Below are 42,987 nucleotides of genomic sequence, written 5' to 3' on the forward strand. Positions count from 1 at the left end.
CGGCCATCAACCTGATCGACTTTTATGTGATCCACAAAGGGAAATACGACATCCAGTCGATTTTCAAAGTGGACGGCGGCATCTACGGCCGCTTCAATCCACAAGCGCTGATGGCTTACGCGATCGGTATCGCCGTGCAGATTCCGTTCATGAACACGCCGATGTATGCGGGTCCCGTGCCCAAGTATCTCGACGGCGCCGATCTCTCCTGGGTCATCGGGCTGCTGCTCACGTCACCGCTGTACTACTGGCTCGCGTCGCGCGATACCGTTTATCGGCGCAGGCAACGGAATGCCGCTGTCGCGCCGAACGCGGCCCGCTAATCGCGTCAGCGAATCGACGAAGGGTGGCGCGCAAGCGGCGTCACCTGCATCGTCATATAAGGAAAGAGCGGAAGGCCGGACAGCAGCGTATGCAGCTCGTCATGCGAATCGACATCGAACACGCTGTAGTTCGCATACTCGCCGACCACACGATGCAATTGCTGCCACTTGCCTTGCCGCTGCAGGTCTTGCGAATAGGCCTTCTCGCGCGCCTTGATTTCCTCCGCGATGGGCGCGGGCATGTCATGCGGCAAATGAACATCCATTCTCACCAGATAAAGCATGTTGTCTCCTCGAAATAATCGTTAAAGCTGGATATCAAACCGATGCCTTGTCGCGGCGATAGAACGCGAGCTTGTCTTCATCGATGGCGAGCCCAAGGCCCGCGCCGCTCGGCAGGTGCAGATCGAAGTCGCGATATTGCGGACGCGCCGTGACGATGTCATCTTTAAGCAATAGCGGCCCGAACAGCTCCGTGCCCCAAGCGAGTTGCGGCAACGCGCTAAAGCCATGCGCCGAAGCGATCGAGCCGATGCTCCCTTCGAGCATCGTGCCGCCATACAGCGCGACGCCCGCTGCATCGGCGACGGCGGCCGTGCGCAACATCCCGTAGATCCCGCCCGACTTCGCGATCTTCAGCGCGAAGACATCGGCACATGCGCCGCGCACGAGTTCGATCGCATCTTCGGGCCCCGTGACGGCTTCGTCGGCCATGATCGGCACGACAAAGCGCGCGGCGAGCCGCGCCAGCGCGCCGCGTTGCTCGCGCGGCGTCGGCTGCTCGATCAGGTCGATGCCTGCCGCTTCGAGTGCGGCGATGCCGGTCGCGGCATCCGCTTCGTTCCACGCCTGGTTGACGTCCACGGTCACCTTCGCGCGATCCCCGAGCGCGCGCTTGATCGCGGACACGTGCGCCACGTCGTCGCGCACGCTGCGACGCCCGATCTTGAGCTTGAACGTGTTGTGCCGACGTTCGGCGAGCAGCATCTCCGCTTCTTCGATGTCGCGCTGCGTGTCGCCGCTCGCGAGCGTCCAGAGAACCGGCAGCGTCTTGCGCACCGATCCCCCGAGCAGCGTCGCGACTGAAACACCGAGGCGCTTGCCCTGTGCATCGAGCAACGCCGTTTCGAGCGCGCTCTTGGCGAAGCGATTGCCGCGCGCGATCTTGTTCAGCTTCGCCATCGCGGCGTTGATGTTCGTGGCATCGAGACCGGCGAGCGCGGGCGCAAGGTAGGTATCGATGGTCAGCTTGATGCCTTCGGGGCTTTCCTCGCCGTAAGACAGGCCGCCAATCGTGGTGGCTTCGCCAATCCCTTCGATGCCATCGCTTGAACGAAGGCGGACGATGACGAGAGTTTGTTGCTGCATCGTCGCCATGGCTAGCTGATGCGCGCGAATGGTCGGGAGGTCAACCAGAATCGCTTCGACGGAGGTGATTTGGGCGTTCATACCTTAAAGGGCGGAGTGGTGGGGTTGCTGAAGTATTGCGCGCCCAATAAACCCTTGTCCAAGACCGATAACGTCTAGTGCCATACTCCGGGGGTATATCCGGCGTGATCAGCCCCGGTCGGTGCGGGGCACATAGGCGATGTTTTCCTCGTCGTACAGCCGATAGATGAGTTCGAGCATCTCCCGAATGTCGCGCGATTCGTCGAGCATGCGCATGCTCATGATGATCGGCGAGACGAGCGTCGGGTCGTCCAGCTCCTTATAGCTCACGTCGTCGCGCTTCAGGCCGTACACGCTGCTCGGAACAATCGAGATGCCTTCTCCCGCTGCCACGAGACCCAGCGCAATCTGCAATTCACGGACTTCATATATCTTGCGCGGCTCGAGCGCGCGGTCCTTGAACGCCGCAAGCACCTGGTCCGCATAGCTGGGCCGCGGTGCCTTAGGGAAAACGATAAGCGTCTCGTTAAGCAGATCGCGAAGCGCGAGGATGGGTTTCGCAAGCGAAAGCGGATGGCCCTCCGGAAGCGCGACGATCATCTTCTCCTCGCGAAGAATCACGCGGCGGATGTTCGCGTCCTCATGCCGGATACGGCCAAATCCTACGTCGATACGACCATCCTTTAGCGCCCTGATCTGATCCATCGTCGACATTTCGTGGAGGCTCAACTCGACGGTAGTGTTCTCGTCGCGGAAGCGCCGGATGATTTTCGGCAGCATCCCGTAAAGCGTCGAACCGACGAAACCGACTGAAAGACTGCGCTCGATGGTGCCCACGCGCCTCGTCATCGATTCAAGCTCGGCTGTCTGCGCGAGCAGCTGCGCGGCATGGGAATAGAAGAACTTGCCCGTCTCCGTGAGCTTCAGCGGGCGCGAACTGCGCTCCAGTAGCTGAACGCCGAGGGTCTCTTCCAGTTGTTGTATCTGACGGCTCAGAGGAGGCTGTGCGATGTGCAGCCGCTGGGCTGCGCGCGTGAAATTGCGTTCCTCGGCTACAGCTACGAAATAGCGCAGATGCCGCAACTCCATCTCGATACCTCCTGGATATGGCCCGATACTAAATCAGTGTTGGACTGGCCGTTCAGGCGTCCATTATTCTTCATTCACACTCAGTTTCAGCACCGGATTATACCTTCTAAACATAGCGATACCGGTGTCGAATCAAGGGTTAACCCCACCAGAAAAGAGATTCAGGAGCAGACGATCATGAGCGTGAAAGTGTTCGATACGAAGGAAGTGCAGGACTTGCTGAAAGCCGCCGCCAATCTGGGCAGCCAGGACGGCAATCCTCGCGCCAAGCAGATTGTCCAGCGGCTCCTGGGCGATTTGTTCAAGGCGATCGACGACCTCGACATGACGCCCGATGAAATCTGGGCCGGCGTCCATTACTTCAACAAGCTCGGCCAGGACGGCGAAGCCGCGTTGCTCGCCGCCGGCCTCGGCCTGGAAAAATACCTCGACATCCGCATGGACGCCGAGGACCGCGAAGCCGACATCAACGGCGGCACGCCGCGCACGATCGAAGGCCCGCTTTACGTGGCCGGTGCGCCGGAGCGCGTAGGCGTATCGAAGATCGACCTCGATCCTGATGCCGAGTCCGGCCCGCTGGTGATTCGCGGCACCGTAACCGGCCCTGACGGCAAGCCCGTTGCCGATGCACTCGTCGAATGCTGGCACGCCAACTCGAAAGGCTTCTATTCGCACTTCGACCCCACCGGCGCGCAAAGCGACTTCAATCTGCGCGGAGCGGTCAAGACAGGCGCGGATGGCAAGTACGAATTTCGCACGCTCATGCCGGTGGGTTACGGCTGCCCGCCGCACGGCGCGACGCAGCAGCTGCTGAACACGCTCGCCCGCCACGGCAACCGTCCGGCGCACGTGCACTTCTTCGTCACCACCGACAAGTACCGCAAGCTGACGACGCAGATCAACATCGAAGGCGACCCGCTGATCTGGGACGACTTCGCCTACGCCACCCGTGAAGACCTGATTCCGCATGTCGTCGAAAAGACGGGCGGCACGGCGCTCGGCATGAAAGACGATACATACAAGGACATCGAGTTCAACATCGAGTTGACTCCGCTGGTCCAGGGCAAGGACAACCAGCTCGTCCACCGTCTGCGTGCTTCGGCCACGGCGTAATCGCCCGACGCGGCGGCTAATCAGCGACCCTGCCGCCGCTCAATTCTTCGCAAGAATCCTTCGATACCACTGCTAGCGCTCCATCGTCTGGAGCACGCATGGAGAGCACACATGTCCGTCATTACCAACAAAGCCACGCAACTGGATGAACTGCTGAATACCGCCGTCCAAGATGACAAGGAAGCTGGCGTCTTCCGTTGCCGCCGCGATATCTTCACGAACGTCGACCTGTACGAACTGGAGATGAAGCACATCTTCGAAAGCAACTGGGTGTATCTGGCGCATGAAAGCCAGATTCCGAACAACAACGATTACTACACGACGTGGATCGGCCGTCAGCCCATCGTCATCACGCGCGACAAGACCGGCGAACTGCACGCGGTCATCAACGCCTGCGCCCACAAGGGTGCGATGCTGTGCCGCAAAAAGCATGGCAACAAGGGCAGCTTCACCTGCCCGTTTCATGGCTGGAGTTTTTCCAACACGGGCAAGCTGCTGAAAGTGAAGGACGTGAAGACCACTGAATATCCGGTGCAATTCAATACGCACGGTTCGCATGACCTGAGAAAAGTCGCGCGCTTTCAGAGCTATCGCGGCTTCCTCTTCGGCAGCCTCAACGCAGACGTCTTGCCGCTGGAAGACTACCTCGGCGAAACCAAGGTGATCATCGACCAGATCGTCGATCAGGCGCCGGAAGGGCTCGAAGTGCTGCGCGGAAATTCCTCGTACATCTACGACGGCAACTGGAAGATGCAGATGGAAAACGGCTGCGACGGGTATCACGTCAGCACCGTTCACTGGAACTACGCCGCGACGATGGACCGTCGCAAGGTCGACGGCACGAAGGCGGTTGATGCCAATAGCTGGAGCAAGTCGGTAGCGGGCGTGTACGGGTTCGACCACGGCCACATCCTGTTGTGGACCAAAACGATGAACCCGGAAGTGCGACCGGTGTATCAATACCGCGATGAAATCAAGGCGCGTGTTGGTGAAGTGAAAGCGGATTTCATCGTCAACCAGACTCGCAACCTGTGCCTGTATCCGAACGTGTTCCTGATGGACCAGTTCAGCACGCAGATTCGCGTGATACGTCCGCTCGGCGTGGACAAGACTGAGGTCTCCATTTTCTGCTTCGCGCCGAAGGGCGAGAACGCAACGGACCGAGCGACCCGCATCCGTCAATACGAAGACTTCTTCAACGTCTCGGGAATGGGCACGGCTGACGACCTCGAAGAGTTCCGCGCGTGTCAGGTTGGTTATGCCGGCACTACCGCGCTGTGGAACGATCTTTCGCGCGGCGCGCCGCTGTGGGTCGAAGGGCCGGACGCGAACGCCAAGAACATGGGTATCAAGCCGCTCATCTCGGGTGAGCGTAGCGAAGACGAAGGTCTCTTCGTAGTTCAGCACGAATACTGGGTGAACGTGATGCGCGACGCGCTGAAAAAGGAACAAACGGAGGCACTGGCATGAGCTTCGACTATCAAAAAATCTGCGCGGTCCTGTACCGCGAGGCGCGTCTGCTCGATGACCGCCAATGGGACGAATGGCTCGCCTGCTATGCCGAGGACGTCACCTACTGGATGCCGGCGTGGGACGACGACGATCAACTCACCGACGACCATGAGAGCCAGATCTCGTTGATGTACTACCCGGACCGTGGCGGCCTGGAAGATCGTGTGTTTCGCATCAAGACCGAGCGCAGCGGCGCTTCGATGCCTGAGCCGCGCACGAGCCACAACGTGACCAACGTGGAAGTGCTGGCGCAACGCGATAACGAAGTGGACGTGCGCTACAACTTCAACACGCTCAGCCATCGCTACAAGATGACCGATCAATTTTTCGGCACGATGTTCGTCACGTTGCGAAGGGTCGATGATGCCTTGCTGATTGCCAGCAAACGTATCGCGCTGAAGAACGACTATATCCGCCAGGTGCTCGACGTCTACCACGTGTAACGTCGAATGTCGGCAGGAAATTGAAGGTAGGAGACAACATGTCCAGCTACAAAATTGCACTGAATTTCGAAGACGGCGTAACGCGTTTCGTCGAATGCAAGCCGGGTCAAAAGGTGCTCGATGCGGCGTTCCGCGCGAAGATCAACTTGCCGATGGATTGCTCCGACGGCGTCTGCGGCACTTGCAAGTGCCGCGCCGAGAGCGGCCGCTACGACCTCGGCGACGAGTACATCGAAGAGGCGCTGAGCGAAGACGAGAAAGATAGCGGCCTCGTCCTCACGTGTCAGATGGTGCCGACAAGCGATTGCGTGATTTCGGTGCCCGCGTCGTCCACCGCGTGCAAGACGGAGCAGAGCAAGTTCGCCGCGACAGTATCGAAGGTGGAACCGCATAACGACGCGGCCGTCGTGCTCGAATTGGACGTGGATGCGAACGCACCCGTATTCCTGCCGGGTCAGTATGTCAATATCGATGTGCCTGGCAGTGGCCAGCATCGTTCGTATTCGTTCTCGTCCGGGCCGGGTCAGTCGAAGATCAGTTTTCTGATCAAGCGCATTCCCGGTGGCGTGATGAGTACTTGGCTCGACGCCGCCCAACCGGGCCACAAGCTCGAACTGATCGGGCCGCTCGGGAGCTTCTATCTGCGCGCCGTGGAGCGGCCGTTGCTGTTCCTCGCGGGCGGTACGGGCTTGGCGCCCTTCCTGTCGATGCTGGAAGTGCTGGTACGCACCGAATCGGATCAGAAGGTCCACCTGATTTACGGCGTGACGCGAGACCTCGATCTGGTGCAGGTCGAGGCAATCGAAGCGTACACGGCGAAGCTGCCGAACTTCAGCTACTCCACGGTCGTGGCCGAAGCGGAGTCGAGCCATCCGCGCAAGGGTTGGGTCACGCAACACATCCCCGCCGACGCACTGAATGACGGCGACGTAGACGTATATCTGTGCGGGCCGCCGCCGATGGTCGATGCTGTGCGCAAGCACTTCGACGACACCGGCGTGAAGCCGAACAGCTTCCACTACGAGAAGTTCACGCCCAACGTCGCGCCGAGGGCCGCATGAGCACACAACGATTTGCCGGCAAGGTCATCATCGTGACCGGCGCGGCGCAGGGCATCGGCCGCAGTGTAGCGTTGCGTGCGGCGGCCGAGGGCGCCAGAGTGCTGTTCGTCGATCGCGCGGACTTCGTTTCCGAAGTGGCCGCCGAAGCGAAGGACGCGGACACGGCGGGATTCGTCGCCGACCTCGAAACGTATGAAGGCGCGAAGTCCACGATGGATTTTGCGGTGCGCGAGTTCGGCGGCATCGACATCCTGATCAACGGTGTCGGCGGCGCGATTCGCATGCGTCCGTTCGGCGAGTTCGAACCTGCACAGATCGATGCGGAAATTCGTCGTTCGCTGATGCCGACCCTGTATGCGTGCCACGCGGTGTTGCCGCATCTGATCGAGCGTGGTGGTGGAACCATCGTCAACATTTCCTCCAACGCCACACGCGGGATACGTCGTGTGCCGTATTCGGCGGCGAAGGGCGGTGTCAACGCGATGACGCAGTCGCTCGCGATGGAATACGCTGAGCACAACATCCGCGTGGTCGCCACGGCGCCGGGCGGGACAGATGCGCCTCCACGACGCGTGCCGCGCAATACCGCCGGCGACAGCGAGCAAGAAAAGGCGTGGATGGGCGAAGCGGTAAAGCAGGTTACTGAGTCGACGTTTCTCAAGCGCTATGGCAGCATCGACGAACAGGTCGCACCGATTCTGTTCCTCGCGTCGGACGAGGCGGGGTATATCACAGGGACCGTGTTGCCGGTTGCTGGCGGGGATTTGGGCTGAGCCATGATGTATCGAAGGAGACGCTTTTCATGAACGAACGCAAAGCCATCGTCCCTGCCGGAATGGAAGCGGTGTACGAGAAGATTCACTACGCGCCCGCGGTCAAGGCCGGCAATACGATTTACGTGTCCGGGCAGATTGGTCGTGACCTGTCCATGCAATTGGTCGAAGGCCGCGAAGCGCAGATCGTGCAGGCATTCGAGAACCTCAAGCTGGTGCTGGAAGCCGCAGGTGCAACGCTAAGCGACGTGGTGGACTTGACCACGTTTCACACCGACATGCGCGACCTGCCGTTGTTCATGCAGGTGCGTGACCGCTACTTCACGACAGACCCGCTTCCCGCGTGGACGGCGGTGGGCGCGCATATGCTCGGTGGTTCGGCGGGCTATATCGTCGAGATCAAGGCTGTAGCTGTAACGGCCGATTAACCGCGGAGCTAACGCATGCCTGAAGACGGCCTTGTCACGTCGCTCGTTTCCGTGCTGCCAGATCGCACCGACGATATGGCGCGACTGCAGATCCTGCTCAAGCGCGGCAAACCCATCGTTACCGTCATCGGTAAATACAACCACGGCAAGAGCCGCCTGCTCAATGAGTTGATCGGGAACAACACGTTCGCTGTAGCCGACAAGCGCGAGACGGTGAAACTGTCGGACAGCGTGCACGACGGCGTGCGCTGGCTGGACGCGCCGGGACTGGATGCGGACGTCGGCACCGAAGACGATCGCCATGCGTTGCATGCTGCGTGGTTGCATGCCGACGTTCGCCTGTTCGTGCATGCCGCGAAGGAAGGCGAACTGGACGCGAAGGAACTGGCGTTGCTGGCCGAACTGCGCGCAGACGCCGAGCGGACTAAACGGTGCACCTTGCTCGTGCTTTCGCAGATCGATCAATTGGCGGACGACAGCGAACTGCAGAAGGTAAGGAACGCGATTGGCGCGCAAGTACCGGGCATCGCATTGAATGCAGTTTCGTCGACGCGCTATCGGAAGGGGTTGGAAGAGAGTAAAAAGCTGCTGCTCGAAAGGAGCGGCATCCCTTCGCTGCGTTCTACTTTAGACGCAGCGCTCGCCGGAGTGCCGAAAGCGCGTGCGTATGAAACCGCGCTGCTATTCGGCGAAATGCGCGATCAATTGAAAGCGCTAAACGCCGAGCAACAAGCGTCGCGCGAAGCTTTACTTGGAACGCAGACACGACAACGTCTGGACTTCGATCAAGGACTCAAGACCGTTATCGAAAAGGTAAGCGGCGACATCGAGCTAATGTTGAATACGCTCGGTACAGACCATGCCATCGTGCCGGATTCCGCCAGCGACGCATATGCGATCACCGCTGGAAAACTTGAACGCGCGCACATACAAATCGCCTACTCGCGCGCATGCATCGAAATTGATGGCTTTCTCGCCGGGCAGGGAGTCATCGAACTGCCTTCGGAACAGCAAACCGTGGCGCGCGCGCTTAACACGGTGATGGTCGCGGTCATGGGTGTGTCGGTCAAGTTTCGCAAGGACTTGCGCAGGATGTTCTGCGACGCATTGGGCCGGACGCGCATGCAGCGCGAGTTCACTCACTACTTCGAGATCTCAGCCGACCGCAAGGCGTTGGCGGCGCGAATCGCGCAAAACGAATCGGCGATCGTCGCTTCGGAAAAGGCGTCGGCTGCCTTGCGCGCACTGGAAGAGAGCGCATGAAAGCGGACGTGACCAATGAACAAGGCTTCATCGCCGAGGTCGATGCATTCGAGTTCATCGCGCACGATGTCGAGAAGATGCTGCGCCTGCTGGAAGACTGGTTCGAGCGGTTGACTTCTGACCTGCACCACAATCGCCTGGCTCACTCAGGATTGAAAGAACACAGCGCACTGGCTGTGCAGGCCGAAGCCATCAATGCGGTATTGAAAGAAAGCGCCCCAAGGTGGACCCAGCATTGGGCGAACCTCGAACACGCTCGATCGCTGGCTGAATCCTTCGATGACAAAGCCTTGCTGCTGGTGTTTGGCAAATTCAACGCCGGCAAGAGCTCGTTCTGCAATTTCCTTGCGGAACGGTTTGCCTCTTACGGCAAGACGGTGGCGTATTTCCATCTCGATGGCGGGCGCATCGTCGAGACGAATGAACGCTTCAAGGAAGGCGTGACCGAGACGACGGTGCGGCTGCAAGGGGTGCGCCTTGCAGGAAACCTCGTGCTCGTGGACACGCCCGGCTTGCATTCGGTGACGCCGGAAAACGCCGCGCTGACCCAACGCTTCACCGACAGCGCCGATGGCGTGTTGTGGCTCACCAGCTCCACGTCGCCGGGACAAGTGCAGGAACTGGACGAACTCGGCCGCGAACTGCACCGCAACAAGCCGCTGTTGCCGATCGTGACCCGTAGCGACGTGTACGAAGAAGACGAGATCGATGGTGAGATCCGCAAGGTTCTGCGCAACAAGACTGCGCAGAACCGCGCCGAGCAGGAGGCCGACGTCAAGGCGCGCGCGGAAGAAAAGCTCTTGGGGATGGACGTTCCCTCCGAGCTTCTGAAAGCGCCGGTGTCGATCTCCTCGTACCTGGCACGCGAGCAAGGACAAACGCGAGCTGCAATGGCCGAGGCGGGATTCGAGCGGCTATACGCTGCGCTGCTAGCGATCGCAGAACCGACACTGGCGTACAAGCGGCGCAAGCGGGCCGAAGTGCTTCTACATCATCTGGAAGAAAACGTGATGGGCGTGTTGTGCGGCGATGTGCTGTCGTTGATCTCGGTGTTGCGTGCATCATCGGAAACCGCTCTCGATGCACTCGAACGACATCAAGAGCAAATCTCCAGCGCCGTGTGGCGCAGCGTTATACCGACGTTGCCGGAATTGCTCGACAAGCATTCGGCCAAACGCGATGTGGCCGCAATTTGCGGGAGTTTGTCGCGGTCTATTATTGCGTCGTTTACGCGTGAGGCCAACACGCTATTGTCCGACTACTGCATGGAACCCGACGCCTCGCTCGCAGAAATCAAACTCGACGCAGATGCCCGATTCGAGGAACACGTCGTCGGTGTGGACTACCAGCGCCTTCACGCTGCGCTGGGAAAGGCGATCCGCAAGCGCATCCTTCAGCTATCGAGTGATGCCGCCGAGCAGGGCCGCGATTCCATCGCGCAATTGATGGTGCGTGCCAACCGACTGGAAAACTCGTTGAGGACAAGACAAAACGACTTGCTCCACTTGAAGCAGAAACTTCGGTCCGAGTTCAGTTGAAGTTGTCGGGCAGGTTGCGGCAGGATTCTTGCTACATCACCGGTCTTGCCGCTAACCGACTCCATGCCCATGCCTTTCCGGCGCCTTTCGTTCGCAAGCCAGCTCGCCGTGTTCTGGGCGCTGGTCGCCGTCATGTGCGCGCTCCTGATCGGGCTCGTGTGGTTCATGGCGCAGGCGAACGGCGGCCGGCAGCTCGAACTCGCACGCGCGCAGAGTCTCGCGGGCTGCGAAGCGGTAGCGTCGCGCTACGATGCTTCCGTCGACGGCGCAGCCGAAACGCCGCCGAATATCGAGCTGATGCATGCGATCCTCGATGTCGTTCTCGCGCAGATGCAGGGCGTCGAAGGCGGTTTCTGGCAACCATCGGAGAACGCGCGGGGCACGTTTGCCGCATACGCGTTCCCGACTTATCGCGGCAGCGGCATCAAACGCGATGTGCCCGAAGCCGAAACGCCGCTGATCCTGCGCACACTGCGTCAAGTCACATCGACGCACGCCGCGACGACCGAGTTTGTCGTCAGCGATGAGGACGCGGTGATCGTCGCCGCGTGCGAGGTGCCACATCGTCCCGCGCTGCTCGCCTGGACGCTCACGCGCACGCATCCGCCGCTCGGGCCTTACGGTCGCACGCTGATCACGGGGCTGGCGGTGCTGCTGGCGGTGATCGTCGCGATCGCAATCGCGCTTGGCATCGTGCTGCGGCGCTGGCGGGCGAATCTGTCGCGTATCGAGGAAAGTCTTGCGCAGAACGCCGGTACGCTCGACCCGATCGATTCGACCGGTGAACCGGACCTCGACAAGATCGTCGCCGCTTTCAACGCGCACGTCGCACGCACGGCCGCGCTGCAACACGAAGCGGCCGGTCTGAATGCGCGGCTCGCCCACGCCGAGCGCTTCGCGATGCTCGGGCAACTGGCGGCGCAAATAGCGCATGAGATCCGCAATCCGGTGGGCGCGATGCGGCTGAAGGCCGAGAACGCGCTCGCCGGAGACGCAGAGCGCCGCACGCGCGCGCTGAGCGCGATTCTCGAACAGATCGGGCGGGTGGAATCGCAGCTTTCCGGGCTGCTCGCGCTGACTCAACCGATTCGTATCGACGCGCAGGAAATCGTACTCGACACATGGCTCGCCCGCCGCATCGACGCGAACCGCGATGCAGCGCAACGTGCGGGCGTGACGCTCGACTTGGGCGCAGCGCCGCAATGCACGGCGCGTTTCGACGCGCAGCAACTCGCCCGCGCGCTCGACAATCTTCTGCTCAATGCGATACGTCACACGCCGCACGGCGGGCACGTCACGCTGAGCGCCACACGTAGCGCTGCAGGCCTCACAATTGAAGTCGCCGACGATGGCCCCGGCGTGCCGCCGTCCGAACGCGAGCGTATTTTCGAGCCCTTCGTGACCGGCCACGCGACGGGTTCAGGACTCGGCCTCGCCGTCGTGCGCGAGATCGCGACGGCGCATGGCGGCCGCGCGTACTGCGCCGCATCCGGCGATGCGAACGAACCCGGCGCGCGCTTTGTGATCGAGATCCCATGACACGCATCCTGATCGTCGACGATGATGACGCCTTCCGCGAAAGCCTCGCTGAAACGCTGGCTGATCTTGGCCACGAGACGATGGAAGCGTCGAACGGCCGCGATGCGCTGCGCCTCCTCGCGTCGGATGCACCGGTCGATTGCGTGTTTCTCGACTTCCGCATGACCGACATGAGCGGCATCGACGTGCTGGAACGGCTGCGCGAGATGCCGGATCGGAACGCGCTGCCCGTCGTCGTGCTGACCGCCTTCGCCACGAGCGACAACACGATCCACGCGATGCGCCTCGGCGCGTTCGAGCATCTGACGAAGCCGGTCGGGCGCGATGCGATCAGCACGCTGCTCGCCAAGATCGCCGAAAGCAGCGAGCCCGGAAAGCCCGGCGCCACGTCGCGCGTCGCGGACGACACCGGCGAGCCACGTTTGATCGGCACAAGCGATGCGCTGCGCGAAGTGCAGAAGCAGATCGGCCGCGCCGCCGCCACCGATTCAACGGTGCTCATCACCGGCGAGACCGGCACCGGCAAGGAAGTGGCGGCGCGCGTATTGCACGACGCGTCGAAACGCCGTGACGGTCCGTTCGTCGCGATCAATTGCGCGGCGATTCCGGCTGAATTGCTCGAAAGCGAGTTGTTCGGCCACGCAAAGGGCGCGTTCACGGGCGCGGTGTCCGAGCGGGCGGGGCGCTTCGTCGAAGCACGGCGCGGCACGCTCTTTCTCGATGAAATCGGCGACATGCCGCTCGCGATGCAGGCCAAACTCCTGCGCGCGATCCAGGAGCGCTCGGTGATGCCGCTCGGCTCAAACCGTCCTGTCGATATCGACGTGCGGATCGTCACCGCGACGCATCGCGAATTGCAAGCCGAAGTCATCGCGCGGACCTTTCGCGAGGACCTGTTCTACCGGCTCAACGTGATTCCGGTCCACCTGCCGCCATTGCGCGACCGGCCTGTCGATATCCTGCCGCTCGCGCGGCACTTTCTGGCGTCGGCGGGAAGCGCGGCGCGCTTATTGAGTGCGGGCGCCGAAAGGAAGCTGCTGGCTCACGCGTGGCCGGGCAACGTGCGCGAACTCAAGAACGCGATGGAGCGCGTGCAGGCGCTCGCGCGCGGCGCGCTCGTGACGGAGGATGATCTCGCGTTCCTCGAAACCCTTGCTGTGGCGCCCGCGTTCAACCACGCCCTTCTGGACTTGCCGCTGCCCGAAGCCGTCGAGCGACTCGAACGCGCGGCGATCGAGCGGGCGCTTGCCGCATCGTCGGGGAATCGCGCGGAGGCGGCACGCAGGCTCGGCATCAGCCGGCAATCGCTCTACACGAAGCTCGCGGCCTACGGCTTGAGCTGAAGAGAGTGTCCAGTTTCCTGACACCCGCTGTCAGGCAGACGGACACCTGCATCTGTCTCAAGACCGCCAAGGCCCGTCGCACAACGCTTTCGCGCATGGCATGTGATTTGCCCTAGTGACCGCATCGTCCTTGCGGACACGAGGAGCAAACCATGCATGCAACCGTCTCTGTTACCCGTTGCGCCGTCGCACTGTTACTCGTCGCGGGCGCCGTGGGATGCGCTGCGCAAAATCCCGGACCACCGCCGCCGCCTGCTTTGACGAACACTGCGCCGTCACCACCACCGCGCGCGGCGCGTCCGCGCAAATTGCCCTCGGACGCGGTCATCGCGAGCAAGACAGGCGTCGTGAAGCGCTACACGATCAACCCCGAAGGTGACATCGACGGCCTGCTCCTCGCCGACGATGCGCTGATCAACTTCCCGCCCCATCTCGGCGCTCAAGTCGCGGCGACGGTGGCGCCCGGCGACAGCGTCCAGGCGACCGGGTACGCGACGCCGGGTGGCAGCCTGCGCGCCCAGCAGATCGCCAACGCGACGAACGGCCGAACCGTCGTCGACCAGCCACCTCCCGCCGATACCCCGCGTCTGCCGAAGTCGTTGCGCGGCGCCGGCCTCGTCAAGCTCGATGCCAGCGGCCGCGTGCTGCGCGTGACGACCGCGCCGCGCGGCGAACCCGATGGCGTGTTGCTCGCCGATGGCACGGTGGTCAAGCTGACGCCGCCTGTCGCGTCGCAGTTTCCGGAACTGCTGCGACCGGGCGCGACAGTCGCCGCGCGCGGCTATGGCACGCGCAACCGCTACGGCGCCGCGCTGCAGGCGACTTCATTCGGCACGCCGGGCAAGCTCACGTCGCTTTACGGCACGGCCATCGACTGAATAGTTTTATCGCTAACCATTTCTACAACGGAGTTACGACATGCATTGGATCGATCCCGCCTGCCTGCCTGAAACGCGTGGCCGCGTCACACAGTTTCTGCTCAACAAGCATGGCGAACTCGACGGCCTGGTCCTCGACCACGAGCGGCAAGTTCACTTTCCGCCTCATCTCTCGAAGCAAGTCGCGAAACACATCGCACCTGGCGACACGATCCGCGTACGAGGCGTGAAGCCGCGCGACGCGGACCTGATCGCGGCTGTGTCGCTGATGTCGAAGCAGGGTGTCGAGATTCTCGATGAAGGTCCGAATCACGACGCACCGAAACACGAGAAACCGGAAGGCCGTCCGATGGACGTGCAGGGCGAGGTCGTGCTGTCGCTCTATGGACCGAAGGGCGAATTGCGTGGCGCGCTGCTCGACGACGGCACGTCGTTGCGCATGCCACCGCACGCGGCCGCCGAACTCATTGATTATTTGAGTCCCGGCGCGCATGTGCAGGCGTGGGGTCATGGCGTCAAGACGCGGCATGGACGCACGCTGGAAGTACACGAGATCGCCGAACTCGTCGACGCTGACGAATCTGCATAGCGGCGCGTATGCGTCATGGAACGCGCCCGCGCGCTCGAACTGCTCAACTTCTTCTCGCTGACGTGCAGGCGGTATCGGGCCGTTTCTTAGCGTCTTCCTGACAGCTCGCGGCTGTGGCTGTGCCTCGCCTCTTCGTTCAGGGAGGCGTGCAGTGTCGATTACGACGCTGAAGTCGGCGTCACGCAGCCGCTCGCTTGAATACCGCCGTAAGCGCAGTTACGTATGCAGCGATAACAAAGCCGCCGATCACGCACTGTCATCGCACACGCTATCGCGACAGAGCTTATTGGATTCATGCGAAATCGGCCAGGAAGAAGCAAAGCCGCGAAGCCCATAGAAGGCCTCTTGCCGGGGTATCAGCCAAGTCGCGAGGCCGAAATGGCATGGCAAAACGCGAGAATGAATGTCCGCTTTCACAGGGTAATCAACCAGTAGGCTTCCAGAAAGACCTGCTATAACACAGTCTGACGTTCACGACCCCAGCCTCGTGACGTCACGTGTACTCATCACATAAAGCATTCTGGCCGCCCAATCACTAACGGGCTGCGGCCTGTGTCAACGCGCGTCATTGTTGCTCTCTCTTCAAGCCTTCGATCGTTTCCTGTGCGCTTGCCGATCCCGCGAGTCGTCTTCGTTTCCGAGGTGCCACATGAACACAACGTCCTTCGTGCGTCGGGCTGTCTCGATGCTCATCCCTGCGGCCTTTGCAACGTTTACGTCATTCACGTCGATATGCGCCCACGCGCAAGTCGCCACGGACTGGCCGACCTTCGGCATGAACAAGCAACGCATCGGTTACAACGCGGCCGAACGCGTGCTCGGCGTGGGTAGTGTCGCCCAGCTGCGGTCGCACTGGGCGACCGACATCGGCGGCCCGATTACGACGCAGCCGACGCTGGCTACTGGCGTCCTCGTCAACGGCGTACCGACCGACGTGGTGTACGCGGCGACGTGGCTCGGCCGGATCGTTGCATTGAACGCCGCGACGGGCGCGGTCATCTGGAGCGTCCAGGCGCCCACCGTGCAGACCGACTGCGCCGACTTCAACGCCTCCAATCGCTTGCTGGGCACGATCGGCACACCGACCATCGACCGCGCGACCAATCGCCTGTACGTGGTGACGGGTTTCGGTTTTTTGCATGCGCTGGATCTGGCCACCGGGGCCGATGTCCTGCCCTGGGTGCAATTGCTCGATCCTGCAAACGGATCGCCGAGAACGTTCGTGTATGGCAGCCCGACGCTCAACGGCTCCGATCTTTATGTCGCCACCGCCAGCCGATGTGATGTGAGGCCCTATCACGGTCAGGTGATACGTGTATCGACCACCAACTTCGAGATCCTGCAGAGATGGTTTCCGAGTGGCGCGACCGGACCCGATGGAGGCGGCATCTGGGGGCCGGGCGGCATCTCCGTGACGCCGAATGGCTTGTGGCTCTACACGGCGACCGGAAACTCGTTTTCCGATCCGGAGAATTTGCCTTATTCCGAGCATGTCGTCAGGCTGACGCCCAGTCTTGTGGTCGATGCCGCGGACGCGCCCGCGCCTCCGCCGCCGGGAAGCCGCGACGTGGATTTCGGCGCCACGCCGCTCCTGTTCCAGACGCCCAACTGCCCGCCGATGCTGGCTGCGCTTCAGAAGAGCGGGATGATGTACGTCTACAATCGCAACGCGCTGGCGAACGGGCCGATCAATTCATTCCTGATCGGCCAGACGGGCGGGAGCTTCAACGGCATCCCTGCATTCGATCCGGTGTTGAATCAGATCTACGTCAGTTCGGGATCGGTCGCGAACGGACTGGTGGCGCTGTCCGTTCACTCGGATTGTTCGATCGCACGCGTCTGGAACTTGCGGGTTCGCGGCAACTCGATCACGCCGCCGATTCCGCCCGTGGCGGCGAACGGGGTCGTCTATTACGTCTCGGGCGTTGCAAGCGAAGTCTTCGCAGTCGATGCGCGCAGCGGCCAGCAGCTTTGGAGCACCGCGAGTCTTCCCGTTGCAGATCGCGTGACCGGTGGGATCTTCGCCTCGCCGACGGTCGTCAACGGGCGGCTGTTCGTCGCAGGTTTCGACCACAAGATTCATGCTTATGGACTGTAACGAAGCTCGCGACGCTACGGAATCTGTGAAAGCTTGCGCTTTGCCTCCAGCAATTGAAGCAGCAGATCATCGCGCTGTCGAAGCATCTCGGGGAAATCGTACGGCTCCAGTTCCGCATCGACACCTTTCGCAATCGGCTCGATGTAATCATCGTTCTCGGGATACGTGCCGAGATCGCGAGCCCACTCGCGCTGGGCCGGGCCGAGATGCCTCAGCACATGCGTGATGCCACCCGCGCCGCCGGAAGCATGCAGGTTGAGAAACGGTCCGAGCAACGCCCAGCGCAAGCCCGGACCGTAGGCGATCGCCGCGTCGACGTCCTTCACGGAAGCGACCCCGCGCTGTACCAGGCTGATGGCTTCCTGCCACAGCGCCACTTGCAGACGGTTAGCGATGTGTCCTTTGACTTCCTTGTTGATGCGAATGGTCTTCTTGCCCGTCGAGGCATAGAACGCCATCGCCTTCGCTACGTTCTCGGTCGAAGTCAGCGTGCCACCGCCGACCTCGACCAACGGAATGATGTGCGACGGATTGAACGGATGTCCCAGAACGATCCGTTCAGGATGTTTCGCGCCCCTTTGAATTTCGCTGACCGACAGCCCCGACGACGACGACGCGATGATCGCATCCACCTTCGCGGCCGATTCGATGTCAGCGATCAGCGCGTGCTTGACGTCCAGGCGCTCGGGACCGCTCTCCTGAATGAAGTCGGCATGGCGGACCGCAGCGCTCAGGTCGGTCGTGAAGGTGAGGTTATCGCGCGAGGCGCCATCGGCGAGGCCTAGTCGTTCGACTGCGGGCCAACTGTCGTCGATCCAGCCGCGCAGTCGCGTCTGCGCTCCCTCGCCGGGGTCCGTCGCTGTGACCGCGAAGCCGTGCGCCAGGAAATGCGTCGCCCAGCCTGCGCCGATCACGCCGGTGCCGACAACCGCTATGTTGCAGGCTCGCTTTGTCATCGTTTACGCCTCCAGACAGGCCGTGTGGATCGTTTCGCGCAGGGGCCGCAGTCCGATGATCTCGCGCGCCTCGGTGGGCGTGGCCGGTTCATAGCCCATTTCGCGCACCAGACGCACGAGCCGCTCGACCAGTCGCACGTTGGTCGCCAACTCGCCCTGCCTGTAGTACAGATTGTCCTCCAGCCCAACGCGCACGTGGCCGCCCAGCAAGAGCGAATTCATCGCGGCGGGCAATTGCGCCGCGCCGATCGCGCTCACGTTGAACACGGAGTTGCGGGGCAGGTGATCAACCATCGTCTGCAACAGTCGCGGCGTGTACGGCAGTGCGCCCTGAAACGCATTCGCGCCGATGACGATGTTGATGAAGTGCGGCGCGTCGTCGAGCCCCTCGTTGATGGCGCGCTGCACATCCTGGACAATGTCGGCAAGGCCGAACACCTCCCATTCAGGCTTGATGCCTCGCTCCTTCATCATCTCGGCGATCTGCCGGATGCGCGAGGGTGGCGTGGCGACGAGAATTTCCTTGCCGCCGAAGCTCGCGATCACGGTCTGCGCATCGAGCGTGCACATTTCGACGCCGTCGCCCTGCATGCCCTTCAGGCGTTCTTCCCACTGGATCTCCCACAGGCCGTTGTCGAGCTCGCGCACCATGTCGCCGTTGATGCCGCCGCCGGTCGAGTTGTTCAGGATGATGTCGCATTTGTCGCGAATCAGCCGGTTGATGTGGCTATAGATAGCGGGGTCGCAGGTGGCTTCGTCGTCCGGGCGTCGTGCGTGCACGGCTACGACGCTCGCGCCTGCGTTGTAGCAGCGGTAGGTATCGTCGGCGATTTCCTGCGGCTGTGTCGGCAGGTTCGGGTTCATTTTCTTGCTGGCCATGCCGCCGGTCGGGGCGACGGTCACGATGACTTTGGGCTTGCTCATGCTGGTGTTCTCCGAAGATAGATAAGTTTGACCGGGGTTCAGTGCGCGCTCGGGCCCACTCGCACTGCGCTCTTCGGCAGGCCGAGCAGGATCGTCAGGCCGCCGACGATGACGAGGGCCGTCAACGCGAAGAGCCCCATCTGGATGCTGCCGGTCGCGCCCTTGATCCAGCCGATCAGCGTCGGGCTGACGAAGCCGCCCAGGATGCCGAGTGAGCTGATCACCGCGATGCCGGCCGCCGCCGCCTCGCGGGAAAGATAGGTCGGGGGGATCGACCAGAAGAGCGACCCGCCGCCGAAGATGAAGAAAGCGGCAATGCACAAGAGGGCCATCACTGCGACGACATCCGTACCGAGGAAGGAAGTCGAGGCCAGCGCCATGGCGCCGATAACCAGCGTCCCTCCCACGTGCCAGCGACGCTCCTTGAAATAATCCGAGCTGCGGCTGATGACGAGCACGCCGAGCGCACCGAACGCATAGGGCACGGCCGTGTACCAGCCGATGGTGTTGATTGGCGCGATGCCGAGGCCTTTGATCATCGTCGGCAGCCAGAACGTGACCGTGTACACGGCACAGGCGCAGCAGAAATAGACGAAGGCGAGCACGTAGGTTTTGGCGTCGGTGAGCGCTGCGGCGAGCCTGCCGTGATGGGTAGCCTTGGCGTCGCCGTGGTGATCGGCATCGAGAACGGATTGCACCAGCGCTTTCTCCGCGTCGTTCAGCCAGGGCGCGCGGCCCGGCTTGTCCGGCAGCATGCGATAGAGCGCGAAACCGAGCAGCACGGTCGGCAGGCCTTCGACGAGGAAGAGCCATTGCCAGCCGTGCATGCCGCCCAGACCCTCCATGCCGCTCATGATGGTCCCCGAGAGCGGGCCGCCCAGCACGCCCGTGATCGGCATGCCGAAGAGGAAGAGTCCTGTCACGCGGCCGCGTCGCTGGCTCGGATACCAATACGTCAGATACAGGATGATGCCGGGGAAGAAACCTGCTTCGAACATGCCCAGCAGGAGCCGGATGCCGTAGAACTGCCACGGCTCGGTGACGAACGCAGTCGCGGCGGACGTAAGCCCCCACAGCACCATGATGCGCAGGAACGACAGACGCGCGCCGATCTTTTCGAGCAGCAGGTTGCTCGGCACCTCGAACAGCAGATAGGTGACGAAGAAGATACCGGCGCCGAGCCCGTAGACGGCATCGGAGAAGGCGAGGTCATGCTTCATCTGCAACTGTGCGTAGCCGATGTTGATGCGATCGAGAAACGCGAAGACGTAGGCGATCAACACGATCGGCATCACGCGCCAGCTGATCTTGCGAAAAACGATGTCTTCGGCCGAGCGTGCCGGATTTCGGCTGGTCTCCGGGCCCACTGCGGGCAGCGAACGTGCGCGGTTCATTGCGTGTCTCCCTTTGTCGTATGACACGCATTATTTGTGGCGCACGCTTAAATCACTGTCGCTGCCACGACAGTTGCGGACAGGGCAAACGCTAGGTCGAAGTGTCGGCGCGGCGGCTATTGCGCAAGCGCCTGCAGCCCCGGCAGATCGAGCACGACGAGGCCGCCGTATTCGGTGCGTATGAGGCCGGCTTCCTTGAAATGCATCATGGCCTTGTTGCAGGTTTGCCGGGAGACGGCGGCCAGGTTGGCGAGTTCTTCCTGCGACAGTTGCAGATAGCGCTCGCCGCGTGGATTCGGCAGCGGATGCACCATGCCGACCAGCGCCCGTGCCACGAGATTGTCGGTATCGAGCAGCCCGTGCGCGACGGCGTTGCCCATGAACCAGTGCAGGCGTTCGTTCACCTGCACCAGCAGGAACTCGTTGAAGGAAGGTTGAGTGCTGCGCAGCCAGTCGAAGGTGGCGAGCGGGATCTGCGCGACGCGGCTGTCGCGCAGCGCGATGAGATCCGACTGGCGCGGCGCCTTGCGAATCAGCGTGCCTTCTCCGAACCAGCTTCCCACTAGTTGTCCACCCAGCGTGACCGTGCGGCCGTCGTGCGCGGTGATCGACCACTTGATCAGGCCTTCGAGCACCCCGAACCAGACGTGCTGGCGCTCGCCGTGTCGGCCGAGAAATTGACCCATCGCCGCGGCACGCTCCGACGTCTCGGCGCGCACCTTGCTCTGCGCGGCTTCGTCGATGGAAGCGAACCAGGGCGACTGCGCCAGCATGTCGTCAAGGGTGAGCGATGGGGCGGCCGTCCGCATCGGACGAGTCATCGTTGTCTCCTGACTTTGTACGTATGAGCGTCGAGCTGGAGTGTCGCCGGATTGACAGTCTCACCGGCGCAATACCCGAATAATGACGACATTGGAAACTGGAGCATAGACCCATGAGCAAGGAAATCGTCTACAGCGTCGATGTGCACTTCGGCGACTGCGATCCCGCAGGCATCGTCTTCTTTCCGAACTTCTCGCGCTGGATGGACGCCGCCGCGCACCACTTCTTCCGACAATGCGGATTGCCAGCGTGGCACGAGTTGACGGACCCGCAGCAGTGCATCGGACCGCCGCTGCTGGAGATTCATACGCGTTTTCATACCTCGGCGACGCATGGCGAAAGGCTCGACGTCCATACGCGGATCGAAGCGTGGCGCGGCAAGGTCTTTATCCAGCAGCATCGCATCATGCGCGGCGAGACGCTGATCTGCGAGGGACAGGAAACGCGCGCGCTGTGCGTGCGAAGCGCGGACGGCCGGCTGAAAGCGGTCCCGGTGCCCGATTACATCCGCGCAGCCTGCGCCTGAACGGCGACCGCCATTCTGATCCACAGGAGATTCCATGTCGACCATGCAAGGCAAACGCGTACTCATCACGGCGGGTGCGGGCGGTATAGGCCGTGCGATCGCAGAAGCTTTCTCATCGGCGGGAGCGAAGGTTTTCGTCTGCGACATCAGCGCGGCCGCTTTGGGGCTATTGCGTGAGCAGTTGCCCGACGTCACGACCGGAGTGTGCGACATGGCCGATCGCGGCTCGGTCGCACGCATGGTGCACGAGGCGATTGCCGCGCTCGGCGGTCTCGACGTGCTTGTAAACAACGCGGGCATCGCGGGACCCTCAGCCAGCGTGGCGGACCTCGATCCCGATACGTGGGAGAGCGTCCTGCGCGTGAATCTCACGGGCACGTTCGCCGTGACGCAGCTCGCCATCCCGTATCTGAAGAAATCAGCGGCGGGTTCGATCGTCGTGATGTCGTCGCTGGCTGGGCGCTTCGGCTACCCGAATCGCAGCGCCTACGCGACGACGAAGTGGGGGCTCATCGGCTTCACCAAAACGCTGTCCCGCGAGCTGGGTGAATTCGGCATCCGCGTCAATGCGATCCTGCCGGGCGCCGTGGCGGGCCCGCGCCTGCAGCAGGTCTTCGAGGGACGGGCGTCGGTCAGCGGTCGCAGCGTCGCCGAGGAAGAAGCGGCGGCGCTGGCGAACCAGTCGATCAAACGCTTCGTCGATCCCGCCGATATCGCCGCGCTGGCGGTTTTCCTCGCGTCGGACGCCGGGCGATCGATCTCCGGGCAAATGATCCCGATCGACGGGGATTCGCAAAGCGCGTCCTGATCGACGTCCGCGTTTCAGCGCACGTCGTCCCCGGAATCCGGGCGCGCAACCGGCCGATCTTCCACGTCTCCCACCAGTATCTTCAGCATCTTCATGAAGCGCCGCCGGTCGGTCTCCGACAGCGGCGCGAGCATGCGCACCTGAGCCCGCAGCATCGCGGGCTGCACCTCCCTCAGCAACGCTTCGCCATCGTCGGTCAGCGTCAACAGCCGCACCCGGCGATCGTCCTCCGACGCATTGCGCTGCATCAAGCCCCGCTTTTCCAGCCGGTCGATCACGCCGCCGATCGTCGACGTATCGAAACCAATGTTGCGCGATAGGGAACGCTGATCCATCTGCGGCTGGTCATGCACCGCCTGCATCGCCGCGTATTGCACCGGCGTAATGCCGAACGCGGCGGTTTCCTCTGCAAAAACCGCGACGGCCATCTGCTGCAGCCGCCGGATGTAATGGCCGGGCAATTCGTCCAGATGAGGCTCGCGATTCCGTCGGGTCATGGCTCGTTCCAGATACGGGTAAACACAAAGAGATCATAGCGTATTTCGTCCCTATACTATTCATCAGTGTGCTGACGATCAGTATGCGTTCTAACAGGAGACAACCATGAACGCCTCGACTTCTTCATTGCCTGTTCTCGTCGCCGGTGGCGGCATCGGCGGCCTGGCTGCCGCGCTTGCGCTCGTGCGCCGGGGCTTTGCCGTGAAGGTGCTCGAACAGGCGCCCGCGATCGGCGAAATCGGTGCGGGCATCCAGCTCGGGCCGAACGCCTTCGCCGCGTTCGATGCGCTCGGCATCGGCGAGCGGGCGCGCGCCCGGGCGGTCTACACCGACGAAATGGTCATGATGGATGCGCTCGACGAATCGACCGTCGCGCGCGTTTCGGTGGGCGAGGCGTTTCGTGCGCGTTTCGGCAATCCCTACGCCGTGATTCACCGCGCCGACGTGCACGGCGCGCTCCTCGAAGGCGCGCAGGAAAGCGATCGCATCGAGTTCCTGACCTCGACGCAGGTCGCGCACATCGAGCAGACCCGCGACGGCGTCACCGTGTTCGATTCGAACGGTGACGCGCACCGTGGCGTGGCTTTGATCGGCGCCGATGGCGTGAAGTCCGCGGTGCGCCAGCAGTACGTGGGCGACGACGCGCGCGTATCGGGTCACGTGGTGTATCGCGCGGTGGTCGACAAAAAGGACTTTCCCGCCGATCTGCAATGGAACGCCGCCGCCGTCTGGGTGGGGCCGAACTGCCACCTCGTGCACTACCCGTTGCGCGGCGGCGAGCAATACAACGTCGTCGTGACCTTCCACAGCCGCGAAGTCGAAGAGTGGAGCGTGCGCGAAGGCAGCCGCGAGGAAGTCCAGTCCTATTTCAGCGACATCTGCCCGCGCGCCCGGCAACTGATCGACCTGCCCAAGAGCTGGAAGCGCTGGGCGACCGCCGACCGCGATCCGATTGCCCAATGGACCTACGGACGCATCGCGCTCCTCGGCGACGCCGCTCATCCGACGCTGCAATACCTCGCGCAGGGCGCCTGCATGGCGATGGAAGACGCGGTGACGCTCGGCGAAGCGCTGCGCGTCAACGACAACGATTTCACCAAGGCGTTCGACCTGTACCAGCGTTCGCGCGTCGCGCGCACCGCACGGGTCGTCCTCTCCGCGCGCGAGATGGGACGCATCTTCCACGCGAAGGGCGTCGAGCGCCTCGTGCGCAACGAACTTTGGAAGGGCCGCAGCGACGAGCGTTTCTACGACGCGCTCGAATGGCTCTACGGCTGGACCGCCGAGACCTGCCTCGCCCAATCCTGAACACACAACCGACCACTGACTGGAGCATCACCATGAGCTACGTTATCGATCCCGAAGCACAAGTCGCCATTCCCGTCGCGGGCAGCGACGATCTGTTTCCCGTGCGCCGCATCTACTGCGTCGGCCGCAACTATGCGGCGCATGCGCGCGAGATGGGCTTCGATCCCGACCGCGAACCGCCGTTCTTCTTCTGCAAGCCCGATAACACGATCGTCGTAGTGCCCGACGGGCAGACGGTCGAGGTGCCGTATCCGCCGCAGACCACCGAGTATCACCACGAGATCGAACTGGTTGCCGCGATCGGCAAGGGCGGGCGCGATATTCCGGTCGACAAGGCCAACGAGCACGTTTGGGGCTACGCGGTCGGCCTCGACATGACGCGGCGCGATCTGCAACTCAAGCTGCGCGACAAGGGCCGTCCGTGGGAACTCGGCAAGGCATTCGACCAGTCGGCGCCGATCGGGCCGCTCGTGCCGGCGTCGAAGATCGGTCATCCGACGCAGGGCGCGGTGTGGGTCGAGGTCGATGGCGTGGACCGTCAACGCAGCGATATCGCGAAGCTGATCTGGTCGGTGCCGGAAATCGTCGCGAACCTCTCGACGTATTTCGAACTGAAGCCGGGCGACCTCATTTTCACGGGCACGCCGGAAGGTGTCGCGGGCGTGCAGCGCGGCAACGTGATGCGCGGCGGCATCGACGGGCTCGGCGAACTGAGCGTGCGGGTCGTCTGATCATGAGCCATCTCAAGCTACATGGCTTCTTCAACAGCTCGGCGTCGTATCGCGTGCGGATCGCGCTGGGGTTGAAGGGACTGGAATGGGAGCACGTCGGGGTCAATATCCGCACCGGCGCGCAGAACGGCATCGAGTACAAGGCGCTGAATCCGGCTGGACTCGTACCGACGCTGGAGCACGGCGCGGTGCGCGTCACGCAGTCGCTCGCGATCATCGATTATCTGGAGCGTCTTCGACCGACGCCGCAGTTGATTCCTGCCGACGGTCCCGAGCGTACGCGCGTGCTGGAGATCGCTTCGCTGATCGCTTGCGATATTCATCCGCTCAACAACCTGCGCGTCCTGAAGTACCTGACAGGTCCGCTCGAACTGAGCGAGGCGCAGAAGCAGCAGTGGTACCTGAACTGGATCGAGCAGGGCTTCGACGCGCTCGAAGCCTGGCTCCCTGCACAAGGCGGCTTCTGCGTGGGCGAAACGCCGACCCTCGCCGACTGCTGCCTCGTGCCGCAAGTCGCCAATGCGCAGCGCATGAACGTCGATCTGTCGGCGTACCCGCGCATCCTGCGTATCAACGAACACTGTCTGCGGCTCGCGGCCTTCGCCGATGCCGCGCCGAACCGCCAGCCCGATTTCGTGGCCTGAATCAAGGAGTCGTTCGATGTCCACCATTCAAACTCAACGCGAAGCTTTCTACGGCCGCGCCGATACCCAAAGTCTCGCGCCGCTGTGGACCCGCCTCAAGTCGCTCGTGCCCGAAGCGCCGGCGCCCGCGTGCGTCGCGCATCAGTGGCGTTACGAGGACGTGCGGCCCTATGTGCTCGAATCCGCCGAGCACATCTCGGCGAAGGAAGCCGAGCGTCGCGTGCTGATCCTTGAGAATCCGGGCCTGCAAGGCAGCTCGCAGATCACCAACTCGCTATATGCCGGGCTGCAGTTGATCATGCCGGGCGAGGTCGCGCCCGCGCATCGGCACACGCAAAGTGCGCTGCGTTTCATCATCGAGGGTAGCGGCGCGTACACCGCCGTCGATGGCGAGAAGACGCTGATGGAGCCAGGCGACTTCGTGATCACGCCGTCGTGGACATTCCACCATCACGGTAACGAGACGAACGCGCCGATGGTCTGGCTCGATGGTCTCGACATTCCGCTCGTCGCGCTCTTCAACAGCACGTTCCGCGAAGACTATCCGTCCGATGAAGCGCCGGTAAGCCGCCCCGCCGGCGACGCGCTCGCGCGCTACGGCAGCGGCCTGCTGCCGGTCGGTTATCAGTCTGGCTCACTGAATTCGCCGGTATTCAACTACCCGTATGCGCGCACCCGCGAGGCGCTGCACACGCTCACACGCGGCAGCGAACCCGATGCACACGCGGGCTACCTGATGCGCTATGTCAACCCGGTCGACGGCGGCTGGGCCATGCCGACGATGGCGACCACGATCCGTCTGTTGCCGAAGGGTTTCGCCACACGCGGCTACCGGTCGAGCGACAGCGCGGTGTTCGTCGTGGTCGAAGGGCGGGGCCGCTTGCAGATTGGCGATGAGCGTTTCGATCTCTCACCGCACGACGTGGTGGTCGTACCGGGCTGGATGAGCTACACACTGCATGCAAACGACGATCTGGTGCTGTTCTCGTATTCCGATCGCGTCGCGCAGGAGAAGCTCGGCTTCTTTCGTGAGCAGCGGTTCTGACCGGCGACGATCCACATAAATATTCAGGAGACAAGTCATGAGCACGCAGCAGACGATCGACGTCCAGGGTTTCATCAACGCACACAGGCTGTCAGCGATGCAGGTCGTCACGCTGCTGCTGTGCTTTCTAATCGTCGCGGTCGATGGTTTCGATACCGCCGCGATCGGCTTTATCGCACCGGCGATTCGCGCCGAATGGGGCCTGACGCCCGCGCATCTCGCGCCGGTGTTCGGCGCGGGGCTCGCCGGGCTGATGGCGGGCGCGTTCCTGTTCGGCCCGCTCGCCGACCGCTTCGGGCGCAGGACCATCCTGATGGTCTGCGCGTTGTTCTTCGGGCTGGCGAGCCTCGCCTCCGCCTACTCGAATTCGGTCGAGATGCTGGTCGTGCTGCGCTTTCTCACCGGACTGGGTCTGGGCGGCGCCATGCCCAACTCGGTGACGCTCAGTTCCGAGTACGCGCCGGAGAAGCATCGCTCGGTGCTCGTCACCACGATGTTCTGCGGCTTTACGCTGGGCTCTGCGCTCGGTGGGGTGGCCGCCGCTCATGTGGTGGCGGACTTTGGCTGGCGCGCGGTGCTCGTGATCGGCGGCGTGCTGCCGCTGCTGCTGGTTCCTGTGCTGGCGTGGTGCCTGCCTGAGTCGGCCCGCTTTCTGGTGATGAAGGGCAAAAAGCCGGAACAGGTACGTCGCACGTTGCAGCGGATCGCGCCGTCGATGGATCTGACGAACGCGCGATTCACCGTGCCGGAGAAAGCGCAAACGGGATTTCCGGTCAAGCATCTGTTCGATCCTGAACTGCGTCGCGGAACACTTCTGCTTTGGCTCGCGTTCTTCATGAGCCTGCTGGTGATCTACCTGCTTTCGAGCTGGCTGCCGACGCTCATCAGCAGCACCGGCATGACGCTCAAGAAGGCGTCCCTTGTGACCGCGATGTTCCAGGTGGGCGGCACGGCCGGCGCGATCGCGCTCGGCCAGTTGATGGACCGCTTCAATCCGCAACGCGTGCTCGGCCTGACGTATGCGTTGGCGGCGGTGTTCACGGCGCTGATCGGCAGCAGCACCGGGAATACGGCGGTCCTGATCGTCGCCGTATTTGGCGCGGGCTTTTGCGTGTCGGGCGCGCAGGTCGGCGCGAATGCGCTGGCTGCAGGTTTCTATCCGACGGCGAGCCGCGCGACGGGCGTAAGCTGGGCATCGGGAATCGGCCGCATCGGCTCGGTGCTCGGTTCGATGGGCGGCGGCTGGATGCTGGCGCTCGGCTGGGGCCTGCCGACGGTGTTCGCGCTCGTCGGCATCCCGACGATCGTCGCGGGCATCAGCATGTTGTCAATGGGGAAAGTCGAGCGTGCGAGGGCCGTGGTGGCGCACTGAGATGGGAGCACGCGGTTTCCCGCGTGCTCCCAATTGATGCGCCACTAACGTCAGTTCAACTTCACCGTTGGCCGCACGCGCTCCCTCAGCCATTGACTCGCTGCATACATCACCGCGCGCTTGATGCCCGTGAGGCCGACGATGTGTCTGCGATAAAGATGCCGGTAGCACGGCGCCGCGAACCATCCATCGATGAACAGCGGCCTTCGCAACAACTCGCTCATCAACGCCCCCGCCGCACCCGCACGTCCGAAGGAGATCAGCGTTCCCTGATCGCGATAGGAGAAGAGTGGCACGCTGCGATCATCGAGACGTCGCGCAAGTGCATCGGCGAGATAGACGGCCTGCTGATAAGCCGCCTGTGCGCGCGGCGGCACGAGCGCGTCGCCCTTCGACGCGGCGCACGCCGCGCAGTCACCCATTGCGTAGATGCCTGAGCCGAACTCCACCCGCAGTTCCCCATCGACGATCACCTGTCCCAGCCGGTTCAGCGGCAGCCCTTGCAACGTGCGCAGAATCGGCGGTCCTTCCACGCCGGCCGCCCAGATGGTGATGTCGCTTGCGAGCGTTTCGCCATCCGCCGTCGAAACCGCTTGGGCATCGACCGATTTCACGCGGCAACCGAGCCGCACCTCGACGCCCAGGCCCGCCAGCATTTCCTGAGCGCGCGTCGAGATCCGTTCGGGCAGCGCGGGCAGCACACGCGGCGCGCCTTCGAGCAAACGAATGCGGATATCGTCGGTTGGGTCGAGCGAAGCCAGGTGGTAGTCGCGCACCATCTCGGCCGAGCCGCGCAGCGCAGCGGCCAGCTCGACGCCGGTCGCCCCGCCGCCGATCACCGTCACCGAGACTGGTGTCGTTTGCTGTGCCTGCCCCGAGCGCAGCAGGCTCGACAGCAGACGCCGCCTGAACGTTTCCGCCTGCTCCACCGTCTCCAGCGTCAGCGCATGCTGCTCGGCTCCAGGAATCGAGAAGAAGTTCGTGACGCTGCCAAGCGCAAGCACGAGCGAATCGAAGCGGAGCGTCCTGCGCGGCAAAATCGCGCGGCCGTCGATGTCGGCAGTTTCGTCGATGACGATCTCGCGGCTATCGGGCTCGATGCTCGACAGCGCGCCTTGTTCAAACCGGAAGTGGTTCCATTTTGCGTGCGAGGCGTAGTCGATCTGATGGCTCGACGCGTCGATCTGGCCTGACGCGACCTCGTGAAGGAGCGGCTTCCAGAAGTGGGTCGGGAAACGGTCGATGAGGATCACTTCGGCCTGGCGGCGCTTGCCGACGCTGTTTCCGAGCCGCGTCGCGAGTTCGAGCCCGGCGGCACCGCCGCCCACGATCACGATACGATGGGGCGAATCGACCTGGTGTTGCGCGTAACGATTCAACATGGTGGTTCTCCCGAAAACGCTTCAATCAATTGAACGGCGCGGACCCGCGGCGCAAGGCATCGGAGAGGGGCACGCAGCGCGTGATGCCCGAGCTGCGCGCCTCTTCGAGTCCGCGTTCATCCGCGCCGACCGCGACGACGCGATGCGCAGGCGTCGCGAGCGTATGAAGCGCCACCGCATAGCGCGTCCCGCATGCGCTCGATGACAGGATTGCCGAGAAATACGTGATGCCGTCGTCGCCCAGCGTTTCGCCGATGGCGTGATTCAGGCTCGCGGCGTTGAGTTCGCTCATCAGCAGAAGCGGGTAGCCGTCGTCCCGCACGCCTTGAAGGAAGCGCCTGAGCTCGTGTTTCGCTACAGGCTTCGCTTCTTCGCTCGTGCGGGTCCACACCGGGTCCATGTTTGCCACGATAGCGTCGATTGCCATTCTCTTGCCTCTCGGAGTCGTTGAAAGCCTGTGTGTCGCGGCGGGCCGGGGCGCGCTTGACGACGTCGTGGGAAAAATATAAGTTCGCTAAAATATTTGCGCTATTGAGTATTTATCACCGACTCATAAGTTTTCACTAATACCAATGTTAAAGACGACGACCTTCCGCCAGTTGCGCACACTACAGACCGTCGCCCGCGTCGGCAGCATCTCGGGAGCCGCGCTGGAGCTGCATCTCACGCAGCCGGCGGTGTCGCTGCAGATGTCTCTGCTGGGCGAGGCGGCAGGAACACCGCTTCTGCGCAGGGTGGGGCGCGAGGTGCAACTGACCGCAGCAGGCGAGGTGATGGCGCGCTACGCGAACGAGATCCTGAGCCTCTGGAACGAGGCCGGTGAGGAAGTGGCGGCGCTGCGTGGCGAACTCGGCGGCACTTTACGCATCGGCGCCATCACGACGGCGGAGTACCTCGTTCCGCCGCTGCTCGTCAGATTCACGAAGGAACGACCGGGTGTGAAGCTGCAATTTCGCATAGGCAATCGCGACGACATCGTGCGCATGCTCGCGACGAACGAGATCGACCTCGCGATCATGGGACGGCAACCGCGCGAGTTGCGCACGAGCGCTGCGCCGTTTGCAAAGCACCCGATGGCGTTCATCGCCGCGCCGTCGCATCCGCTGATGCGCGCGAAGCGTCTGAGCCTGAGCGATCTCGAATCGGCGAACCTGCTCGTCAGGGAGCGCGGATCGGGGACGCGGGTCGCGATCGAAGGGCTATTCAAGGAGGCCGGGTTGAAGCTGCACGCGGCGTCGGAGCTGTCGAGCAACGAGGCGATCAAGCAGCTCGTCGAAGCCGGACTCGGCGTGGCGTTTCTTTCGCTGCACGCGTGCGCGCTCGAGATGCAGGCGGGATTGCTCGTGAGGCTTCCTGTGCCTTCGACGCCGATCGAGCGGGCGTGGCATGTCGTGCATATGTCGGAGCGGCGTTTGCCTCAGGTTGCGAACGCGTTTCGGGAGTTTTTGATTCAGTCGGGGGAAGCCGTAGCGGGCCTGGCTTCGCCGCCCGGGCCGCAGAAGGCGCGGGCGGGACGCAAAGGACAGAAGGTGTGATTTCCTGGCTTCAAGTCTGTTGACCTTCGACGGGCATGCGGCGCATCATCGATTGCTGAGGTTTTCAACGCCTCTCAACATCAGCAATGCATGCGACGTGCAACGAGACTGTTGCGTCGAGGTGGACAATGTTCACGATTGAAGCAGATCACGCAGGTGACTTTCGTCTTGCCGCTGTCTTGACGGCGTGCAACAGAAAGCGGACGGTCCTGACACAAAGCGCCTTCTTGCTGGTGCAGGTCACTGCCGCTATCGTGAGCGCGTCATGCGCTTCGAGCGTCTTCGCAGCGGGACCGCTTCCCCAAGGCGGACATTTTTCTGCGGGACTCGGTTTGATCGACACGCGAGCCACGTCGATCCTTGTATCGCAGACGTCGTCGCGCGGGGTCATCGACTGGAGCAGCTTTTCGATCGGCAGCGGCAATCGCGTCGTTGTCGACAATGGCAGCGGGGCGACGCTGAATCGCGTGGCGGGCCGAAGTATTTCATTGATCGACGGCACACTCAGCGCAACGGGGAGCGTCTATCTGATCAACCCGCAAGGCGTCGTCGTTGGTTTGCGTGGCGTGGTATCGAGCGGCGGCCGCTTCGTAGCCTCCACGCTCGCAGTCGACGCCAACGCGTTCATGGCCGGTGACGACCTGACACTCAAGGCAATCGGCAACGGCGTCGTGCTGAATCTCGGCAAGATCAGTTCGAGCGGTGGCGATGTCTTTTTGATTTCGCGCAATCGCGTCGAGAATCGCGGCGAGATCGATGCGCCTAAAGGTACAGTCGAGCTTGCCGCTGGAAGGCAGGTGCTCCTCCACGACAACACCGGCGGACCTCAAGTATTCGTTCAAAGCGGCAGCCATGCGAGCGTCTACAACTCCGGAACGATCAAAGCTGCCCAGATCAGCCTGCAGGCCGCCGACGGCAACGTCTTTGCCCTCGCTGGACGCCATAGCGAACTGCGCGCAACTGGCACCGCCGTCCGCGATGGCCACGTATGGCTCGTCGCAGATGGCGGCGCCGTGCACGCGCATGGCGACATCGTCGCTGCCAACGCCGATGGCAGCGGCGGCACCGTCGATATGAACGGCGCCGCATTTCACTTCGACAATGTGACCATCGATGCCGCGCAATGGAACCTCACCACGCCGGCCTATACCGCCGGTCCGCTCAGTGCCGCAGTGTTTGCGCAGGTACTGTCAGGCGGGACGTCGGTGAAGATCGATACCACCGCCGCGACCGGCGACATCAGCATGGTCTCGACGCTTCGATGGACCGGCGGCGCATCGCTCACGCTCGACGCGCGGCGCACGATCCACATCGGCCCGATGACGACGATCGGCAATACAGGCACGGGCAATCTCACCCTGCGAGCAGATTCGAAAGGGAGCAACAACGGTGGAAGCGTCATCAATCGCGGCACCATCGACTGGTCGCGCGGAACAGGCGTCGTTGCAGCGCTTTACGATTCGAACGGCATCTACAGGGCTGGAACGGTGAAGCGCAACGCCGTGTGGAATCCGGCACCTTTCAGCGGCCTGCGTTCGCAGTTCACCGCTTATCAGCTCGTCAATTCCAGAGCGGATCTGGAGAACGTGTCGAACCATCTTTCAGGGGTGTATGCGCTCGGCAAGGACATCGATTTTTCGGTGTCCACGGATGAATTCAGAGGGATCGGCGGTCCTGCGAATGCCGCGTTCACCGGACAATTCGACGGCATGGGCCACGTGATAAGCAACGTGATTCTTCGCGCCACCGAGGACGCGCAAACTAATCCCGGATTGTTCAACGCGATCGGCACGACAGGCGTCGTGCGCAATCTGAGCGTGGAGAACGCGTATTCAAATGCCGCCGTGCCCGGGCCGGTCGGCATTCTTGCGGGCTTGAACCAGGGCCTCATCAGCAATTCGCATACGTCCGGGGCGGCGCAGCAGGCTTTTGCCGGACCAGCCCCAGCCGGTTTGGTGGGACAGAACGACGGCACCATCGAGCGTTCGTCGAGCAGCGTGAGTGCTGGCGGGGCAGATGCGAGCGCCGGCCTCGCCGTTATCAACAACGGGTTGATCGTCCAGTCGTTCTCGACGGGCAATTTTGGCGGAGCAGGCCGTTCCTACGGGGGCGGCCTCGTCAGCACCAACAACGGCACGATCACGCAATCCTATTGGACCGGAAGCTCCGCGTCGCCCGACGTCGGCGGCATCGCGAACGACAATCAAGGCACAATCAGTGAATCCTTTGCCGCATCCGCCGCAGTTCCGCATACGTTTCCGCAAGTCGTAGGCGGGATTGCCAGCAACAACGACGGCACGATCGCTAACGACGTCTTCTGGAACGCGCAGATATCCGGCGCGACCGAGGGCGTGCTCAGAGGCACGCCAGTGCCAGCCGCGAATGGGTTGACGACCGCTCAAATGAGCATGGCGTCGAGTTTCGGGCCGACCTGGGACTTCAGCCCGTCCGGAACCTGGGTGATTCCCGTAGGCGGTACGCATCCGATCCTGCGGTGGCAGGAGATCGGACAGTGAACGCCGTAGCCATCGAAACATACCTTCGCGCGCAGTAACCGATTGCTGACGAAGACGTTTGTGGCGCTGATGCTGTGTTCGCTTGCACAAGTCGCGCTCGCGCGCGATACCGTCCTTGCTTTGCGTTGTCGGTCAAGCAGCGACACAAGTGCTCAAGCTCCGGTTAGTGACAAGGCACCGCCAGCGCGACGGTCACCTGCAAGCCGTGCGGCGCCGCGTCCCAGAGTTCGATTCGCGCCGATTCGCAAGGCAGCTTCGCCGCCGCATGATCCTGACCGCATCGCCGAGGGCAAGCACGCGCGGTCCCCGTCTAACTACGCGCGCGGCGACGTGCCCTTATACCGGTGCACCGGCGCAGGACTCCCGTCCAGTGCGAACGTGGGTGCAGGCCTCGGAGTCGACCATTGCCCCAGCCCGTTCGTCCGGCGCCTTCGTCCGAAGGGGGAGGCGGGGGAGCGGCAGTCAACAGGTTCATGCGTCCGCCGTGAACGACCGACATTCGTCACTTCGTGACCCCCTTGCGGCATCCACATGACGCGCGCGTCATTTAACAGCGTTGCCGCAGTCGCAGATATCAATTTCGTAACCGCAGCGTCAGCATGGCGCCATACGTCGCAACGCAGAATGAACCTGTCTGATCGTCATCGAAAGACGAGATGATTTTTGGCTTCACTCGCGCAGGGCGAAGCCGATCTGAAACCAACCAAAGAGGTCAACATCATGAAATCGTTCGCTTGCTTCATCGCTGCTGCACTTGTACTCGCATCGCCCTTGAGTTCCTTCGCGCAGAGCACGGACCAGCCGGTTACCCGCGCGCAGGTCAAGTCCGAGCTCGTTCAACTGGAGAACGCCGGCTATCGTCCGAGCATGAACGACCCGTACTACCCGGCGAAGATCCAGGCCGCCGAAGCCAGGGTGCAGACGTCGAATCCCGCTGCAACTTCCTACGGCGGAGCAGCGGACGGCACGGCGTCAAGTTCGGCCCCGGCGCAAATGAGCGCCCTGGGACATTCGATTTATTCCGGTCATTGAGTCACGCGAATCGTGAAGCGTCCGAATTGCGCCGGTACAGAACAGACCGGCGCACGAACGTCCGCCGCGACGAAACGCCAGTGTTTACCCCACCCACCTTGACATCAGGAACCGCCCAGGCAGATACTTTGTCCGTACAAACAACCAAGCAATACAGGAGACGGACATGATGCGGGCAGAGAGCATGGGCGGACAGCGTTATCGCGCGAGCTATGGGCGTTATCTGGAGGACTTCACCGTCGGCGACATCTACGAGCACCGGCCGGGCCGCACGATCACCGAATCGGACAATATCCAGTTCTCGCTGCTCACGATGAACTTCCACCCGATGCACTGCGACGCCGCGCACGCCGCAAAAAGCGAATTCGGCCAACTGCTCGTCAATAGCGGCCTGACGGTCGCGATCGTCCTCGGCATGTCTGTGAACGACGTCAGCGGCAAGGCCATCGCCAATCTCGGCTGGAAAGAAATCAAGCTGACCGGCCCCGTCTTTTGCGGCGACACGCTCTACGCCGAATCCGAAGTGCTGGACAAGCGCGAATCGAAGTCGCGTCCGACGCAAGGCATCGTCACGGTCCATACTCGGGCGTTCAAGCAGGACGGTTCGCCCGTCATGGATTTCGTGCGTACGGCACTGATCGCAAAACGCGGCCACGGCACCGGCGACTGACGCAACGCGCGACCGGCAAAGAGGCCGGCGCACGCTCGAACGGATACCGACCCGGCATAGACACGGGCAGCGATTCGATCTCATCTCACAGTATTGGAGACATCTGTGAACCAGAACGTTAGCGCAGGCGCGCGGCTAGACAGACTGCCGATGGCGCGGTTTCACTGGAAGATCCTCGGACTCACCGGCGCGGGCGCGGCACTCGATGCATTCGACGTCTATCTCGCCGCCGGCGTATCGGCCGCGATGGTGAAGCAGGGCTTCTCGACGCTGCAACTGAACGGCATCTTCGTATCGGCCGGCTTCTTCGGCATGCTGATCGGTGCGGGCTTTTCAGGTTATCTCGGCGACCGCTTCGGCCGCCGTTCGTCGTACCAGATCAACCTCGCGCTCTTCGGACTTACGTCGATTGCCGCGGCCTTCGCACCGTCCATCTACTGGCTCATCGGATTGCGCTTCGTGATGGGCATCGGCCTTGGCGCCGAGCTCGTGGTTGCAGCCGGCACGTTGTGCGAGTTCATCCCGCCCGCGCATCGTGGACGCTGGACCGCACTTCTCGCGCTGATGATCAACTCGGGCCTGCTGATCGCTACGAGCGTCGGTTATGTCGTGATCCCCGCGCTCGGCTGGCGCTGGATGTTCGGCATCGCGGGCATCGGCGCGGTGATCGTCTGGGTGCTGCGTCATTCGATGCCCGAATCGCCGCGCTGGCTAGAGTCGGTCGGCCGTCTGAAGGAAGCAGAGGAAACGGTCAGCGCGATTGAGCGCGAAGTCGAAGCACAACACGGTGCGCTCCCGCCATGCTCCCGCACGCAGAACCTCGAAGTGCCGGCGCAGCCGTTCCGCGCTCTGCTGCGCCGGGGCATGATCGGCCGGACCGTGACGGCGGCCATCACGGTGGTTGCGGTGAACGTGGCGGTGTACGGCTTCGTCGCATGGTTGCCGACCTTCTTCGTCAAGGAAGGCCGCGACGTTGTGACCTCGCTCGGGTTCACGATGCTGATGTCCTTCGGCGCTCCGGCAGGCGCACTGCTCGGCTTTTTCTGCGCCGATCGCATGGGGCGCGCCAAGGGCCTCGTTGCGTTCAGCCTTGCGACCATCGTGCTCGGCTTCGTCTATTCGCACATGGTGGCGAACGCGGCGATCGCCTGTGTCGGATTCACGCTCGTCACGTGCATCTACGTGATCGTGACGCTCGGTCTCTTCAGCTACGTGCCCGAACTCTTCCCGACCTCGTTGCGTTTGCGCGGCACGGGCACGGCCGGTGTGTGCGGACGGCTCGCATCGATCTTCACGTCGTACGGCGCGGTCCTGCTGTATGCACAGTTCGGCGTGCTGGGGGTGCTCGTGATGGTGTCGGGCGTACTGCTGCTGCTCGTGATCGCGATCCTGACACTCGGCGTCGATGCCAACCAATACTCGCTCGAAGCGGTGTCGCCGGATTCCGTGATCGACGATGAACTCTTTGCGCTTCAAAACGGAGACGTAGCACGATGAACGCACACTCTGAAGACGCGCGCATTTCCGCGACCCTCGCGGACTTCGCCCTGAAGCTCCGCATCGACGACGTTCCGTCGGTCGTTCGCGAGCGTGCCAGGCATCTGATCCTCGATGGCATCGGCCTCGCGTTCGCCACTTCGACATTCGACTACGCTGGCGTCACGCTCGCCGCGATGCGCGATCTCGGCGAGGGCAAAGCGACCGTGTTCGGCCGGTCCGGGAAGCTGGCGCTGCGTGATGCGATGCTGCTCAACGGCCTGCTCGTACACGGCCTTGATTTCGACGACACGCATTCACGCGGCGTGATCCATTCGACGGCGAGCGCGCTGCCGTGCGCCTTCGGTCTCGCCGAGCGCGAACAGACGAGCGGCGCCGACATGCTCGCTGCATATGTGGTCGCGATGGAAGTCTCGACGCGCGTCGGATCGGTCGCGCAGAGTGGCTTCCACAAGGTGGGCTTTCATCCGACGGGGCTCGTCGGCGCGTTCGGCTGTTCGCTTGCGGCGGCAAGGCTGTTGGGCCTATCGCAAGGCGCGGCGATGCATGCGCAGGGCATCGTGCTCTCGATGTGCGCTGGCAGCCTCGAGTTCCTCGAAGACGGCGCGTGGACCAAGCGTCTCCACCCAGGCTGGGCGGCATCGAGCGGGACCACGGCGGCGACGCTCGCCAAGCACGGATACATCGGCCCCGAGGCTGCGTACGAAGGCCGCTACGGTCTCTATTCGCTCTACCTCGCCAATGGCGCGACGCCCGATCTCTCGATCGCGACGGCGGGCCTCGGCGACACGTGGGAAATCGAACAGGTCGCGCTGAAGCCGATCCCCGCATGCCACTTCACCCACGCCGCCTCCGATGCCGCCATCGCGCTCTTTCGCGAGCATGGTCTCGCAGCGGACGCGATCGAGAAGGTCGTCGTGCGCGTGCCTGGCCCGGTGGTCGACGTGGTGTGCGAGCCGGTGGCCAACAAGAAGCATCCGGCGAACAGCTACGACGCGCAGTTCAGCATTCCCTACATCGTCGCGACGGGGCTGCTGAAAGGCCGCTTCACGCTCGACGATCTCGACGCCGCCGCGCTTGCCGATCCGGCCGTGCTTTCCCTCACGAAGCGCGTCGATTACGAAGTCGATACGGAGACGACGTTCCCGCGTCATTACACGGGCGAGGTGATCGTTCACACGCGCGACGGCCGGCGGCTGGCGCATCGCGAGGCGATCAACCGCGGCTCGGCGGACCGTCCGATGACCAACGACGGCATCGTCGAAAAGTTCTATGAAAACGCACTGCGCGTCGTGTCGCGCGAGCGCGCCGACCAGGTACGCGACGCCGTGCTCGGACTCGAGCAAACGAGCGTCGCAACGCTCGCAGACATTCTGCGTCAACCCGACTGAGGAGTTCAGATGGCAACCGTCGATATCGATCACGCGCAGGATGCAGAAGAGAACGAGGCGCTCATCCTCGACATGCTCGAGCGCTTCCTGAAGTCCGAAGTCAAACCCTACGTGCACGCACTGGAAGCAGCGGACGAGTATCCGCACGAGATCGTCGAGAAGATGAAGGAGATGGGCCTCTTCGGCTGTCTGATCGCCCCGGAATACGGCGGCCTCGGTCTTTCCACCTCGACCTACGCAAAGATCATCGACCGCATGGCGGCGGTGTGGATGTCGGTGAGCGGCATCATCAATTCGCACGTCATCATGGCGATGACCGTGCAGCGCAACGGCACCGAAGAGCAGAAGCGCGAATTCCTGCCGCGCATGGCGACGGGCGAACTGCGCGGCGGCATCGGTCTCACCGAGCCCGATTGCGGCACCGACCTCCAGGCAATCCGCACCACTGCGCGCCGCGAAGGCGACGAGTATGTAGTGAACGGCAACAAGACGTGGATCACCAACAGTCTCTACGGCAACACGCTCGCGCTCCTGGTCAAGACCGACCCGAAAGCCGAACCGCGGCATCGCGGCATGAGCCTGCTTCTTATCGAAAAAGGACCGGGATTCGAAGTGAGCCGCAAGCTGCCGAAGCTCGGCTACAAGGGCATCGATACGTGCGAGCTGACCTTCACCGATTTTCGGGTGCCGGTGTCGCGGCTGATCGGCGGTGTCGAAGGGCGCGGTTTCAAGCAGATTCTGAACGGACTGGAACTCGGGCGCATCAACGTGGCGGCGCGCGGCGTCGGCATCGCGCAGGCGGCGCTCGATGAATCCGTGTCGTATTCGCAGCAGCGCAAGACCTTCGGCAAGCCGATCTGCGAGCACCAGGCGATCGCGCTCAAGCTCGGCGAAATGGCGACGCGCGTGCACGCCGCGCGCCTGCTCACCGACGCCGCCGCGCGCGCCTTCGATCGCGGCGAACGCTGCGACATGGAAGCAGGCATGGCGAAATACTTCGCGACCGAAGCGGGCCTCGAAAACGCCACCGAAGCGATGCGTATCCACGGCGCGTACGGGTACTCGAAGGAATTCAACGTCGAGCGTCTCTATCGCGATGCGCCGCTACTCGTCATCGGCGAGGGCACCAACGAGATGCAACGCATCATCATCGCCAAGCAACTGATCGAGAGGAACCCCGTATGAGTCTGCCGCTCTCAGGCGTACGCATCGTCGCCGTCGAACAATATGGCGCGGGCCCGTTCGCGACCCAGCATCTCGCGGACCTTGGCGCGGAGATCATCAAGATCGAGAATTTCCGCGAAGGCGGGGACGTCGCGCGGCTTGTCGGCCCGCACTTCTTCGGCGAAGGCGACAGCCACTTCTTCGAGGCATTCAACCGGAACAAGTCGAGCTTCACGCTAGACCTGAAGAAGGAAGAAGCGCGGCAGGTGCTGCGCGATCTCGTTGCAACGAGCGACGCGGTATTCAACAACCTGCGCGGCGATTTGCCCGCGAAACTCGGCCTGACCTACGACCAGTTGCGGGAGGTGAACCCGGCTATCGTATGCGGCCATTTGTCCGCGTACGGGCGTACCGGCAGCCGCGCCTCGTGGCCCGGCTACGACTACCTGATGCAGGCGGAAGCCGGCTATCTCTCGATGACCGGCGACCCTGAAAGCCCGCCCGCGCGCTTCGGCCTTTCGATCATCGATTTGATGACCGGCACGACCGCCGCGATGGCGCTGCTCGCGGGCATCGTCGAGGCGCGCGCGACGGGACAGGGGCGCGACGTGGACGTGAGCCTTTTCGACGTCGCGCTGCATAACCTCGCGTACGTCGCGACGTGGTATCTGAACGGCGACGTCGTGACCGGTCGCGATCGACGTTCGGCGCATCCGTCGTTGACGCCGAGCCAGTTGTACAAGACGAAGGACGGCTGGATCTTCCTGATGTGCAACAAGGAAAAGTTCTGGGGCGTGCTAGCCGAAGTGCTCGACAAGCCGTCGTGGATCACCGATGAGCGCTTCTGCAACTTCAAGGCGCGGCTTGCGAACCGGGACGTACTGGAAAAGGAACTCGACGCCGCGCTCTCGACGGCCACCACGGAAGAATGGCTCGCGCGACTGGGCGGACGCGTGCCCGCCGCGCCTGTGTACGACGTGAAGCAGGCGCTCGACAACCCGTTCGTCGCGGAGCGCGACAGCGTGGTGACGGCCGAGCACCCGCAGTTCGGCGGCATTCGCGGCGTGGCGGCGCCGGTGCGCGTGAGCGATCGGTTGCCGATGCAGGCGGCGCCCGAACTGGGGCGCGATACAGACCGGCTGCTCACGGAACTCGGTTACGATGCTGGCAGAATCGCTGCGCTCCGTGACCAGGCCGTGGTGCAATGAGGCTTGCATGCAAAACGCAGTGAGCCAGGCACGGGAGGTCGGCGGGAGCATGCGTCCGTCCACCTCTTCACGTTCAGGCACATCGATGGTCACCGTACTCGGTCAGCAGCCGCGTTACATGCAACTGGCGCAGACGCTCGTCAACGAAATCCAGAACGGCCGCTATCCCGTCGGCTCGACGATCCCGACCGAGTTCGAACTCTGCGAGCAGTTCGGCGCGAGCCGCTCGACGGTGCGGGAGGCCGTGAAGCAACTCGTGCAGCTCGGCATGGTGGTGCGTCAACCGGGCGTCGGCACGACCGTGAAGGCGTTGAAGTCGGAAGGCGCTTATACGCAGGTGATGCAGCAGTTGAGCGACCTGCAGCGCTATACGGCCGATACGGTTCTCGAGATCTTGTCGAAGGAGACGGAACCGCTCGTCGACGATGCCGTGTGCGAGTTGCTCCGCGCCAACCCCGGCGAGACCTGGCTGCATGTGAGGAGTCTGCGCCGTTCGCCGGATAGCGTCGATCCGATCTGCCATACCGATGCCTATATTCATCCCGCGTTCCGCTCGCTCAAGGTCGACATGGACGAGTTGCACACGCCGCTCTTCACGATGATCGAGCGGCAGTTCGGCGAGCAGATCGCGCAGGTGCAGCAGGAGATCCGCGCGATCGCCATGCCGCCAGCGGTCGCGCGGCTTCTCAACGCGAAGGCGCGTTCGCCGGCGCTCTGGGTGTGCCGCCGTTATCTCAACCGGCGCGGCGACATGGTGGAAGGCTCGATCAATATCCATCCCGCCGACCGCTACACGTACTCGGAGACGTTCCAGCGCGGCTGGAACTCCGCTTGAATCGAGGAAGGAGACACGCATGGTTTTGCGCAGTTATCTGTTCGTGCCCGGCGACCGGCCCGAACGCTTCGCCAAGGCGCTCGCAAGCGCCGCTCATCAGGTGGTGATCGATCTGGAAGACGCCGTGTCGCCCGATGCCAAAGTTGCCGCGCGCGAGGGGCTTGCGCGCTGGCTGGCATCGGAGTTGAGCGAGGGCGACAAGGCGCGCGTGATGGTGCGTGTCAATGCTTTCGGCACCGTATGGCACGACGACGATGTCGCGATGTTGCGTGAAGCAGCGCTTGTCAACGTGATGGTGCCGAAGGCGGAAAGCGCGCAGCAACTCGACGATATCGCCGCGCGATGCAGCACCGGTGTGGCGCTGGTGGCGCTAATCGAGAGCGTCGCGGGCGTCGTGCAGATGCGGGATATCGCGAATGCAAAACCGGTTGCGCGGCTTGCCTTCGGTTCGTTCGACTATTGCGTCGACGCGGGCATCGAAGGCATGGGGCGCGAGCTCGATACAGTGCGCTCGGCGTTCGTCCTCGAGTCGCGTCATGCGGGGTTGCCGGCGCCCGTGGACGGCGTGACGCTCGCCATCGACGACGCCGCGCGCATCGTTGAAGACGTCGCGCTGGGGCGCAGCTTTGGCTTCGGCGGCAAGCTGTGCATTCATCCGAAACAGGTCGACGCGGTGAACAGTGGCTTCGCGCCGAGCGAAGCGGACAAGGCGTGGGCGCAGCGCGTGCTCGACAAGCTCGCGCAGAACCCGCCGGGTGCTTTCGCCGTCGATGGCAAGCTCGTCGACAAACCCATCATCGATCGTGCGCGGCGTATCGCTGCCAAAGGATAAAGCGTGAAGGTACTGGTGCCAGTGAAAAGAGTGGTCGACTACAACGTGAAAGTGCGCGTGAAATCGGACGGCAGCGGCGTCGATATCGCGAACGTGAAGATGTCGATGAACCCGTTCGATGAGATTGCTGTCGAGGAAGCGGTGCGTTTGCGTGAGGCGGGGGTGGCGACTGAAGTCGTCGCGGTCTCCTGCGGCGTGACGCAATGTCAGGAAACGCTGCGTACCGCGATGGCGATTGGCGCCGATCGCGCGATTCTCGTCGAATCGACTGAGGAATTGCAGCCGCTGGCGGTCGCGAAGATCCTGAAGGCGCTGGTGGATAAGGAGCAGCCGCAACTCGTCATCCTCGGCAAGCAAGCGATTGATGACGACTCGAACCAAACCGGTCAGATGCTCGCTGCTCTAGCTGGCCTGCCGCAAGCGACGTTTGCCTCGAAAGTCGTGGTCGCCGATGGCAAAGCCACGGTGTCGCGTGAAGTCGATGGCGGTTCGGAAACGTTGTCGCTGAAACTGCCCGC

General features: G+C 62.8%; 42 protein-coding genes (1 of these 42 running past the window's edge). 32 read left to right on the forward strand and 10 right to left on the reverse strand.

Features of this window, described 5'->3' with window-relative positions; translation table 11 throughout:
- On the forward strand, positions 1 to 323 hold the 3' end of the coding sequence (locus tag AWB65_RS19320; protein ID WP_087668667.1) for a purine-cytosine permease family protein. 1,099 nt of this gene lie to the left of the window's left edge; only the last 323 of its 1,422 coding nucleotides appear in the window; its start codon lies beyond the left edge, outside the window; the stop codon is at positions 321 to 323.
- Between the two features lie 5 nt (positions 324 to 328).
- Here AWB65_RS19320 and catC read toward each other — a convergent pair whose 3' ends face one another.
- From catC to AWB65_RS19335, 3 genes are all read right to left on the reverse strand, one after another.
- Positions 329 to 607: a muconolactone Delta-isomerase gene (catC, locus tag AWB65_RS19325; RefSeq protein WP_087668668.1), complete on the reverse strand. Its 279-nt coding sequence runs from the start codon at positions 605 to 607 to the stop codon at positions 329 to 331.
- 34 nt (positions 608 to 641) lie between these two features.
- Positions 642 to 1,772, reverse strand: a complete 1,131-nt coding sequence (locus AWB65_RS19330; RefSeq protein WP_087668669.1) for a muconate/chloromuconate family cycloisomerase — start codon at positions 1,770 to 1,772, stop codon at positions 642 to 644.
- A gap of 108 nt (positions 1,773 to 1,880) precedes the next feature.
- Positions 1,881 to 2,801 (reverse strand): LysR family transcriptional regulator, encoded by a 921-nt coding sequence (locus AWB65_RS19335; protein WP_087655373.1) that lies wholly within the window; start codon positions 2,799 to 2,801, stop codon positions 1,881 to 1,883.
- A 177-nt stretch (positions 2,802 to 2,978) separates the two neighbouring features.
- On the opposite strand from AWB65_RS19335, the gene catA reads away from it, so the two are divergent.
- From catA to AWB65_RS19400, 13 genes are all read left to right on the forward strand, one after another.
- On the forward strand, positions 2,979 to 3,914 hold the full coding sequence (gene catA / locus AWB65_RS19340) for a catechol 1,2-dioxygenase (RefSeq protein ID WP_087668670.1): 936 nt from the start codon (positions 2,979 to 2,981) through the stop codon (positions 3,912 to 3,914).
- Between the two features lie 111 nt (positions 3,915 to 4,025).
- Positions 4,026 to 5,384, forward strand: coding sequence for a Rieske 2Fe-2S domain-containing protein (locus AWB65_RS19345; RefSeq protein WP_087668671.1), 1,359 nt, complete (start codon positions 4,026 to 4,028; stop codon positions 5,382 to 5,384).
- Complete coding sequence (benB, locus tag AWB65_RS19350; RefSeq protein ID WP_087655376.1) at positions 5,381 to 5,869, forward strand: benzoate 1,2-dioxygenase small subunit; 489 nt, start codon at positions 5,381 to 5,383, stop codon at positions 5,867 to 5,869. The genes AWB65_RS19345 and benB overlap by 4 nt, the downstream gene beginning before the upstream one ends.
- Positions 5,870 to 5,907: 38 nt before the next feature.
- A complete protein-coding gene (gene benC, locus AWB65_RS19355; protein WP_087668672.1) occupies positions 5,908 to 6,930 on the forward strand; it encodes a benzoate 1,2-dioxygenase electron transfer component BenC in 1,023 nt (340 codons plus the stop codon).
- Positions 6,927 to 7,703, forward strand: a complete 777-nt coding sequence (gene benD, locus AWB65_RS19360; protein WP_087668673.1) for a benzoate diol dehydrogenase BenD — start codon at positions 6,927 to 6,929, stop codon at positions 7,701 to 7,703. Before benC ends, benD begins: the two co-directional genes overlap by 4 nt.
- A 29-nt stretch (positions 7,704 to 7,732) precedes the next feature.
- Entirely contained in the window at positions 7,733 to 8,131 is a 399-nt protein-coding gene (locus tag AWB65_RS19365; protein ID WP_087668674.1) for a RidA family protein, read from the forward strand.
- 15 nt (positions 8,132 to 8,146) lie between these two features.
- The gene (locus AWB65_RS19370) at positions 8,147 to 9,394 is read left to right on the forward strand and encodes a GTPase (RefSeq protein ID WP_087668675.1); all 1,248 of its coding nucleotides are present in this window, start codon (positions 8,147 to 8,149) and stop codon (positions 9,392 to 9,394) included.
- Entirely contained in the window at positions 9,391 to 10,932 is a 1,542-nt protein-coding gene (locus AWB65_RS19375; RefSeq protein ID WP_087668676.1) for a dynamin family protein, read from the forward strand. Before AWB65_RS19370 ends, AWB65_RS19375 begins: the two co-directional genes overlap by 4 nt.
- Positions 10,933 to 10,995: 63 nt before the next feature.
- A complete protein-coding gene (locus AWB65_RS19380; protein WP_087668677.1) occupies positions 10,996 to 12,471 on the forward strand; it encodes a sensor histidine kinase in 1,476 nt (491 codons plus the stop codon).
- Entirely contained in the window at positions 12,468 to 13,814 is a 1,347-nt protein-coding gene (locus tag AWB65_RS19385) for a sigma-54-dependent transcriptional regulator (RefSeq protein ID WP_087668678.1), read from the forward strand. The genes AWB65_RS19380 and AWB65_RS19385 overlap by 4 nt, the downstream gene beginning before the upstream one ends.
- Positions 13,815 to 13,966: 152 nt before the next feature.
- A complete protein-coding gene (locus tag AWB65_RS19390; RefSeq protein ID WP_235007680.1) occupies positions 13,967 to 14,692 on the forward strand; it encodes a hypothetical protein in 726 nt (241 codons plus the stop codon).
- A 40-nt stretch (positions 14,693 to 14,732) separates the two neighbouring features.
- Positions 14,733 to 15,281 (forward strand): hypothetical protein, encoded by a 549-nt coding sequence (locus AWB65_RS19395; RefSeq protein ID WP_087668679.1) that lies wholly within the window; start codon positions 14,733 to 14,735, stop codon positions 15,279 to 15,281.
- A gap of 649 nt (positions 15,282 to 15,930) precedes the next feature.
- The gene (locus AWB65_RS19400) at positions 15,931 to 17,379 is read left to right on the forward strand and encodes an outer membrane protein assembly factor BamB family protein (RefSeq protein WP_087668680.1); all 1,449 of its coding nucleotides are present in this window, start codon (positions 15,931 to 15,933) and stop codon (positions 17,377 to 17,379) included.
- Between the two features lie 14 nt (positions 17,380 to 17,393).
- Here AWB65_RS19400 and AWB65_RS19405 read toward each other — a convergent pair whose 3' ends face one another.
- The 4 genes from AWB65_RS19405 to AWB65_RS19420 form a co-directional block, all read right to left on the reverse strand.
- On the reverse strand, positions 17,394 to 18,335 hold the full coding sequence (locus tag AWB65_RS19405; protein ID WP_087668681.1) for a 3-hydroxyacyl-CoA dehydrogenase NAD-binding domain-containing protein: 942 nt from the start codon (positions 18,333 to 18,335) through the stop codon (positions 17,394 to 17,396).
- A 3-nt stretch (positions 18,336 to 18,338) separates the two neighbouring features.
- Positions 18,339 to 19,259 (reverse strand): beta-keto acid cleavage family enzyme, encoded by a 921-nt coding sequence (locus tag AWB65_RS19410; RefSeq protein WP_087668682.1) that lies wholly within the window; start codon positions 19,257 to 19,259, stop codon positions 18,339 to 18,341.
- A gap of 38 nt (positions 19,260 to 19,297) precedes the next feature.
- Positions 19,298 to 20,653 carry an MFS transporter gene (locus AWB65_RS19415; protein ID WP_087668683.1) on the reverse strand — a complete coding sequence of 452 codons (1,356 nt, stop codon included), beginning with the start codon at positions 20,651 to 20,653 and terminating at the stop codon, positions 19,298 to 19,300.
- A gap of 116 nt (positions 20,654 to 20,769) precedes the next feature.
- Positions 20,770 to 21,474, reverse strand: coding sequence for a Crp/Fnr family transcriptional regulator (locus tag AWB65_RS19420; RefSeq protein WP_087668684.1), 705 nt, complete (start codon positions 21,472 to 21,474; stop codon positions 20,770 to 20,772).
- Between the two features lie 113 nt (positions 21,475 to 21,587).
- On the opposite strand from AWB65_RS19420, the gene AWB65_RS19425 reads away from it, so the two are divergent.
- Positions 21,588 to 22,001 (forward strand): acyl-CoA thioesterase, encoded by a 414-nt coding sequence (locus tag AWB65_RS19425; protein ID WP_087668685.1) that lies wholly within the window; start codon positions 21,588 to 21,590, stop codon positions 21,999 to 22,001.
- Between the two features lie 34 nt (positions 22,002 to 22,035).
- Entirely contained in the window at positions 22,036 to 22,809 is a 774-nt protein-coding gene (locus tag AWB65_RS19430) for an SDR family oxidoreductase (protein WP_087668686.1), read from the forward strand.
- 14 nt (positions 22,810 to 22,823) lie between these two features.
- Here AWB65_RS19430 and AWB65_RS19435 read toward each other — a convergent pair whose 3' ends face one another.
- On the reverse strand, positions 22,824 to 23,306 hold the full coding sequence (locus AWB65_RS19435) for a MarR family winged helix-turn-helix transcriptional regulator (protein ID WP_087668687.1): 483 nt from the start codon (positions 23,304 to 23,306) through the stop codon (positions 22,824 to 22,826).
- A gap of 106 nt (positions 23,307 to 23,412) precedes the next feature.
- Here AWB65_RS19435 and AWB65_RS19440 point away from each other — a divergent pair, with 106 nt between their 5' ends.
- Genes AWB65_RS19440 through AWB65_RS19460 form a run of 5 tightly spaced genes read left to right on the forward strand, consistent with a single transcriptional unit; the run spans position 23,413 to position 28,407 of the window.
- The gene (locus tag AWB65_RS19440; protein ID WP_087668688.1) at positions 23,413 to 24,615 is read left to right on the forward strand and encodes a 3-hydroxybenzoate 6-monooxygenase; all 1,203 of its coding nucleotides are present in this window, start codon (positions 23,413 to 23,415) and stop codon (positions 24,613 to 24,615) included.
- A 32-nt stretch (positions 24,616 to 24,647) separates the two neighbouring features.
- On the forward strand, positions 24,648 to 25,346 hold the full coding sequence (locus AWB65_RS19445) for a fumarylacetoacetate hydrolase family protein (protein ID WP_087668689.1): 699 nt from the start codon (positions 24,648 to 24,650) through the stop codon (positions 25,344 to 25,346).
- 2 nt (positions 25,347 to 25,348) lie between these two features.
- Positions 25,349 to 25,990 (forward strand): maleylacetoacetate isomerase, encoded by a 642-nt coding sequence (gene maiA, locus AWB65_RS19450; protein WP_087668690.1) that lies wholly within the window; start codon positions 25,349 to 25,351, stop codon positions 25,988 to 25,990.
- Between the two features lie 16 nt (positions 25,991 to 26,006).
- Positions 26,007 to 27,035 carry a gentisate 1,2-dioxygenase gene (gene gtdA, locus AWB65_RS19455; RefSeq protein ID WP_087668691.1) on the forward strand — a complete coding sequence of 343 codons (1,029 nt, stop codon included), beginning with the start codon at positions 26,007 to 26,009 and terminating at the stop codon, positions 27,033 to 27,035.
- A 37-nt stretch (positions 27,036 to 27,072) separates the two neighbouring features.
- A complete protein-coding gene (locus tag AWB65_RS19460) occupies positions 27,073 to 28,407 on the forward strand; it encodes an MFS transporter (protein WP_087668692.1) in 1,335 nt (444 codons plus the stop codon).
- 50 nt (positions 28,408 to 28,457) lie between these two features.
- Here the strand turns inward: AWB65_RS19460 and AWB65_RS19465 are convergent, their stop codons facing one another.
- Together AWB65_RS19465 and AWB65_RS19470 are read right to left on the reverse strand one after the other, a co-directional pair.
- The gene (locus tag AWB65_RS19465) at positions 28,458 to 29,789 is read right to left on the reverse strand and encodes an NAD(P)/FAD-dependent oxidoreductase (RefSeq protein WP_087668693.1); all 1,332 of its coding nucleotides are present in this window, start codon (positions 29,787 to 29,789) and stop codon (positions 28,458 to 28,460) included.
- A 25-nt stretch (positions 29,790 to 29,814) separates the two neighbouring features.
- A complete protein-coding gene (locus tag AWB65_RS19470) occupies positions 29,815 to 30,216 on the reverse strand; it encodes a hypothetical protein (protein ID WP_087668694.1) in 402 nt (133 codons plus the stop codon).
- A 145-nt stretch (positions 30,217 to 30,361) separates the two neighbouring features.
- On the opposite strand from AWB65_RS19470, the gene AWB65_RS19475 reads away from it, so the two are divergent.
- From AWB65_RS19475 to AWB65_RS19525, 11 genes are all read left to right on the forward strand, one after another.
- Complete coding sequence (locus AWB65_RS19475) at positions 30,362 to 31,324, forward strand: LysR family transcriptional regulator (protein WP_087668695.1); 963 nt, start codon at positions 30,362 to 30,364, stop codon at positions 31,322 to 31,324.
- Between the two features lie 128 nt (positions 31,325 to 31,452).
- Positions 31,453 to 33,840 (forward strand): two-partner secretion domain-containing protein, encoded by a 2,388-nt coding sequence (locus AWB65_RS19480; protein WP_087668696.1) that lies wholly within the window; start codon positions 31,453 to 31,455, stop codon positions 33,838 to 33,840.
- A 720-nt stretch (positions 33,841 to 34,560) separates the two neighbouring features.
- Positions 34,561 to 34,872 carry a DUF4148 domain-containing protein gene (locus AWB65_RS19485; protein ID WP_087668710.1) on the forward strand — a complete coding sequence of 104 codons (312 nt, stop codon included), beginning with the start codon at positions 34,561 to 34,563 and terminating at the stop codon, positions 34,870 to 34,872.
- A gap of 169 nt (positions 34,873 to 35,041) precedes the next feature.
- On the forward strand, positions 35,042 to 35,542 hold the full coding sequence (locus AWB65_RS19490; RefSeq protein ID WP_087668711.1) for a MaoC family dehydratase: 501 nt from the start codon (positions 35,042 to 35,044) through the stop codon (positions 35,540 to 35,542).
- A 150-nt stretch (positions 35,543 to 35,692) separates the two neighbouring features.
- Positions 35,693 to 37,039: an MFS transporter gene (locus AWB65_RS19495; RefSeq protein WP_200821747.1), complete on the forward strand. Its 1,347-nt coding sequence runs from the start codon at positions 35,693 to 35,695 to the stop codon at positions 37,037 to 37,039.
- Positions 37,036 to 38,430 carry an MmgE/PrpD family protein gene (locus AWB65_RS19500; RefSeq protein ID WP_087668698.1) on the forward strand — a complete coding sequence of 465 codons (1,395 nt, stop codon included), beginning with the start codon at positions 37,036 to 37,038 and terminating at the stop codon, positions 38,428 to 38,430. Before AWB65_RS19495 ends, AWB65_RS19500 begins: the two co-directional genes overlap by 4 nt.
- A 9-nt stretch (positions 38,431 to 38,439) precedes the next feature.
- Positions 38,440 to 39,615: an acyl-CoA dehydrogenase family protein gene (locus AWB65_RS19505; RefSeq protein ID WP_087668699.1), complete on the forward strand. Its 1,176-nt coding sequence runs from the start codon at positions 38,440 to 38,442 to the stop codon at positions 39,613 to 39,615.
- Entirely contained in the window at positions 39,612 to 40,802 is a 1,191-nt protein-coding gene (locus tag AWB65_RS19510; RefSeq protein ID WP_087668700.1) for a CaiB/BaiF CoA transferase family protein, read from the forward strand. The genes AWB65_RS19505 and AWB65_RS19510 overlap by 4 nt, the downstream gene beginning before the upstream one ends.
- Before the next feature lie 85 nt (positions 40,803 to 40,887).
- Positions 40,888 to 41,637, forward strand: a complete 750-nt coding sequence (locus AWB65_RS19515) for a GntR family transcriptional regulator (protein ID WP_087668701.1) — start codon at positions 40,888 to 40,890, stop codon at positions 41,635 to 41,637.
- Positions 41,638 to 41,656: 19 nt separating this feature from the next.
- Positions 41,657 to 42,469: an HpcH/HpaI aldolase/citrate lyase family protein gene (locus AWB65_RS19520; RefSeq protein WP_087668702.1), complete on the forward strand. Its 813-nt coding sequence runs from the start codon at positions 41,657 to 41,659 to the stop codon at positions 42,467 to 42,469.
- Between the two features lie 3 nt (positions 42,470 to 42,472).
- On the forward strand, positions 42,473 to 42,987 hold a 515-nt coding region (locus AWB65_RS19525; RefSeq protein WP_087668712.1), incomplete at its 3' end, for an electron transfer flavoprotein subunit beta/FixA family protein.

The sequence above is a fragment of the Caballeronia humi genome (genome assembly GCF_001544475.1).
GTDB lineage: Bacteria > Pseudomonadota > Gammaproteobacteria > Burkholderiales > Burkholderiaceae > Caballeronia > Caballeronia humi.

Coding starts and splice junctions, on each gene's coding strand:
- catC (WP_087668668.1), bottom strand. CDS start 607: ATGCTTTATCTGGTGAGAATGGATGTTCATTTGCCGCATGACATGCCC.
- AWB65_RS19330 (WP_087668669.1), bottom strand. CDS start 1,772: ATGAACGCCCAAATCACCTCCGTCGAAGCGATTCTGGTTGACCTCCCG.
- AWB65_RS19335 (WP_087655373.1), bottom strand. CDS start 2,801: ATGGAGTTGCGGCATCTGCGCTATTTCGTAGCTGTAGCCGAGGAACGC.
- catA (WP_087668670.1), top strand. CDS start 2,979: ATGAGCGTGAAAGTGTTCGATACGAAGGAAGTGCAGGACTTGCTGAAA.
- AWB65_RS19345 (WP_087668671.1), top strand. CDS start 4,026: ATGTCCGTCATTACCAACAAAGCCACGCAACTGGATGAACTGCTGAAT.
- benB (WP_087655376.1), top strand. CDS start 5,381: ATGAGCTTCGACTATCAAAAAATCTGCGCGGTCCTGTACCGCGAGGCG.
- benC (WP_087668672.1), top strand. CDS start 5,908: ATGTCCAGCTACAAAATTGCACTGAATTTCGAAGACGGCGTAACGCGT.
- benD (WP_087668673.1), top strand. CDS start 6,927: ATGAGCACACAACGATTTGCCGGCAAGGTCATCATCGTGACCGGCGCG.
- AWB65_RS19365 (WP_087668674.1), top strand. CDS start 7,733: ATGAACGAACGCAAAGCCATCGTCCCTGCCGGAATGGAAGCGGTGTAC.
- AWB65_RS19370 (WP_087668675.1), top strand. CDS start 8,147: ATGCCTGAAGACGGCCTTGTCACGTCGCTCGTTTCCGTGCTGCCAGAT.
- AWB65_RS19375 (WP_087668676.1), top strand. CDS start 9,391: ATGAAAGCGGACGTGACCAATGAACAAGGCTTCATCGCCGAGGTCGAT.
- AWB65_RS19380 (WP_087668677.1), top strand. CDS start 10,996: ATGCCCATGCCTTTCCGGCGCCTTTCGTTCGCAAGCCAGCTCGCCGTG.
- AWB65_RS19385 (WP_087668678.1), top strand. CDS start 12,468: ATGACACGCATCCTGATCGTCGACGATGATGACGCCTTCCGCGAAAGC.
- AWB65_RS19390 (WP_235007680.1), top strand. CDS start 13,967: ATGCATGCAACCGTCTCTGTTACCCGTTGCGCCGTCGCACTGTTACTC.
- AWB65_RS19395 (WP_087668679.1), top strand. CDS start 14,733: ATGCATTGGATCGATCCCGCCTGCCTGCCTGAAACGCGTGGCCGCGTC.
- AWB65_RS19400 (WP_087668680.1), top strand. CDS start 15,931: ATGAACACAACGTCCTTCGTGCGTCGGGCTGTCTCGATGCTCATCCCT.
- AWB65_RS19405 (WP_087668681.1), bottom strand. CDS start 18,335: ATGACAAAGCGAGCCTGCAACATAGCGGTTGTCGGCACCGGCGTGATC.
- AWB65_RS19410 (WP_087668682.1), bottom strand. CDS start 19,259: ATGAGCAAGCCCAAAGTCATCGTGACCGTCGCCCCGACCGGCGGCATG.
- AWB65_RS19415 (WP_087668683.1), bottom strand. CDS start 20,653: ATGAACCGCGCACGTTCGCTGCCCGCAGTGGGCCCGGAGACCAGCCGA.
- AWB65_RS19420 (WP_087668684.1), bottom strand. CDS start 21,474: ATGACTCGTCCGATGCGGACGGCCGCCCCATCGCTCACCCTTGACGAC.
- AWB65_RS19425 (WP_087668685.1), top strand. CDS start 21,588: ATGAGCAAGGAAATCGTCTACAGCGTCGATGTGCACTTCGGCGACTGC.
- AWB65_RS19430 (WP_087668686.1), top strand. CDS start 22,036: ATGTCGACCATGCAAGGCAAACGCGTACTCATCACGGCGGGTGCGGGC.
- AWB65_RS19435 (WP_087668687.1), bottom strand. CDS start 23,306: ATGACCCGACGGAATCGCGAGCCTCATCTGGACGAATTGCCCGGCCAT.
- AWB65_RS19440 (WP_087668688.1), top strand. CDS start 23,413: ATGAACGCCTCGACTTCTTCATTGCCTGTTCTCGTCGCCGGTGGCGGC.
- AWB65_RS19445 (WP_087668689.1), top strand. CDS start 24,648: ATGAGCTACGTTATCGATCCCGAAGCACAAGTCGCCATTCCCGTCGCG.
- maiA (WP_087668690.1), top strand. CDS start 25,349: ATGAGCCATCTCAAGCTACATGGCTTCTTCAACAGCTCGGCGTCGTAT.
- gtdA (WP_087668691.1), top strand. CDS start 26,007: ATGTCCACCATTCAAACTCAACGCGAAGCTTTCTACGGCCGCGCCGAT.
- AWB65_RS19460 (WP_087668692.1), top strand. CDS start 27,073: ATGAGCACGCAGCAGACGATCGACGTCCAGGGTTTCATCAACGCACAC.
- AWB65_RS19465 (WP_087668693.1), bottom strand. CDS start 29,789: ATGTTGAATCGTTACGCGCAACACCAGGTCGATTCGCCCCATCGTATC.
- AWB65_RS19470 (WP_087668694.1), bottom strand. CDS start 30,216: ATGGCAATCGACGCTATCGTGGCAAACATGGACCCGGTGTGGACCCGC.
- AWB65_RS19475 (WP_087668695.1), top strand. CDS start 30,362: ATGTTAAAGACGACGACCTTCCGCCAGTTGCGCACACTACAGACCGTC.
- AWB65_RS19480 (WP_087668696.1), top strand. CDS start 31,453: ATGTTCACGATTGAAGCAGATCACGCAGGTGACTTTCGTCTTGCCGCT.
- AWB65_RS19485 (WP_087668710.1), top strand. CDS start 34,561: ATGAAATCGTTCGCTTGCTTCATCGCTGCTGCACTTGTACTCGCATCG.
- AWB65_RS19490 (WP_087668711.1), top strand. CDS start 35,042: ATGCGGGCAGAGAGCATGGGCGGACAGCGTTATCGCGCGAGCTATGGG.
- AWB65_RS19495 (WP_200821747.1), top strand. CDS start 35,693: ATGGCGCGGTTTCACTGGAAGATCCTCGGACTCACCGGCGCGGGCGCG.
- AWB65_RS19500 (WP_087668698.1), top strand. CDS start 37,036: ATGAACGCACACTCTGAAGACGCGCGCATTTCCGCGACCCTCGCGGAC.
- AWB65_RS19505 (WP_087668699.1), top strand. CDS start 38,440: ATGGCAACCGTCGATATCGATCACGCGCAGGATGCAGAAGAGAACGAG.
- AWB65_RS19510 (WP_087668700.1), top strand. CDS start 39,612: ATGAGTCTGCCGCTCTCAGGCGTACGCATCGTCGCCGTCGAACAATAT.
- AWB65_RS19515 (WP_087668701.1), top strand. CDS start 40,888: ATGGTCACCGTACTCGGTCAGCAGCCGCGTTACATGCAACTGGCGCAG.
- AWB65_RS19520 (WP_087668702.1), top strand. CDS start 41,657: ATGGTTTTGCGCAGTTATCTGTTCGTGCCCGGCGACCGGCCCGAACGC.